Here is a 57,321-nt window from a genome sequence, read left to right on the forward strand (position 1 = left end):
GGAAATTCATAGTCGCTCAACAACTCACGAACTTCCATCTCAACCAATTCCAACAATTCTTCGTCATCAACTTGGTCACATTTGTTTAAGAACACAACAATGTAAGGTACACCAACCTGACGAGCCAACAAGATGTGCTCTCGGGTTTGTGGCATTGGACCATCAGCTGCAGATACAACCAAAATAGCACCATCCATTTGAGCCGCACCTGTGATCATGTTTTTAACATAATCGGCGTGACCTGGACAATCAACGTGCGCATAGTGGCGACCGTCTGTCTCATACTCTACGTGTGCTGTAGAAATCGTAATACCACGCTCTCTTTCTTCTGGCGCGTTATCGATTTGATCGTAATCTTTAAATTCTCCACCTTGCTTCTCAGCAGCAACTTTAGTGATCGCTGCAGTCAAGGTAGTTTTACCATGGTCAACGTGACCAATTGTGCCCACGTTTACATGGGGCTTCGTGCGTTCAAATTTTTCTTTTGACATTGTTGCTACTCCAAAAAGCTAAGTAGTTAATAAAATTATAAGAGCCTTACCGGCCATAACGCCCTGCAAAACATCTTTCTTAGCACTGCTTTTCAGTGCTTAAATAATGGTGCCCATAACTAGAGTCGAACTAGTGACCTCTTCCCTACCAAGAAAGTGCTCTACCGACTGAGCTATATGGGCATTACAATGGAGCGGGTGATGGGAATCGAACCCACGTATTTAGCTTGGAAGGCTAATGTTCTACCATTGAACTACACCCGCTCAATTATTAATCAGTTTTAAAACTGACTAAAATTGAGTGGTGGAGGGAGCAGGATTCGAACCTGCGTACTCTGAGAGAACGGATTTACAGTCCGTCGCCTTTAACCACTCGGCCATCCCTCCATCGAACAAAGCACGGCATTTTCGTAGAATACGCGTTGAATGTCAATATAAAAAGTCAGTAATTTCTAGACCTTAAAATACCACCATTGCTGATACCGAGCGAGCTGCGAATTATAGACATTTGAAATGAAAAAACAATCACTATTTTATCTATTACCATTAACCACCAATCACCACCCATCAACAGATGCTGCACAAACACCTGCTTTAACGCTAAAATAAAGCTTTCTTCAAAAGCCGCATTTATACCAATGTTTTTCAGAATTATCCTATTACTGACTACCTTCAACCAAGCTCTGGCAGCTCAAACAGCGCCTCTCAATGACCAGCATAATCCGCCTGTCACTGCCATCACCCTGGCGCCACATTTAACTGAGTTGGTTTATTCTGCCGGCGGTGGCCAAGCCTTGGTCGGGGTAAGCGCCTACAGCGACTACCCTGAAGCTGTATCAAAAAAACAAATCATTGGCGATGCATTTCATTTGAATCTCGAATTAATCAAACAACTCAATCCTGACGTGATTTTCTACTGGCCAGGTGGCACACCACAACAAACCATCAACAAGCTTAATAAGATGGGGCATCATTTGGTGGCCATAAAAACCACTCAGCTGAGCGACATCCCTGAAGCCATTGACCAGATTGCCCAAACATTGGGAACCCAAGCTGTGGATGCCACCCATGGATTTGTTCAAACAATCAATCAACTCAAAACCAAGGTTAAATCACAAAGATCCGCCCTGATACAAATTTCAGACCAACCCATCTACACCGTTGACAGTTCACACTGGATGAGTGAAGCGATTGAAGTTTGTGGCTTAAAGAATATATTCAGCCAATTACCAACCGCATCAGCTGCAGTTAACTTAGAGGCTGTGGTGTTGAAAAAGCCACAAGTGCTGGTGCGCATAAAACCCCTTGCAAAAGATAGCCAGCTTTCTCAATGGCAAAGGATACCTGCAATACAGAACCAGCACATAGCGGTATTAGACGCAGACCATTTTACGCGACCAACTTTGAGGACACTGCTGGCCATAGAGTCGCTTTGTGAACAAGTCAAAACATTCGAAAAAAGCTCAATCCAAGCGGTTCTCACCCAACAGTTTCAGGTCCTCATCGTACATGGCTTTGAGTAACAACTCGCCATCTTCGGCAACCTTGAATTCACCAAACCTGGCCTGATCAAATAATTGCGCATCACCTTCCTGAAAGAAAAACGCATTGGTGGCAAACTGGACCCGATTGTTGCGGATGCGGTATTGCATTTTTATTGCGCCATCAACACCTGCCGTTGTTGAATGGAATTCGCCCACATTTCGGTCATCTAAAATAACCCAGACATAACCGTCATGATGCTTTTCAACATTGCCAGTGGCTTGTTGGTGCTGGCTTCTGATTTGATTAGCCATCGCAAAACGCAAGCGCATATAATCTCCTTGCATCAATGACCGGGGATCCACCGGCGCCAACGCTAAAAACACCGATTGGCCGTCTTTCAAAACCGCCTCTTTTTTCAAGATGGCATGATTCACCCCAACCAAAGTCAATAATAAAGTGATCACAGCCGCCAGTCTTTGCCATTTTGACAGACCCATGGCTGTGAGCGAACTGACCGCAGCCATGTGCTCGCTGCCAGAGCGGTAGATTAACCTGAGAAGCAGGTACCCCAGCAACAGCACCAAACCAGCCACCATCAATATCAAGGACTTATTCAATAATGTGGTGTTCAAGTTGTAATAAAACCACGACACAAAGCCCAGCATGGCCAACACACCTAACACCAGAAGGAACGGATTACGACGCGCAAAGCCCACCAACAAAACCAGCAACGCGCTGCTCAAGCCAATCACTGGCAAGGCTGTAAACAATGACAAAACTGCAGCCAATACTATCAACTTACCCGTGGTTGAACTAAACTTCAACTGTTGTTCTCTCATCACCCTGTAAATAAAGTAAAGCAACACAGCACTGTTTAAAACAGCGGCAATGTAATGTCCATTGAGCATCAACCAGGTCGGTTCTGCTTGTCGGTACCAAAACAATGAAGCCAAGCCCAAACCATGCGGCAAATTATATTGTAATAGGGCAAAAGCGCTGGCATACGCGATTGGCTCATAAAACACTCGCTCAGTTTGCCAACCTGTTTTATCCAGCCACAACCAGACAAACAAAATAGCCAGCGCAGCAGATCCAATACCAGTAAAAACCAGTAATTCAACCCCCCAAAACAAAGCCATGATGGCAAACCAAGTCGACAAAAAACGATGCAGCCATTGATTGATCAAAAACACCAAAACAGCTTGGTAAATCGCCACAACCAATAACAGCTGGCGGTTTCTGAACTCATACAATTCAAACAAGCCAAACACAAACAGGAATTGGCCTGTGAGACTAAACACCAAAACCAATTGTTCAAAAAAGTCACTCTCAGGCTTGGTCTTGAAGAACACATAACTGGCGTAGTTAATGATCAAACCCATGATAATAAGTGCGACCCCGTGTTCAAACAAACCAGCCACACCAACGCCCAAGAAGCCAATCAAGAACAAGGCTGCCAACCAACCAGCAAATCCTTGCATCGCTCTGACATACCAAAGGCTTTCCTCTGTCGCATTGAATTCAGGTTCATTGCCAGAAACCAAGTTTTGTTGTTTTAACTGACGCCACAAACTATGCTGATTCATGATTGATTCTCCTGACTGAATTGGACATGCAGTTGTTTGATCCATTTAACCGTCCATGCAGACATGCCAATCAAGGTGATTGCCATCAATAAAAAACCACTTGCATCCAAATGGCGGAAGGTACTGTGGCCCAAAAATGACAAGATGAAGACCATCATAGCCAGAGCCCAAGCTGTCAACAGCAATAAATCTTGGCGTACAAAACGATAAAAAGCAAAACCGCATCCCATCAATAAAACAAACATCAATAAGTTGGCTCCACGCTGATCTGAATCACCCCAAATACCTTCCATGCCAATAGCCGACAAAACAAATAAAGCCACTACTCCTAAAACTTGTGCCGCCCATCGGTACGTCGGCTGTAGCATCTTCGCCCACTGCCCATGCTTGCCATGCAGCCCTTCTAACAGCACCAAAAGTGCCACATTCAAGATCAGGAATGACCAAATTTCGTTGCCACCGTCAAACATCAGACCAAAAATCGATGGGTTAATTTTTAAATAAAGCAACAGGGCCAAATTCAATAAGGATGCCAGCACCAGCCACAACACCTCAGAGCGACTGAACAAAACCAGAGGCAACAACAACATCGCCCAAGTAGCAAATAATTGCCAAGGATCAGCGCCTGTTTGGTAGGTTTGACCAAATAGCGCCAGCAAGGCGCCAATCAACAAGGCAGCAGTAAGCAGCAGACTCTGACTCAACCAAAAAGATTTGGCCTTAAAGAAATACAATACAAAAGTGGCCAGCAGAACCGCTTGCACCAGCAGGAACTTGGTCATTCGACTCAGCTCATTCCAGTTGTAAGCAAAGAAAAAAATCAAACCGAACGCCAATGACAGCAACCCGACCAATAACAAAAATTGATGAGAAAAAACCAACCAATTTGACCTGCTGGGTCGCTCATCCGCCAGTTCCATAGCTTGTTGTTGGTTTTGTGGTTTAATCAAACCCTGCTTAATCCATGTGTAAACTGAATGCGCCATTGAATCCTCTTTAACATGTGAACGTCATTCATCATAAATTGTTTCAACAATTAAACCAACGCATACCTCAAAAAGTCTAAAAAACAACACCAAAGTAGCAACATGAAATACCCACTGAGATGCCCTCATACGACATTGCCGGTTCAATCAACAAAAAATATGTTGTAAACTCCCAGCAATAAAACATGAGGGATCCCATGCAAGTCAAACAAACTATTTTCAAAAAGTCAGTTTTGGCCACTGCCTTGTTAATTGAAATATCCACCCAAGCCCATGGCGCCATCATTGCTGTTAACAATGACGACTGTACCTTGGCGCAAGCCATTGAGTCAGCCAATACAGACACTGCCGCAGGCGGCTGTGCTGCTGGCAATGGCGATGACACCATTGAGCTACCCAACAACAGTGTAATTGCATTAACCACGGCTTTACCACCCATCATTAATGATGTAACCATCAATGCCAACAACACCACCATCAGCCGCGATGTCAGTGCGCAAACCCAATTTTCACTGATTCAACTTGGCTCATCTGATTACATCGCTAATTTACCTGTTTTAGAGTTGAATGATGTGACATTAGATGGTGGTGACAGAGCCGGCAATTATGGCGGTGCCATATCCACCCTGAATGCCAGTCTGTACCTCAATGATTCAACCATCACCAACAACATTGGCGGCGCCATCACATTGACCAGCAACAACACTTCAGTCATAAACAACAGCGTCATCAGCAACAACCAATCCTCACCTTTTGGATTGGCCAGTTATTACGGTGGCGCCGTCTCAGTCAACAGCGGTGAATTAACCATTAACAGCACAACGATTGCTGACAACCAATCCAACAGCGGATTGGGCGGAGGTGGGATATACGTATCAAACTACGGCGGTGCGGTGACACTCAATGTCATCAATTCAACCATTTCAGGCAACTCAACTGTGTTTGATGGCGCTGGTATTTTTCATTATGACTTTCAAGGCTTAAGTAACTCAGCCATCAACATCACATCCAGCACCATCGTCAACAACCAAGCCAATGATAATGGTGGCGGCATTCATAACGAACTGGCCGATGTTGTGGTACGACAAACCATCATTTCAGGCAATACCGCCACCAATAACGGCAATGAAGTCAACTCTCTCGGTGGCAGCTTCACCCTCAATGATTATAATTTGATTGGCTTGAATAATGACGATGGCTCAACAGGCATCACCCTGGGCGCTACTGACATCGTACCCAGCGTCAATAATTTGAATGAAATAATCATAACAGCATTGAGCGACAATGGTGGTAATACCCCAACGCACAACTTATTACCAGGCAGTCCTGCCCTTGACGCCATCAGTGGATCATGTGCCTTGAGTGTTGATCAAATCGGCAACAACCGACCCAATGATGGTGATGGCGACATGATAGCCGCCTGTGACATTGGTGCAGTAGAGTACACTGTCATTGAAGACCTTATTTTTATCGATGGCTTTGATTTCGACAACAATTAGATAATGCCAATCAAGCACCGCCACAAAAAAAGCCCAGTCAATTGACCGGGCTTTTTTATGAGTAACCAGTAATTTGGTTTAATCGCGATCTGCAATCGGTCCAACCTTCCGTGTATCAGGCCCGGTGTAATCGGCATTCGGTCTGATGATGCGATTATTTTCACGTTGCTCCATCACATGCGCGGTCCATCCAGTAACACGTGACATCACAAAAATCGGCGTGAACAGCTCAGTCGGTATGCCCATGAAATGGTAGGCTGATGCATGAAAGAAATCAGCATTGGGGAACAGTTTTTTCTCGTCCCACATTTTCTTCTCAACAGCACAACTAACAGGATAAAGCACCTCATCACCAACCTCATCGGCTAATTTTTCAGACCAACGTTTGATGATCGCATTGCGCGGATCGCGTTCGGTGTAGACCGCGTGTCCAAAGCCCATGATAAGTTGTTTGGTGCGCAGCATTTCATCAATGCCTGCCTCGGCCTCCTCCACACTGGAGAATTTCTGCAACAATGCCATCGCAGCTTCATTGGCACCACCGTGTAATGGTCCACGCAAAGCACCAACTGATGCCGTCACACAAGAATGTATGTCAGATAAGGTTGATGCCACCACTCGGCCGGTAAAGGTTGAGGCATTGAACTCATGCTCAGCATAAAGAATCAAAGAAACATCCATCACTCTGGCATGTAATTCACTGGGCTTTTTGCCGTGCAACATCTCTAAAAAATGTGCACCCACGCCATCAATGTCAGAATCGGTTTCAATGCGCACACCCTCATGAGCAAACTTGTACCAATAACAAATGATTGAAGGGAAGATAGCTACCAAACGATCAGCTTTATCCAACTGCTGCGAAAAATCTGTTTCAGTTTCAATGTTGCCCAAAATTGAACAACCCGTTCTCATCACATCCATGGGGTGAGCGTCGGCTGGAATCAACTCTAAAGTCTTTTTTACTGCCTCTGGTAACTCACGCAAAGAGTTGATTTTCTTTTTGTAAGCATCCAATTCAGCTTGGTTAGGTAACTTGCCATGTAAGATCAAGTACGCCGTTTCATAAAAACTGGCGTTGGTTGCCAAATCGTCAACGTCATAACCGCGGTATGTCAGGCCAGCGCCAATTTTACCTACCGTACATAATTTAGTCTCACCAGCACTTTGGCCACGTAAGCCGGCGCCGCCAGCTTTTTTTGTATTACCCATAATTATTTGTCCTCTGCTTGTTTATCTGTTGAAAATAATTCATCTAATTTCGTCTCATAGCTGTGATAATCTAAATGATTGTACAGCTCTTCTCTGGTTTGCATGATGGCCAGCACATCCTTCTGGTGACCTTGCTCCAAGATTGATTGGTAAACAGTTTCAGCCGCACGGTTCATGGCACGGTAAGCGCTGCAACAATACAACACAATATCTACACCATGACTGCCAAGCTCATCGCTGGTAAACAGTGGCGTGTGACCAAATTCAGTGATGTTGGCTAAAATCGGCACATTCACTGCATCCTTAAATCGCTGGTATTGTTCCAGTGTCTTCATCGCTTCAGGAAATATCATATCAGCACCAGCCTCAACACAAGCCACCGCTCGCTCAATGGCCGCCTCTTCACCTTCAATCGCCAAAGCATCGGTTCTGGCCATGATCACAAAGTTCTCATCGAATCTGGCATCAACCGCTGCTTTGATGCGGTCAACCATTTCAGCTTTGCTGACGACTTCTTTGTTGGGCCTGTGTCCACAACGTTTTTGTGCCACTTGATCCTCTATGTGCATGGCAGCAGCACCTGCTTTGATCACTGACCGTGTGGTTCTGGCGATGTTGAATGCACCGCCCCAACCAGTGTCCACATCTATTAATAAGGGCAAATCACACACATCCGTGATTCGTCTCACATCTGTCAGCACATCTTCCAATGATGAAATCCCCAAATCAGGCATGCCCAGTGAGTTAGCGGCCACACCACCACCTGATAAATAAATGGCCTGGTGACCAACGTTTTTGGCCATTCTTGCAGTGAACGCATTGATGGTTCCTACCACTTTGAGGGGGTTGTTTTCAGCGACAGCTTGGCGAAATTTTAATCCCGCGCTATTAATTGGTTTGTTCATATTTGAATCGTTTATATTAGGCTTTGGGCATCGATGCAACAGCATCACTGTTGGCCTCAAAGCATGAATAAAGAAGCATGGTTGAAGCTTACAGGTGCGAGAATGCGACCAACTAAAACCTCAATTTACAGCTTTTTTCCGGCCGCCGGATTATAACAGAAAGGGCCAAATATAGCCAGGTGCATATTGTTGAGAGCCCGTGCCAAGCTGCCCCATGAGACAACCAGCACATCCAGCGATTACAACTAACTTTCTAGGGTGCGGATCAGGCCGTTGATGCCACCTTGTAAAGCATAGACATCATAGCCCAATGTGGCTAAAGTGAAGGCCGCTGATGCACAGCGCGAACCCAGGTTGCTGCAAGTAATGATGGTGGCATTGAGGTTCAGTTTATGGACATTTTTACGGATGTGGTTGACTGGGATATTGAAACAGCCTTGAATGGATTGGCGGTTGTACTCCTCAGGCTCTCTGACATCAATCAAGGTGGCACCAGCAGCGAGGTGTTCTAGGGCTGATTGTGCAGTGATCCAGCGAACCACGTGCGCTTTTAACAAGCGAGAAAATTTTGCCGCTGATAAACGCATCAACAAACCATCAGTCTTCATGCGAACAGAAGCGTTTCGGGGTTCTGTGCTGACCAAAGCAGATTCGCCAAATAATGCACCATTGCTCAGCTCGGCCACCTTCTTTTCACCCTCAGCAATGACTTGGTAAACTTCAGCAACACCTTTTGCAATGATGTAACAGTAATCACCTGAATCACCTTCGGCAATGACCTCAGTGCCAGATTTCACGACCACAGAATCAAGCTCATTGAATAACTCTTCAATGTTACCTTGGGGCAACATCTGTACTGAGCGGCTTTTTAACAAACCTACTACCCAAGCATAATCATCATGTCCACGCAAAGGACTTTCGATATCAACTTTGCTATAAACTCCGTTCCATACCTGAATGTGATCAAGTAGATTTGAGCTGATTTGGAAACCACTCATGTTTTTGGATTTGACCACCGCATCCATGGTGTTTGACTTGTTGGCATCGCCAATGGGGTATTTGGATGAAAGTGAGGTAGACTTGAGGGTTTTTTCACGTCCCTTATCAGTCGTGATTTGAACCACACCATGGGTCAGGTATTTGGTATTTTCCGCCGGGCGATTGATTTCATAAAGTTTATCGCCTTGGTGTTTTTCAAAAAACTCACATTCACCCAACAGCAATGGATAGAACTTCATCTCAATCTTATTGAATGGGTAGTACTGTTGTAGTTCTTCAGCCTTGATCATAGGGATCCCAAATTTATTCGCTTCACAGAAATAATAACCGATTTAAAAAAATAACACAAAATCTAATCTATCGAAACCGCGTCAATTGACCAATATCAATTTGAAGCACTGGCAATCAGCAATCATCATGCTACACTTTGCATAATTGTAACCAAGTTTGTCATGCCTGAAACCCTGAAACACCTGATCCACCCCAAGTTTTTACATATGACGCTGTTTGGCTTTTCCGCTGGCATCCCTTATTTTCTTATTTTTTCCTCATTGTCATTGTGGTTAGACCAAGTGGGCGTGGAAAAATCAGCCATCACCTATTTCAGTTGGGCCGCCTTAGGTTATTCATTCAAATACCTTTGGTCGCCCTTGGTGGATCGCCTACCCATCCCATACCTCAGCAGGCGCATGGGACAGAGGCGAGCCTGGTTACTCTGCATACAATTATTGATTATGGTGGCCATCAGTTTGATGGGTTTAACCAACCCCGCAGCCAGCGAACAGGCATTGGTACAGATGGCTTTGGCTGTCACCTTATTGGGGTTTTCAGCAGCCACCCAGGACATCTTGATTGATGCCTGGCGCATTGAAGCATCCACCGAAAAAGACATTGCCATGCTGTCATCGGTTTATACGGTAGGTTATCGTTTAGGTATGCTGACCTCAGGTGCTGGCGCCTTGTATATTGCCGCCTATTTTGGCACCAGCATGGACAACTACCAGTACAGCGCCTGGAAAATCAGTTATTTGTCTATGGCCACTGTCATGCTGGTGGGTTTAGGCACCACCTTGTGGATTAAAGAACCCAAAAAAGCAGACTCATTGGTTCACAAAACCAAGGATTATATGGCCGTGGTGGCGGTCTTCGTTATCAGCATTGGCGTGTTGATTTTGACTTATCAAATGACAGCTGGCCTGTTTCAGACCGTACAAGAACAGATGTTGGCATGGACCGGTAACAAGCCATTGTCCTCCACCTTCACCACCGCTGGGCAACTGTTGCTGGCTTTGTTGTTGGCAGCCATCACTGCCCGGTTGGTGTCAACCAGCAGCTGGGTCAACATCGACATGATCAAAGAGGTTTACTGGTCTCCTGTGCATGACCTGTTCCTGCGCCACAAACAGCATATATGGCTGATCATCGGTATCATTTGTTTGTATCGAATTTCTGACATCGTGATGGGCGTGACCGCCAATTTATTTTATCAATTCAAGGGTTTTGATTTGGATGAAATTGCTGGCATTGTTAAAACTTTCGGCCTCATCATGACCATCAGCGGTGGCATTGTGGGCGGCTTTTTGGTTGTCAAATACGGCATCATGCGAATCATGATCATTGCTGCTGTATTGTCCGCCGCCACCAATTTATTGTTCATGGTGATGGTCGATATGGAAAAAAGTTTGGTTTATCTGACCTTCATGATTTCCGCTGACAACCTGTCTCAAGGCATGGCCTTAACGGCTTTTGTGGGCTTCTTGTCTCTTCTGGTTAATCGCCAATTCACCGCCGTGCAATACGCCATGTTTTCATCAGTGATGACCTTGTTCCCGAAAATCTTGGGTGGATATTCTGGTGGCATGGTGGAACAAATGGGCTATGCCAACTTTTATTTGATGACTGCGATCATCGGCATCCCAGTGGTGTTGATGTTGATGTATGCGAAAAAAGTCAAAGCATTTGCATTTGATCACAAGAAAGAGTGATACAGCTTTGTCAATCATTCGCTTGGTAGTTCAGCGAGCGGGCTTGCAATGCTATAATGCTGCCTTTTTTGATACCAATTAACCATGTCTGAAGCACCAACTGATTTCCCCAAAGAGTCTACTGTGGTCACTTTGCCTGGCCCAGCAGGCCAGATAGAATGTTTGATGGCGCCACCAGAGTCTGATGCCGTTGATAAGAATCGGGTCGCTTTGATTTGCCACCCCCATCCATTGTATGGCGGCACCATGCGCAACAAGGTGACTCACATGCTAGAAAAAGCATTCCGAGATATGGGCGCCCACACCATACGTTTCAATTTCCGTGGTGTTGGCGAGTCTGATGGTGTTTTTGATGATGGTGTTGGCGAAGCTGAAGACCTATTGGCGGTCTACCAATGGGCCAAGGAAGTGATGCCACATTGTAAGTTTTGGTTGGCGGGTTTTTCTTTTGGTTCCTATGTCGCACTTCGGGCCGTACATGACATCAACCCGGAACAATTCGTCACTGTGGCACCACCGGTTGAACGCTATGATTACTCTGAATTAGAACCGCCGGCTTGCCCCTGGCTGGTGATTCAAGGAGACGAAGATGACGTAGTCAGCCCCCGTGCTGTTTATGAATATGTTGAGCAACAAAATCCCAAGCCACAGTTAATCACCATGAAAGCAGGCCATTTCTTTCATCGGCGTTTGCTCGACTTGAAAGGCGCCATCAAGAATGGTTTACTGCGCCAAGTTAATCCCGACTGATTGATGACCCAGCCAGGCCCAAAAGCCAAATACCTTGATGAAATAGAGTGCGGCGTTATTTGGCGTGATGAACTCCAAGCTGCTGTGGTTGATGAATTCCAACGACTCTATGATGACCTAGTCAAACCTAAAAAGAAAAGCTGGTTGTTTAAAAGCAAGGAACCGGCTGCAAGGGGTATTTATATCTATGGCTCTGTTGGTCGCGGCAAAACGCATTTGATGGATCTGTTTTTCGATACCTTACCTGACCATGTGGGAAAAAGACGCCAACACTTCCACGAGTTCATGCTGTGGTTACACCTGCAGTTGCGTAACCAAGGCGATGCCAAAGACCCTTTGGATAAAATCTGTAAAAAACTGGCCAGTACCACCCAAATCCTCTGCCTTGATGAATTTTTAGTCAATGACATTGCCAATGCCATGCTGTTGGCCGGCGTTCTTCAAGCGTTCAATCAACACGGCATCGCCATGGTAACCACCTCAAACGTCAAGCCCGATGACCTTTATTTAGACGGCTTACAACGGGCTAAATTTCTCACTGCCATTGATTGGATCAATCACAACATGCAAGTATTGCATTTAGATGGCACACAAGATTACCGCCAACAAGAAGAACAACAACACGAACATTGGTACTACCCAATCAACGATTCCAGCCAGATGCACTTAAATGAGTGTTTCATCAAATTATCTAATCATGCCACATCTCGCTATGATGATTGGCAGATTAATGACCGCAAGCTATCAGTCATCAAACACGCTTACAAAACATTGTGGTGTGATTTTTCAGCTTTGTGCGACACACCACGCAATGCCGATGATTACATCCAAATAGCGGCAAAGATTGACCACCTTATTGTTGCAAATATTCCACAAATGAACAGCAACCAAGATAATGCAGCCAGGCGGTTTATTACTTTGATAGATGTGATGTATGAACACGGCGTTAAAATCATTGCAGAGGGCGCCTGTCATTACAAAATCATTTATCAAGGCAAAAAAATGGCCTTCGAATTTGAGCGAGCGGCCTCACGCTTGGCAGAATTACTGGTCAGCGAGTGAGCATCCTTGCTCATGATGTACACTACAAGTTCAAAAATTAACAGACCACCTGCTTTTATTCACCCTCAAACCCATCTGCAAAGATGATATCCAGACCATACAATTCATTCGACATGGTGCTGGTGGTACCAGACCAGGTATTACCAATCACTCCATCACTTTGAGCGGTACTGGTGGTCCTGATACCAAATCCACCTGGCAGTGGCGCGGATAGATTGAAACTAAAATCACCATTGGCATTGGCATTGACTGCGCCTAAATGTGCCAGAGCCTCTTCGTTCTCATCGTCATCATCAAGATAAAAATCAATCAAACAATTGGGGCATGGACTGGGATCACCTTTGACATTACTGGCATTGCTGGTTCCTGCTATCTGTGTGCCACTGATGCTGGTAATCACAGCTGGCTCAAACAACCTTTTGGCCGATGAAATCATGGGACCCATCTCAAAATACCTTTCAGGACCATTGATCACTATGTTACCGCGAACGGTATTGCCCCCATCCAAAAATGCGGGGCTACTGGTATCGGTCCACAGTATCGCACCCTTGGTGTTCTCAAAACCGTTGCGTGAGGAATCAATCAAGTTATCGATCACCAAATGACCGTTGTTTTGTGGGTCTAAAACATCAGTTTGGGTGGAGAATTTAATACCCTGGCCACAGACACCTATTGTCCCTCCGGCCACATCTTGACCGATGATGTTGTTTTCAATGGTGTGTAAAGCACCAAACACAGTCAACGCTTGTGGTGGTGTGTCATTGGTGCTGCGGATGTTTTGTAAACCAGCGATGACGTTGCCTTGAATCATTGCTCCAGTTCCAGCGATGTTGATACCGGCGCCGCCAAACCACTCATTCTCGTCCAGTTCATTGGGGTTTGGACTGATGCTTTGAAAGGTTCGACAAGCCAAATTATCGGGCACTGCAGGCACCGTACCATTGATATTCAGACCAATCCAATTGTCAACTATCTGCAAACCGGTGGTGCTTGAACTGACCTCAACAGCATAGGTCCCTGCGCCTGTTATGATGTTGTTCTGGACCAATAGATCATTGGCATTATTGGTGCCTAATACGCCGTGATTACCCGCCAAGTTGTCGATATTGGTATCGGGTGCCGCAAACACCATTTCACTGCCATCTGGACTCAACCCCCAAGTGTTGTTCATAAAACTGAAATTGGCTTCCTTGGCATGGACACTCATACCGCCATAAAACCCCAATGACTGGATCGAAACTTGGCTTAACTCAATTTCCAAGGTTTTACTGCTTCGAACCATGATCAGTGGCATTTCATTGTTATTCTGTATATCAACAGGACTGCCTACGATATTAACCGGCCCAGTGACATCTGTGATGGTTTGTGGGTACAACCCAAAATCACTGGTACTGGCCCCGCCAGCTATGGGTAAAACCCACTGCCCAGCATTAAATTGGACGTCATCGGCATTGCCATCTGTGCCGTTCAAACCGTTGAATACAATGGTCACAGGAGCACAGCCTGAACAAAAGTCATCATTGGCTATGGCCCCAGCCTCTCTGAGGGCGCGCCGTAAAGTACATTTATCGGCACCTGAACCAGTGGTGTCAGGGAAGAACAAGCCGCCCTGAGTGTAATTACATGTGTGGTTGTTGTTGTTTGGCTCTTCATCCAAAGCCCAATCAACAGTGATGGTGGTTTGTGCCGCTGAGCTTCCCATATAAAGCATAAACACAGCAACCCAAGTCATCTTTTTAAACTTGATATAATTCATCGTTCTCTCCTCTTCCATTCAAATAACAATTTCCTTGATCGACATTAAAATCAAGAAACGCATAGATAAATGTTAGAGAAAACACGCTCTTTAAACCTGAAAAAACCTTGAAATTATCTTGAAATTTAAACCCTGAACGTACCCTAAAAGCGGGTTTCGACAAAAAAATGAATTTTTTCACCTGGTCTGACTTGTGCCAACAGAGACAGTTGTTGTTGGTGAACAACCAGTATCCTTGGATAGCCACCTGTGGTTTGTGCATCGCGCATGGCCAATATGGCTTGACCATCTGGGGTGACTTGTAGACTGCCGGGCACCAAACCGGAACTTGCTGTGACCTGGATATTTGTCACATCCAGCGGCTTTGATTTTAGCCTGAAGCCTTGTCTGTCTGCCGCAGCGGTCAACTCATAACTTTGAGAGAAAGCCTGTTTGATGGTGTTCTGGGAAAATAAATGAACTTCAGGACCAGGCATGGCACGCACCACATGAAAACTTGGTGGGTGGTATTTTTTCCAATTGGGTTTACCTTTGTTAGTTACCAAATGTGGCTGAGATAATTCAACCACATCTCCTGCTCGCAATGGGCGACCATTGAAACCGCCAACCGATGCCGACAACAAAGTACTTTTACTGCCCATTAGAACCGGCACATCAATACCACCTGCAAATGCGGCATAGGCGCGCACCCCTGATAACAAACGCTGCATTTTAAAATGACTGTTGGCGCGTAACTGAATGACCGAGTCAGTTGAGACCTCCTGACCATCCAACTGACAAATAAATTCTGCACCAGCTAAAGCCATTGAACAGGCCTGCTGTGCAGTGAACTCCAACCCACTCCATGACATTTCTAATACAGCACAGCCGGGCTCATTACCGACCATGTGGTTGGCCAACTGTGCGGCAGCTTGATCCATACAACCAGAAACAGGAAAACCTAAATGCGCCGCATGCCAGCGACCGCCATCCTGCACTGTGGTCAAACCACCTGCTTGTATGATTTCAATCGCCATGATTTTTGCCTATACTTTTTCCGCAACAATTGCCTGAATTGTTGCTTTGAGCAATGCGCATAAAGGCAGCTGCATCGATTGATTTAAACCTAACCCGATCATGCGGTTTGATTAAGTTCGCAGGTGTTTTATGCCAATTTAATAGTGGCGTTGGGCTGCGGCCAATCACGTGCCAACCGCCCGGGCTGGACAGGGCATACAAGCCTGTCTGATCGTTAGCCACTGCCACACTGCCCGCTGACACCCGCACTGCCGGGGTGTTTTTTCTCGGCAGGCAAAGGCGCTTATCATTGCCCTTGAGGTAGGTAAATCCAGGCAAGAAGCCAAGCATCACAGCATCGTACAATGGTTGGGTATGAGCCGCAATCAAAGCTTCTCTAGACAGACCAACTTGTTCACAAACTTGATTTAAATCAGGCGCATATTGAGCCTCGTAACAAACCAAAATTTCATGAACTGTTGACTCCACATCGCTTAATTGTAGCTGGTCTATTCTTTGTTGAATCACTGTTTGCCAGTCCAAATAATGATTGACTGTTTGCTTGAAAACCAGCACTAAATTGTCACTGGCTGGAATCACATTAATTAAATCCTTGAGTGGTTTTTCTATGAAGTCAGTGGCGAGTGTTTGTATCCAACGGGATCTGTTTGCGGATGCTTTGAACCGCAACAGCAAAGCACAATCACCATTGGGTATGATTTGTTTGAGCAGCAATGCGTTCATAGGCATCAGTCTTCAACTGGGTGCTTGGATGCTGAATCCCGCAGCTTTGATCCCCTGATTTAACGTGCGTGCCGCAGCCACAGCGTTTGGGTGATCACCATGCAAACACATGGTTGCCACAGATATACGCACTGATTCACCCGAAACGGTGTTCACCTGACCCTTTTGTAGCAGCTGTAGTGCTTGTTGTAGTTGTCGTTTTGGATCATCAATACAGGCACCATCAAGGTGGCGAGGCAACAGTGTTTTTGTCGCGGTATAAGCTCGGTCAGCAAATCCCTCTGCAACAAAACCCAGGCCTAATTTGCTGGCAGCTGTTGCCAGTTCAGAGTGCGCCAAACCATACACCAGCAAGCCTGAATCAACAGCTGCAACAACTTCCACTATCAACTCTGCCAAAGATGCATCAGTCGCTGCTTGGTTGTACAAGGCGCCGTGAGGCTTTATATGATGTAATTCGCCACCACAAGCTTCGGCCTGTTGTTTTACCAGCATGATTTGTTGTTGGATGGACGTCTGCAAATCAACTCGATTAATTCGCATCACGGTTCGACCGAAATTCTCACGGTCTGGATAGGCAGGATGCGCACCAATCTTAACTTGGTGATTAATCGCCCACTGAACAGTCTGTTTGATGACCGGCTGGTTACCCGCATGGGCACCACAGGCGATGTTACAGGAACTGATAAAAGGCATGATTTTGGCATCTGATGCGCCTTCGCTTGGACTGTCATACTCGCCTAAGTCACAATTCAAATCTATTGATGGTGTGCTCATGAAGTGAATGCAAAATACAAAGACTTACCACCCAAAAATAAGGTGACCGATATCACCAGTAAGCCCAATAAATTATGTAACCAGGTGTTCTTAAAGCGGCCCAACAAGTTACTTTGATTCATGATATATAGTAAAAACATCGCTAACAGCGGCAGCAAAATCCCATTGGCAATCTGCGCAAACCAAATAATTGTGACTGGTTTGTATCCCGATAAGGACAAACCCAATCCGCTGAATAAAACCACCGCCCAGGTGAGTTTAAAACGCAAGTCTTTGCCATTTGTTGTCCAGCCCAACATGCCTGCCACTGCATAAGCTGCTGCCAATGGTGCAGTGATAGCTGATGAAACGCCCGCGGCAAACAACCCAACGCCCATTGAAACAGAAGCCCATGAGCCCAATAAAGGCTCCAGCTGTACAGACATATCGGCTGCTGAATTAATCGCAATGCCTTGGCCAAAGAATGCCGCAGCTGCAGTGGAGATGATTGCCAAAGATATCAGCCCGCCCACACCAATAGAAACGATGGTGTCCTTTCTGACTTGCCGCAGACAGGCAGGATCGTGCCACTTATTACTCACCGCAGAAGCATGTAAAAACAAGTTATAAGGCACCACTGTGGTACCGACCAACGCCATAACTGTTAACCAAGCACCATCAGGGATTTGCGGTCTCAGGCCACCCAACAATGCAGGAATGTCAGGTTGGGTGATGATAAAAGTGGTGATGAAGGCCAGACTCATCAATAGCACCAAAGCTATCAAAGCCCTTTCCAACACCCGATAACTGCCTTGAAACAGCAGCACAAAAGCCAGCGCAGCAACCATGATTGCCCAAGGAACATCGAGACCGGGTAACAAAGCCTCCATACCCAATACCGCACCAGCAATGTTGCCACCCTGATAAGCGCTGTTACCAATGAAAATAGCCAGAGCAACCAGCGCAAACAATAAGGCCCTCAATAGTGGATTTGTGAACTGTTTTTGCAACACCTCACCCAAGCCTTGTTGGGTCACAAGTCCCAATCTTGCCGACATTTCCTGCAGTAAAATACAAGCCACAATCGAAAACACCAACGCCCAAATCAATGCATAACCAAAACCTGCACCTGCCAAGGTACAAGTGGTGACTGTGCCTGGCCCGATAAAAGCCGCTGCAACCAATGCAGCAGGGCCCATTGTGAATGAAGGTGTTTTAGCCATAGTTATGCCATTCTATTACAAACGCATCAGGGAAAGTATCCTTAGTTAATCGCCTAAAGTGTGAATTGTTTAACTACTTTCACATCAATTGTTCATATAATTGATATTTTGAACCGATGAATACCATGAAAAAATCTATACTGATAATCGCATCGTTGTTGAGTTTTAATACATTGGCAGTAGAACTTCAGCTCTTTCCTGAGAAAGACAACACCATTTATGAAACCAATAGTGCACCACTGAGCAATGGTGCAGGTCAGTATTTATTTGCCGGCAAAACCGGTGCCAATGGCGGTGAGGCAGTCAGGCGAGCCATCATTAAATTTGACTTATCCAGCATTCCACCAGGCACAACAATCAACAGTGCTGAATTGGTGTTGACAGTATCCCGCCGAGTTTCCAGCTCAAATGTTTCCGTTCACATGGCCGAGTCGGACTGGGGAGAAGGCACTTCAGATGCAGGTGGTGAAGAAGGCATGGGCGCACCAGCTGAGTTGAATGACGCCACTTGGATCAGTGCTTTCAATGGTGATGCTGAAAATGGTGGCATCTCCTGGAATAATGTCGGAGGTGATTTTGCTGCATCAGCCTCAGCAACAACGGCGGTCAATAATTTAGGGCCCATCAATTTCAGCAGTCCAAACTTAGTGGCTGATGTACAAAACTGGGTCAACGGCAGCAATGACAATTTTGGTTGGTTCGTGATAGGCGAGGAAGGCAGCCCGAGTACAGCGGTGCGCTATGTCAGCCGTGAAAATTTAGCCGAACAACCCATGTTAATCATTGATATTGATCAGCTGGACTTGATTTATCGCAACGGTTTTGAATGAAGCCAACTCATTGATGTCGACGGCTTAACCCAAAATTGATGGGTTGAGCTGCCACATAGCAAGGTTTAAAACAGCGGCGAAACTGACCCAAAGTAAATACGGAACCAACAACAACCCTGACAGCTTTTTGATGCGGAAAAAGGATAACAGCGTCAACAAAATCAATAACCACAAGGCCAAGATATTAACAAAAGACCAAAAGCCCATCATCCAAGCAAAGAACAACCAACTCCACAAGGCATTCAATCCGAGTTGTAATAAGAACAAGGACAGCGCTTTGGGGTGACGTTTGAATCCACCTTGCCGCCACACCAGCCAGGCCGCAATGGCCATCAACGCATACAGCACCGTCCAGACCGGGCCAAACAGCCAACCGGGAGGTGCCCAATCAGGCCGTATCAAATTGACGTAGAATGATTGGGCTTTGATTGATGCCACTGCACCAATGGCTGAGGCAGCAAAACACAGCACAATCCATGCCAGCAGACCCAAAATTTGTTGTTGCTTTGTCATTGGTTAATACCGTTCAAATACCACAGCTTAACCGAATGTGTTTCAACTGGCCAATGTATTGACTCACTCTTATTCATAGCCACGCAAGTTATCTTCAGCCTCACCGGGCAAGATTCGCAGCCAAGAGCCATAAGTGGGATTGCCAAAAACAAACCAATGACGGCCCCAATAATCACTGTAATTGTTGACTAAATCTGCCCGCTGTTGAGGCGTGATGTTGGCTTTTACAGCCGGTAAAAAATCACCCAGATCATCACCAAACAGCATCAAAATCCGATGCCTCTTTGCTACTTCCATGCGTCTAGACAGTTTTTCAGAGCCCCAATTTGGCTGTTGTTGCTTCAACATCAAGTCATCAATACTGATGCCTCTGATACCAACCTGTTGCAAATTAACCAGCGTGTCATTCAATTGTGGGCAGTCATCACCATCAGTTGATCGCTGTATGCACTCCCGGTTGGTCAAGTAGATGATTTTGATGCCATAGTCTGCTGCCATGTTAATAAATTCTACAGCGCCTGGAATAGCTTTTGCGCTGCGTTTTGCTACCCATTGATCCCAAGTATTGATGTCAAATGTTTTGTTATCCAACACCAATTGTGCTTGGTAAGGTGAATTATCTAACACCGTTTCATCAACATCCAAAACGATGGCAGGTGACAAATGAGCAAAATTCTGTTGCTGTAATTCAGCACTGGTTGTGGTGTCTTTTAACACCGCTGGTAATACGCGCTGTGCTGTCAGGTAGCTTTGTAAGGCATGTGCTTTGAACTCTGCTGCGGTTTGCAGCCACAGGGTGCTGTTCATGTTAACACTGGCATTGGTATGCTGGCTGTCATTGCCCTGTTTAATGGGATTGGTTTGGCAACCCATCACAAGCAGAACAGCGATTGCCACAGACAGATTTTTTTGTATTTTATTCAGCAAGATTTAACTCCTTATTTTTTTTAATATTTTACTGAATTCAAGTGATGATTTCGTGACCACTTGAAGTTTTTCAGCAGCTGAAATGGGTGACCACACAACGAACTCAAGGCGTCAGTGCCGAGCGATTGATCACAATCAGCTATTTTTCAATCAATCTGCTGGTGAGGTGTTTAAGTAAATCATTGGGTTGGTCAACCCCCAAGTAAAACGCCGAGATTGCATTGCCTGAATGCATTTTGATTTTGATGTTAGGGTGACCACTCAAGTTATAGCGTTTTATGCCTTTATCTCTGGCGACATATCCATGATTCAGGGTGATGCTGCAGATGTCATTATAATTTATTTCACAGGTGTTAAATAAACCCAACCTGATAATCACATGTTGCGTTGAAAGTGATATGGGACGCAGTTGCATGGCTCGATATTCTGCCAACATATAAAACAAACCCAACAGCGTCAAAATCGTTATGACATTGGCGGCATATGGCGACCAAATGAAATACAACAGCACATGGACGATTGGAATTTCAAGAATCATCAACAGCATGAACCCCAACGACATGCTACACGCACCGTCTTTGTTGTGGTAGCTGAAATGTAGATCGCCGGTATAATGAGATTGCTTGATTCTTTTGTGCATCAACAAAAAACTCCACATCCTTGCCTCAAAACACATCAGTTGACCCAACAGACCTTGTCCCACCCAACTAGAAATAGGCGCAGTTATGGCTTGATCAGGGTCAATGCCTTGCCTCATGCCAGCTCGTATGGCTCCATAAACGGTGATGACAACTGAAAGTTCAAACAGCAGCAACAACAGCAACAAGCCATAACGGCCATATTCGAAGTATGGCCAAATGATTTTGCTTTCATGAGGAATAATGAAACTACCGACCAAAACCGCCAACGAGACAAAGACCGCGGCTTTTAAAATGGCTGCTTTTTTGTCTGACACACAAAGCCAACACAAAACCGGTAAGACCACCAAACCATCTATTAAAAACAACCATTCATGCTTGGCTTGGCCATAATCATTGAGGAAATGGCTGCCGCGGTAATATACCGACCAAAACACAGTAATAATAACCAGATAAATCAGCGGTATGTGCGGTTTAAGTCGCCTGATTGATTCCAGTGTAATCATGATTTAGGAACACGTTGTGAAATCATTATTTTATACTTTTGCCAGGGTTTTGGCTTGTTTTTCCCAGCGTTCAATGATCTGATCACACACCTCAGGATTGGCCTGTAACAGCTCTGCAGCCATCTGTTTGGCTTGCTCAAATAATTGTGCATCCTGTTCGGGATCAGAAAAGCGGAATTCCATGCTGCCTTTTTGTCGGGTGCCGAGAATTTCACCGGGGCCACGTAATTGCAAATCTTTTTGTGCAATAATGAAACCATCATTGGTTTCCCGCATGGTCTGCAACCTGACTTGGGCGTTTTCACTCAGTGGCGCCTGATACACCAAGACACAATGACTTTGCCGGTTGCCCCTACCCACTCGGCCACGCAGCTGATGCAATTGAGATAAACCCAAACGTTCGGCGTTTTCAATCACCATTAAGCTGGCATTAGGAACATCAACACCCACTTCAATCACTGTGGTGGCCACCAACAATTGAATTTCATTGGCTTTGAAAGCGTCCATCACTGCTTGTTTATCATCACTTTTCAAGCGCCCATGCACCAGACCCACAGTTAAGTCAGGAAACTGTTGTTGTAAAGCCTCATAAGTATCTTGGGCTGCTTTTGCTCGCATGTGCTCCGATTCTTCAATCAAGGTACAAACCCAGTAGGCTTGTTCGCCATTCTTACAAGCGTTGCGTATGCGCTCCGCCAATGGTTGAATTTTGTGATTATCTAACAGCACCGTGTTGATGACTTTGCGGTTTGGCGGCAGCTCATCAATCACCGAAACATCCAGGTTAGCGTAGGCAATTTGTGCCAATGTTCTGGGGATGGGTGTGGCTGTCATGATCAGACTATGCGGTAAGGTGGTATTGTTTTGCCCTTTTTCTTTCAACATCAACCTTTGATGGACCCCAAAGCGATGTTGTTCATCAATGATAACCAAAGCCAAATCGCGGTAAATCACATCCGGCTGAAACAAAGCATGGGTTCCAATGATGACATCGGCCTCGCCAGCAATTTGTGCCAACACATCAACCCTGGCTTTGCCTTTGATCTTACCGGATAAAAAAACCACTTGTTTGTCTTTGAAGTATTCCTTCAAGGTAACCAAATGTTGTTCTGCCAATATTTCTGTCGGCGCCATCATCACCACTTGTTTACCATGAACCAACCCCGCTTGCATCGCCAAGGCTGCGACCACAGTCTTACCACTGCCCACATCGCCCTGAACCAGTCGCTGCATTGGAAAGCCTCGACTCATATCCGCTTGTATTTCCTGTACCACCCGTTGCTGTGCTGCCGTGAGTTCAAAGGGCAATTGAGATAACAACAATTGATTTTGTTGTTGGTTGATTGGCAGTTCGGGCGCAGCAGATTGTTGTACCGCAGTTCGAGCTTGATGCATGGCCAGAAAATGGGCCAATATCTCCTCAATTTTTAACCGTTGTTGGGCTGGATGGCTTTGGTTCAATAGTTTCATTACATCAGCACCTGCCGGTGGTTGATGCACGAACATCAGGGCTTCGCGTAAGCCGGGCATGCCTTGCTGGGCCAACCATTCGGTTGGCAACAATTCTCTCAGTGCCAACTCTCCTTGCTGCAACATTTGAACAGTTTGCGCAGCAGCTTTTTGTAACAGTTTTTGTGAAATACCCTCAGATTTAGGGTAGACAGGCGTCAATGATTTGGCCAACGCTGGTTGTTTTTCCCCCAGTGAAAACTCGGGATGAATGATTTCCATACCATACATGCCATGTTTGACTTCACCGTAAGCACGAATCCTCAAACCCGCGCGCATCTTAATTTTTTGAGAATAATAGAAATTAAAAAATTTAAGCTGCATGACAGCCGATTCATCCGCCACCTCAACCACTAAAATAGGCCTTCTGCCCTGCGTCACATAAGACTTAACAATCTCACCTTCAACTTGCGCATGACCAAAGCCGGTCAAATCAGCTATGGCTGTGATACACGTTTTATCTTCATAGCGCAAAGGCAAATGAAACAGCATATCGATGACATCATCAATACCCAATGTATGGAGTTTATCGGCGGTGGTTTGACCAATTCCTTTGAGTCGAGTTAACTCCATTCATCGCATCCGGGGTGGTTTTAACCGATGGCAATCAATGCATCAATTTCAATCAATGAATCTTTGGGTAACCGCGCCACTTGGATGGCCGCTCTGGCAGGATAAGGTTCTTGGATGTATTCACCCATGACTTGGTTGAGCATTGCAAAATCCTCTAAATCTTGCAAAAACACATTCAGCTTAATGGCATTTTGTAATGATGTGCCCGCTTCCTCTGCAATGGCCATTAAGTTTTTAAAAACCTGATGAGCTTGCAATTCAAATTCTGCAGGCAACATTTCACCAGTGGCTGGATCTATGGGGATTTGGCCTGAGGTATAAAGCACTTGGTTATGAACAATGGCTTGTGAATAGGTGCCAATGGCAGCTGGGGCTTTGTCGGTGTTAATTATTTCTTTCATGATAAACTCGTTTGACGTTTAAGACTTCTCGATGTGATTGTAATTGGTCCATCAAGACTTGTGCATGTTTGGCGCTGGTAACTTCTACTGTGAAAACCAACAGAGAAAACCCTGTGTCGCGGTCGGTTTGATCGATGGTGACAATATTAACATCCTCATTGGCAATGGCAGCAGCCAAGCTGGCCAGTACACCGGTGCGGTTGACCACATCAACTTCTAAGGATGTTTTGAAATTACCGTTGGTGTTAACACTCCAACTACAAAACACTTTCCGTTCTGGCGCGTTTTTCAATGTGTCAGTCAAGTTGATGCATCCACTGCGGTGAATCACCACCCCTTTGGTTGGACTGAGGTAGCCAGTGATGTCATCACCAGGTAATGGCAAACAACAGTTGGGGTAACTCAGTATAGAACCCTCTGTACCATCAATGGTCAATGCCTCTTTAGGCTGATAGTCCTTATTCAATTTGCGTTGCTTCATCAGTGGCATTAATTTTCTGGCAGCAATTGAAGGCAACAATTCACCAAAAGCAAAGGCTTTCAACAATTCATTCATGCTGTCTAATTGGTAGTGTTTCAATACCCGCTTGATTGATCGCTGATCCAGCTTTTCAAATGAATAACCAAAGGTATCCAGGGCCCGGTCTAACATCCTGTGACCCAAAATCAATGCATCTTCATCCTTGATGTCTTTGAGTTCCTTACGAATGGCTGTTCGGGCTTTACTGGTCACCACCACCCTTAACCACTCAGCAGTCACTGTCAAACCCTGGGCCGTCTTAATTGAAACCAAATCACCGGTATCCAGAACTTGTGAAAGTGTGGCTGGGTTGCCATTGACAGTCGCACTTTCAGCATGTGAGCCGACTGAGGTGTGAATCGCGAAGGCAAAATCAAGTACACTTGATTTACTCGGTAACTGTACGATGTCTCCTTTGGGCGTGAACACATATATTTCATCAACCCCGAGATCACCTTTGAAATTTTCATAGAACTCCAATGAGCTACCGGAATCTTTTTGTAAATTCAGTAAAGAATTCAGCCAACTTCTGGCATTGGTCAATGATCGTGTTTGTTGGGCGTCTTTGTGTTTGTATAGCCAATGCGCAGCCACCCCTGCTTCTGACATTTGGTCCATTTCCTCGGTTCTGATTTGCACTTCTAATTTCATACCAAAAGGACCAGTTACCACCGAGTGCAATGATTGATAGCCATTTTGTTTTGGTACCGCGATGTAATCTTTGAAACCGTTTTCGTTTGGTGGGTATAAATTATGAATGATGCCCAAAGCCAAATAGCATTGGTTCAGTTCTCTGACCACAATCCTGACACCGAACAAATCATGAATTTCATCGATTTCAACTTGCTTCGATTTCAGCTTTTTATAGGTACTGTATGGGGACTTTTGCCTGCCAGAGACATCAACATGCATGCCCGATTCAAGCAGTGCTTTTTTGATGTTTTTTCTTATTTTATCAACTGCTTTTTGCCTGTTACCTGCTATCTTCTGACAAGCGTCAATAATGTGTTTGTATTGATTTGGATGCAGTGCCTTGAAAGCATGGTCTTCAAGTTCATGTTGGATTTTTTTTAATCCCATGCGCTCAGCAATGGGCGCATAAACATCCAAAGTTTCTCGCGAAATTCTGCGTTGACCTGAAGCGCTCATGGCGGCGATGGTGCGCATGTTATGTAGTCGATCAGATAACTTAATGATAATGACTCGAATGTCATCAGCCATGGCGAAAAGCATTTTAACAAAAGTTTCGGCCTGCGCTTCTTTGAGGTTTCTGAATTTAAGTTTATCCAGTTTGGTGACAGCCTCGACCAAATAAGCCACATCGGTGTTGAAGTATTTGCTGATGTCTGCATGAGAAACATCCGTGTCTTCTATGGTGTCATGCAAAACCCCAGCTATTAATGTATCGATATCAACCCGCAGTTCGGCCAGAACAGTAGCTACTGTGATCGGATGAGTGATGTATGGCTCACCTGATTTGCGAATCTGCTTCTCGTGTGCATAAGCACCGTAATGAACTGCTTCACGCAGTTTAGATTTTTCTTCAGGGTTTAGGTAAGGGTTGGTTTTTTCTTTGAGTTGTTTGAAAGCAGCTTGAACCGCTTTGTGACTCATTGTTTCGGACGTGAATGAGAGTTCGTTCACATCCGAAACCTTTTTTTCATTTCAATCAGACAACCGTTATTCAGCGTCTTCATTGTCTTGAGTTTCAGCGGCTGCATTCCAAGCTTCCAACTCTCTGGCTCGTTTGGCTTCTAATTCCAACTCTTCCAGTACTTCATCATTAATTTCACCGTCTGCAATTTCACGCAGCGCCAGCACTGTTGGTTTGTCGTTTTCTTCTTCAACCATGGGCTCTTGTCCATTGGCAATCAAACGGGCTCTTTTGGCCGCCATCAAAACCAAATCAAATCTATTGGGTACTTTTTCTAGGCAGTCTTCAACTGTTACTCGTGCCATAATATTTCCATCAAATTTTAGCTAATCGCGCATTGTAATCAAATTATGCTTTTTTTTCAAAGCCTAATTAGCCTTATTGTCGACGACCAATACCACCATCAGCAGCAATTTCTCTGCGCCTTTCTCGCTCAGTGATCAATGGTTCATAAGCTGTAATCAACGCATTGATTTCAGCCGACTGATAGTAGTCTAAGTCATCGTCTTTTTTAAGATTACGCAGAATTCGTACTGCACGGTAATTGCGGCCCATTAAATGTTCACGGCGAGCCATGGCTTCACCAGCTTGTACTGGCTTCAAAGCGTTGTAATAAGCAATTGACAACAAATCATAATAGTGGGGGTTTTCGGGTTGTAACTGCACCAACTTGCGAATGGTTTGTATGGCAGCATCCACCCATTTAAGGTCTGTGGCACGCATCATGATCTTGGCGGTGGTCTCTAATACCACCTCATTATCAGGATACAGCTTCAAAGCAGCATCAATCAATCGCTCAGCTTCAACTTTATTCATTCTGGCCATGACTTCAATTTTCAACATATCAATCACGTACTTGACACTGGCTTCAGGGGTAATTCGCTGCAAGACATTCCAGGCCTGTTCAAATTGGTTGTTGCGATAATAGACCAATGCCTGGCCATACAATAATGCGTTGGTATTACCAGCATTTGACGAAAGGGTTCCTCGATAATAGGCGCTCAAATCAGTAAACTCATCGGCAGTTAAAACCCTGACGCGTTCTTTAACATAATCATACAACTCTGATTCACTGACCGGCTTCGGAGTGAAAGCTTTGATGCGGTTTTTGGCCTCTGTCACGCGATTGACTGAAAGCGGATGGGTGCGCAAGTATTCGGGGATTTGATAACGTGGATCAATTCGGTGCTTTTGCATCAACTTGGCGAAAAATGTGGCCATACCCTCTGGGTTCAAACCAGCCGCATACAAAGTATTGATACCCACGCGATCCGCTTCATACTCGTGGTACCGGGTAAAATTAATAGCTAATTGTTGTTGAATCGCTGACATACTCGCTGCAATTGCTATTGGCGCATCACCACTGCTTGATGATTGTGCTGCCGCAATGGCTGCCAACATGCCCAGTAAAATGGGTGCTGTGGCCTTTTGTTGTTTGGCCATCATGCGCGAAATGTGCCTTTGATTGACATGAGCAATTTCATGCGCCAGTACGCCGGCCAACTCGCTTTCAGTATCAGTTTCCAAAAACAAACCTGAATAAACCACTATCAAACCTCCCGGGTAAGCAGCGGCATTGATGATGTTGGCTGGAATCATAAAAAAATCAAAAGGCTGATCAGGCTTATTTGAAAATGCCGCAAGCTGATAGCCCAAATGATAAGTGTATGAAGCCACAATGGGGTCGGTCATCATGAAGTTGTATTGGTACATTTGTTGCTTGATATCTTGGCGATAACGTTGTTCGTCATCTGCCGAAAGCACTTTATCAGCTGGATTGCCCAAATCGGGCAGCTTAAATTCTGCCAGTACCAATGAATGGCTTGAACACAGTAAGCAAATTGTGAGTAAAAATTTCATCTTCATATTGTAAGTATAAGACCATTAAAACGGCGTAAAATTCAAAGCAAAGCTGAGGCTGTCTCATTAAATAGTGAACAACAAGACATTTTAACCACCTATTGGTTAAAATATCACCATGAAATTTAACCTCATCATCAATGCTGACAGTGATTGGCAAGACAGTTGTAACGAAGCCTTGAAACTGTGTCAGTCCATTATCACCAATCACCAACTTGACATGGTGTTTTTCTTTGGTCATGCTGTAAACATCATCAATGTCAGTGAAGTGCTCAAACAATGGCAACAATGGCAACAATCATCCGGTGTTAGTTTGTGTTTGTGCAGCGCCATGGTTGAGTTGCACACCAATTTAAAACCAAATCAACAGGTTGAGGGATTTAAAGTCGTGGGATTAGCCAGTTGGGTCAACGCCATGGAACAGGCCGACAAAGTGGTAGAGATCAACTGATGCAATCGTTATTTATCATCAACGAAAAAATGAATACAACCCAAGTTGAACAGAGTTACTTGTTAATCCTTGCGATGCTGAATTTTGAACATTCAGTTGATGTGGTTTTCAGTGGCGCAGGCTGTGAAAACTTAATTAACTCAAACGCTCAATTGAAAAAATGGACCGCATTGAAATTGTATGGTGTTAATGATTTTTATCACCTGACAGCTGACTCTGGCATCACCGCTTTAGATACTACAGCATTGAGTACAGCGGATTTTGAAAACATGAAAAATCAGGCGGCTTTTTTGTCATGAAAACTTTACACATGTACCGGTGGCGCAACACTCAGACAATACAAGCCAACAAACGCCTAATTGGCCCCAAAGATACTTTATTAATTTATGGCCCACTCAACGACGATGACCTGGATCGAATACAACTTGAGCTGGCACAGCTAAATAACCCGTGCTATGTTGTAAAAAATGAAAAAGGACCTCATATAGATGAATATTTAGTTAACGAGAACAAGTGGCTTGAATTAATCCTCGAGCACAACAACACCCTGACATGGAAGTAAAAACAGCCAATTTAACCATCAAAACCGACGCACACGGACACTTGACTGATCGATCAGATTGGAACCGTGAAGTTGCCCAAGTGCTGGCGGCAAACGACGGTATTGAGCTGACACCGCAACACTGGCAATTGATTGAGACCGTACAAAACATCTATGACGCCACTGGCGATACCCCACCCATGCGATTATTGATTAAACTTTTACGCCAAAAATTAGATCCTGAAATTGACTCCAGGTACCTCTACCGCCTTTATCCAGATGGTCCTGTCAGGTTTGCCAGTAAACATGCTGGCCTACCAAAACCCAAACATTGTATGTGAGAAAATAAATGAACAAAGAAAATGAAATTATCCTTTACAGCACCCTGATTTGCCCTTATTGCAATGCAGCCAAACAGCTACTGAAAAGTAAAAATTTGAATTACAACGAAATCAGAATTGACCAAAACCCAACCGAAAGACAATCAATGATTGAACGCTCTGGAAGAACCAGCGTGCCACAAATATTCATCAATGGCCATCACGTGGGTGGTTTTGATGACCTGAATGCGGCCAGCCGCTCAGGTGAATTAGATCAACTGTTGCTCTGATACTGTTGTACGGCTCATTCAGCAGTCTGCTCTTGCTCGGGGTTTTTGATTGATTTTGGCCAAGATTCTATGATGGCGTTAACTAATGTAGCCAAAGGAATGGCAAAGAACACACCCCAGAAACCCCACACACCACCAAAAAACAATACCGCGACAATGATCGCTACGGGGTGTAAATTATTGACCTCAGAGAACAACCATGGCACCAAAACATTACCATCAAGCATTTGAATCACACCATATGAAATCATCACGTAAGCAAATGGCGCGGTCCACCCAAACTGGAAAAAAGCAACCAACGCAATTGGCACAGTCACAGCCACTGCACCAATAAAAGGTACCAACACTGAAAAACCCGTTAATGTTGCTAACAAAATGGCATATTCCAGGTCAAAAAACACAAAGACAATATAACTGATTAACCCCACCAACAAAATCTCAAAGGCCTTACCTCGAACATAGTTACCAATTTGGATGTCAACTTGGTTCCAAACAGACAAAGTCAGTTTGGAATCTTTAGGGATAAATTGACGCAACCACGCCACAATAACTGCTTTGTCTTTAAGTAAGAAAAAAACCAATATGGGCATAACCACCAAAAAAACCGCAATAGAGAACGCACTGAAAACAGAAGAAACTGTTCTGCCCAAAATGGTTTGACCCCACTGCGTCATTTCATTGGTGATTCCCGCAATCACTGATTGGACTTGTTCAGGCTCAATCATGCTGGGGTATTTTTCAGGCAAAGTCCTAAGAAAATCCAACCCGGTCGACAAATAAGCAGGCAACGCTTGTGCCAGCTGACTGACCTGGCTGGTTAACTTTGGTACCAACCAAATAATCAATACCATCATCAACGCCAAGAATACCAAGAATACCAAACCAACGGCCAAAACCCGCGGCACATTCATTTTTTCTAGTCGCAGAATGACACTTTCCAACAGGTAGGCCACCACAATACTGGTTAAAAATGGCGCCAAAGGCCTGCCAAAATAAATGATGAAAACAAAACCGAACAGCAGTGCCGAGATCAAAATAACTATTTGCGGGTCGGAAAAATTCCGCTTGAACCAACTGGAAATAACATTCATGAATTTATTATATGCGCCTGGACGCTACATGCCTAATAAAATTAATTGCTCAGTAGAGGCTAAAAGAGACGTTCGTTTAGAAAGTGTAAAGCCATGACAAAACGGCTTCTTTGTGATTGCCTTGTAATTCAGTATTTACACGGCCAAAATCTGTTCTGCCAAAATTCAGAGGCATGGGTGCGTAACTGGCATATAAATCAAGTTCACCACCAAATAGGGGTGTTGTCAGACCCAATCGGACGCTATACGAGGCTGAAATGGCATCTAAAATTGTGGTCAGATCAGCTTCGGTTGCTGGTGGTTGTTGACGGCCAGAATATTCTAGGTTCAAAATCGCACCGTTGTTGAATTGGTGATTAAGGTTAACAGCGAAAATGGTGTGGTCATCCCAATTAAAATCAGGACTTTCCAAGTCGTTCAAAAACGTCAAGAAAATATCAGGGAATGAGCGGCTGACAAAAGCATTGATGTCGCTGTAGTAGCTGTGCGTGGCTTTTAAGGTCAAGGCATTTTTACTGGTGATATCAAAACCCAGTGCAACTTTAATTTGCTCAGGTATATCAAAATCAGCCGGGTCGGCTTGTACGCCCAGTAATCGACTGAAACCATCCATGTCAATTTTTGATTGGTACTCGGCATCTACAGTGACTCGATCAAAAAAACGTTGTGACAAACCTAAATTAAGTCCCAGACCATTGCTGGTTTCGGTGTAACTGACTGAATACAAGTCCAATTGATCAAATCCGTTGATTTCAGAGGCCAAAAAGTTGATGTCAGAATAGTTTTGTTGAGCAAACACCACAGCCAAGCTGACTTCTGAGTCGTCATTCACACGATAAGCAAAACCAGGTGCAAAAATACTGCGAGAGAATGAATCGTTGTCCCTGATGAGGAACTGATCAAATTGAAAGACCGACTCTTGAAAACTGACCGGCTGTAAAAAGGATTGGTCATAATCAAAGGTGAAAAAATATGACTTGCCATCAGTTAACTGGCTGATTTCATTGAAGCGCTTGGCATTGAAATACATTTTCGCGCCTTCTAAACTCAGTGATGCAGCCACATGGTTGGTATTATTCAAATTCAAATCTGAGTAAAAGTTAGGCAGAATCTTCTGCGCAATGCTGTTGCGCCAATGGCCCAAATCCATTTTGCTGTCAATCCGCTTGTAACCAGAATAGATAGATACCGGCGCTGCCCCTGAATCTGCAGCCGCTAAATTGAACCACGACAAATCGCCCGCTTCAGCTGGCGCTGTAGCTAGTACCTGTAAGAACATTGTGGTAACAATGAATTGGTTGAGTTTTCGTAACATTAATATATTATTTCGCCTGAAATTGAATGATGTCAAAAAAACAACAAAATGTCAATTTTTCTCAGCCGAAATGACTGAAATTACCACCAAAATTATGAAATTTGTTGCAAAAACACAACATCACTCCATATCTCGACCAATTTCCAGCCTGTTCAACCTGTCCAATCAAGCCAATCTCGATATCACTGCATCAGTGAATTCAGCGGTTTTTGCCGAGCCACCCAAGTCACCGGTCAAACGGTCTTTGGCCAACAAAGTTGTTCTGATAGCCATCCTGATGTCGTTGGCTTGTTGCACATGACCCAAATGCTCTAACATCATGGCAGCTGCCAACATCAATGCCGTTGGATTGGCGATTTTCTTTCCAGCAATGTCCGGCGCTGAACCATGCACGGCCTCAAACATGGCCACTTCTTTACCAATGTTAGCGCCTGGCGCCATGCCCAGGCCACCGACCAAGCCAGCACACAAATCTGAAATGATGTCACCAAATAAATTGGTGGTTACTATCACATCAAATTGGCTCGGATTCATCACCAGTTGCATGCAAGTGTTATCAACAATCAGTGTGTTGAACTCAATTTCCGGATAGTCCTTAGCCACTTCCTCGGCCACCTCCAAAAATAAGCCGGAAGTGGTCTTCATGATATTGGCCTTATGCACTGCAGTGATTTTCTTACGTCCTGCCCGCTTAGCTATTTCAAATGCATAACGTACAATATTCAAAGACGCTTCCCGTGTCACCACAATTTTAGATTCAGCCACTGTGTGGTCTTCATTAATGGTTTGCCCATCACTTAAATAGGCACCCTCAGTGTTCTCCCTGATGGTCATGATATCGATGTCATGATAACGCGCTTTGGTGCCTTCGAATGTCACCACTGGCCGAACGTTGGCATACAAATCAAAGTGCCTTCTCATCGCCACGTTGATCGAACTGAAACCTTTGCCAACTGGTGTGGTCAATGGACCCTTCAAACAAATTTTATTGGCGGCTATGGCATCCAAGGTATCAGCTGGAAGCAGTTCACCTGTTGCATCCAATGCAGCCAAACCAGCTGCTTTGAATTCGTAATCAAAATCTAACTTCAAGTGCTCCAAAACCCTGATTGTGGCATCCATGATTTCTGGCCCAATGCCATCGCCTTTGATGATTGTGATTTTTTGCGTCATTGTTATTCCTTTTTAAATATTTTTATATTGTTTTTATAATTTGCCGAAGACCCACAGCATACTTAACAGGTTTTGACCTGCACACTGGCATCAGACAGTATCTGGTGGCCGCAGCCGATGGACAATTATAGCTGAATTACTGATTAATTTCTTTGACTTGTGTCAACACTTCCTTGGCGTGTTCTGGAACCTTTACCTTCCTCCATTCATGTAACACCTTACCATCACCATCAAGAATGAATGTGCTGCGCTCAATGCCCATGAACTTTTTACCATACATGTTTTTTTCAACGATGACAGCAAATGCCTGGCACAAAACCTCCTCGACATCAGCCACCAGTTCAAACGGCATATCATATTTCTTTTTGAAGTTTTGTTGCTTTTTCAAGCTGTCTGCGGAAACCCCAATCACCTCACAACCAAGTGTTTGAAATTGTTCATAAAGCTCGGAAAAATCCTTACTTTCATTGGTACATCCCGGGGTGTTTGCTCGGGGATAAAAATACAACACAGCATTCTTTTTTACTCGCTGCGCCATACTTGATTGATTGCCGTCAGTGAAACTCAAAGCTTGCTGCCACACTTTATTATCGATTTTAACCATTGTTTAATACACCCATCTTAAAAAAAGCATATAATTATGCGCTTTTGAATTTAAGATACAAGGTTAAATGGGACAAATAAAAGCCAAAAATTTATCTGGCAGCATGGTCGCCCTGGTGACACCCATGAGTCCTGATGGTCAAATCAACTTTGACCAATGGCAACAACTCATCAAAATGCACCTCAAAGCTGGCACTGATGGCATCATTGTTGGCGGCACCACAGGTGAATCGGCCCTACTGACAACGACTGAAATGCATGCATTGATTGAATCGGCAGTATCATTATGCCAAGGGCACGACACCTTGGTTATTGTGGGTACTGGCACCATCGATCCAAACAAAGTCAAACAGGCTAACAAGCAAGCTGCCAACCTCGGCGCTGATGCCGCATTAGTTGTTACACCTTATTATCTGCTGTTATCACAACAGGCCCTTTACAACCACTTTAAAGCCATAGCCGACGACGCACCACTGCCCATCATTTTATATAATGTACCTAACCGCACCGGCATTGATATCAGCAGTGAGACCACTGCCAAACTGGCTAAACTGGATGCCATCATTGGTATCAAAGAAGCCAAGTCAGATATGACTCGCATAGAAAAGCTGCTTAAAAACAAAGATTTCAGTGTCCTTTCGGGTGATGATCACAGTTTTGTGGCCGCCATGACCAAGGGTGCACACGGTGTCATCAGCGTGGCGGCAAATGTCATACCAAAAACCATCAAGGAACTGTGTACACTGGTACAATTAGGCAACATCAACAACGCTGAGAAGATGAACGATGAAATCAAACCCCTGTGTGATTTTTTGTTTCATGAACCCAATCCATGTCCATTGAAATCCATCATGCACGCAGCAGAGCTGATAGACTCAGGAATCCGCGCACCCTTGGTGTTGACAGAGATCAAACCCAACGAATTAAAAAGACAACTCAAAACCATTGAAACGGAGTTAAACACTTTATGAAGTCATTGACTAATATAATATTGCTATTTACCTTGTGTGTCACACTGACCAGTTGCAAACGCATAGTCAAGGAAGAAGCCTACTTACAAGCCAAACCAGCACCAGAACTACAACCGGTTGAATCTCGAGACTTACCGCGCACCACCAATGCCTTAAAAATACCCGAAGTTAAGGTGGCCGGTGATGATGCAGCACCGGACTCAAAACCACCTGAAATGAGCTTTGCTAAACGCCGCAGCAGCGATGAGAATGTGGTGATTATTGAAAGCGGCGGCATGCCAACCATCGAAATATTCAATGAACAAGATGCTTGGGAGCTCATCCTGGGTGACCACGGTTATAACTGGCAGTTATTGGATGAGGACCCAGATAACTGTCAAGCCACTTTCATGTTTTATGACCCCATCACAGAAGAAGTCAACCAAGGATTTTTCAGTAAGATATTTCAAATCAACAGCAGTTATATCGACAGATCCGGAGAGTACGTGCTGACTTGTTTGAAATTACCTCAAAAGCAACAAATATGGATTCAAACAGTGGACTTTGAAGCCCCTTCGTCCTATGTGGTGGATGATTTATTCAATCACATCTTTGAGGCAGCCACCGCCGATAAAGAGTGAAGGACGGCTAACAAAAGTAAAAAAAGCGCCTATTTGGCGCTTTTTTTATTTGCACTTTAAAAGTGATGATTGTCTGACTTTAATCTCCAGTTTCTAACAAATGCGCCTTGTCTTTAACCTGCGCCCAATCATCGGCATCTTCAGGCGCTTCAATCATGGCAGTAATAACTGGCCATTTCTCTGACAGTTGCTGATTGATTTCAATGAACTTCTCTTGACCTGCTGGCAAGTCATCCTCAGGGTAAATGGCTTCAATCGGGCATTCGGGTTCACACAAGGTGCAATCGATACATTCTTCTGGATCTATCACCAAAAAATTAGGCCCCTCATGAAAACAGTCCACTGGACAGACTTCTACACAATCAGTGTACTTACACTTGATACAGGCTTCAGTTACCACAAAAGTCATTCAATTGCTCCTCGATTTGATATAATGCCAAATTATACAACAAGCCGTTAAATCGCAGTCAAGAAACTTGCTAAACCAGAACCCAATAACATACCAAAAATCTGAACACAGATTACCCGTTGCTGAAATCAGCCCTGCCACCAAGAAAATCATCAGTAAGCTGGTCGAGAATGGCTTTGAGGCCTATCTGGTCGGTGGTGCCATACGTGACTTGCTGTTGGGCTTACATCCCAAAGATTTTGACATAGCCACCGATGCCACACCAGAGGACATCAAACACATTTTCAAAGGCAAGTGTCGGATTATCGGCCGACGCTTCAGGCTGGCGCACGTCTACATGGGTAACAGCATATACGAAGTGGCTACTTTTCGTGGTAGCGATCCTGGCGATCGGGTGATGAAAAAAGGCCAAATCATTCGAGACAATGTTTTTGGCACAGTCGATCAAGACGCCATCAGACGAGATTTTACCTGCAATGCACTCTATTTTGACTTACAAGAAGAAACCATTCTGGATTTTGCTGCCGGTGTTCATGATTTAAAAAAAGGCGAGTTGAAACTTATAGGCAACCCAAACCAAAGATTCATAGAAGACCCAGTGAGGATGCTACGTGCGGTACGTTTCCACGCCAAATTAGGACTGGCCTTGTCAGCTGAATTAAGGCAACAAATCATCAACAATCGTTTACACCTGACCAACGTACCTACCGCCAGGTTGTTTGACGAAACAGTCAAAATGTTTCATTGTGGCAATATGGAGATCGCCTACAAGGAATTGATGGAGCTGAGGCTTTTTGAAATTTTATTCCCCGTGGCAGCAAAAATCATTCCTCAGCAACAACAATGGCATAACCTTTTACTCGAAGCTTTCAGTAACACCGACCACAGGCTACAAAACGGCTTGTCCGTCACCCCAGTATTTCTGACTGCCTGTGTTTTGTGGTTAGAGTTCATACCGCTGTACCATGAGGTGCTGAACAGTGGCAAAAATTCCCATGATGCGCTACATGAAGCCACCACCCAAGTCATGATCAATCAACGAGAATTTTTAATGATACCCAAAGCCATTCAAAATGGCGTTCGCCAAATGTGGATGTTACAAATCAGGTTCAAAAAAATGTTTGGCAAGGGCGTTTACAGTACCTTGCATCACCCTCGCTTTCGTGCCGCTTATGACTTCCTGCTGTTACGCAATACCATAGACGAAAAACTCGATCAGCAGTCAGATTTCTGGACCAGTATTCAAAACATGTCACCTGAGGGCATCAAAAGTTTGATATTTGGTAAAAAGAACAAACGACAAAAAATCAACCAAGAACTCTGACTCCATGGCTGCAAGAGATGCCCAACACATCTGCTACTTGGCACTGGGCAGCAACCAAGGCGATAGCCAACGCAACTTCATCACTGCCTTGCGCCACATTGATCGATTAGCCAACACCAAAGTGCTGGCATCTGCTCCATGGTACCATTCAGAACCTTGGGGCGTAACCCAACAAGCGGCTTTCTTGAACACTGTTGTGGCGATTAAAACTAAACTCAAACCATTGGCTTTATTAAAAGCATTGAAAGTCATTGAATACCGCTTGATGAACCGCCAAGAAAACCACAAATGGCACAGTCGCAATATTGACATTGATATCATTTTATATGGTCAGCAAACCATCAATCGCGACAACCTCATCGTTCCGCATCAACACATGCTTGAACGCAGCTTTGTCATGGGGCCCATGCTGCATTTTATCGAAACCCTACCGCCAAAATGGCAATACAAAATTAATACAATCAACAAACAACAAAACTACCTAAAACAATTAACCCCCTGCAAAACGAGTATAAATCGCCTGTAAAGACTCAAAATGTTGTATTTTTGTTGCTTTTTTGCAACAAAATCATAAAAAGACTTCATTTTGTTGTTTTTTTTAAACAAAAAGACACATTGGTGTTGCTTTTAAACAAATGTTGTTGTAATATTGTTACCAGTTTTAGAGTAAATCATTCGAAAACTCCAAGACAAGCAGGGCACAAGTAAAATATCGTATTTAACCCATCCAATTTGGATGGGTTTTTTTTTGCCTATCAGCTACAATAATCCGTTTGTAGAATAACCAGCATTGATGCGCAACAATCCTATATGGCAAGATTTGGCGACACACGCCCAGAATCCACAACTCAAAGACTTGGGTTTTTTGTGGCAACAGGCCGATCGCCTCGAAAACTTGACGTTTGAGTCAGAAAATATCTTCCTTGATCTGTCTAAGAATTGGATTGATGATGATGTATTAAGCCAATTGTGTGAACTGGCTACCCATGCCAAATTAAAACCCGCCATTGAGAACTTGTTCAATGCGGCTGTGGTTAATACCACCGACCAACTGGCAGCCACACACACCACCCTGCGAGATCCACAACACCCTAATCACAAGAACAACACCGCATTGTTGTTTGATCTAGCTGATGCGGTGCATTCAGGTCAAATCAAAACCGCTTTCGGCAAACAAGTCAAACAATTGGTGAATATTGGCATTGGCGGCTCATACTTGGGGCCACGATTGGTGGTAGAGGCATTGACCGAGTTACAAAGCGAAAGTCAAATAACAGTTTATTTTGCAGCCAGTGTCGATGACTCTCTTATCAACCAGCTGTTTCAATCCATAGACATTGAGCACTGCTTGTTCTGTATCAGCTCTAAAAGCTTCTCAACGGTTGAAACCTTGATGAATGCAACAGCCATACAAAACAAACTTGAACAAATAGCCGGTTATCAACCGACCACAGCACAAAGTTCACTGATGGCCATAACCGCCAATCAATCGCGGGCCACCCAAGCCGGCATTCCTGAGCACATGGTTTTACCATTTGATGCATCTATAGGCGGTCGCTTTTCTCTGTGGTCAGCCATAGGCTTCCCCATAGTACTGGCTGCAGGTAAATCACAATTCCGTGAGTTGTTACATGGAGCGCATACCATGGATGAACACTTCAGGCACCAACCCTTTGAGCGCAATATACCAGTGCTGATGGCATTGATATCCATCTGGTACCGAAATTTCATTGGGCTCTCTGCCTACAGTTGCCTGCCTTATGATGCCCGACTGCGCAGTTTGCCCAAGTGGCTGCAACAGCTGATGATGGAAAGCACTGGTAAAATGCATAACGTGCAAGGTGATGTCATCAATTATCCAACCACCCCATGGGTCTTCGGCGATCATGGTCAGTTGTCACAACATGCCTTCTTTCAAGCCTTCCACCAAGGCGTGGATGCCCTGCCCTTGGATTTCATTGGTGTATTGGAGCATAATTCTCCGGCACAAGATTTTTTACTCTATAACATGATTGCCCAAGGTGCGGCGCTGATGCAAGGCAAGGAAGAAGACCACAGCATGAAAGGTTGTCCTGGCAACAAACCCAGCACCACTTTATTGTTAAAGGACCTTTCAGCTGAGTCTGTTGGACAACTGCTGGCTATGTATGAACACATGATATATACCCAGTCAGTTATCTGGAACATCAACTGTTTTGATCAACCAGGCGTTGAGTTGGGTAAGTCAATTGCTCGGGATATCCAAGAACATGTTGAAAATAACACTTTAAATGAGGTCGCACTAGACCCATCTACTATGGCACTGATCAAAAAAGTAACTGAATAAACCATGACCCAACTGACCGAACAAACTGACCCAATCACCCAACAGCTGTTTGATAAATCAATCGATTTCAAGTCCAGCAAGAAACGCATCGAATTTCGCTACCCAATCGGTGCATTTGAACAGGATTATCAAAAGCAATTGGCTGCCTTGATCGATACTGCTGACTTGAATATCAAACAAAACATCAGACAACACGCCGTCAAAGACAAAATCAAACCGATTAAAGGCATCAAAAACATCATCGCTGTGGCCTCTGGAAAAGGCGGTGTGGGTAAATCTACCATGAGCGTGATGCTAGCAAAATCACTGCAACAACTGGGTGCCAGTGTCGGCATACTGGATGCTGATATATACGGCCCCAGTATTCCTAAAATGTTGGGCGTCAGTCAAAAACCCGAATCCCCCGATCAAAAATCATTTTTGCCAGTGGATGCCGATGGCTTACAAACCATGTCTTTGGGCTACATCTTGGGAGAAAAGGATCCTGCCATTTGGCGCGGTGCAATGGTCACCAAAGCCTTGATGCAAATGATTGAAGACACCCGTTGGTCACAACTGGATTACTTGATCATGGATTTGCCACCAGGCACTGGTGACATCCAATTGACCATGATTCAAAAAATTCCGGTTACTGCGGCTGTACTGGTGACCACACCACAAGACATTGCCCTGCTGGATGCACAGAAAGCATTGGCCATGTTTCAGAAAGTAGACATTCCCGTGCTGGGCGTGATTGAAAACATGAGCACCTATATTTGTGAGAACTGTGGTCATGAAGCACACATATTTGGCCAAGATGGAGGGGCCAAAATGGCCGCAGAGTTTGATGTGCCGATGCTGGGACAAATGCCATTGAATATTGACATCAGAACAAACATGGACAGCGGTCACCCCTCGGCAGTCTGGCAGGCCAGTCATCCCTTGAATGAAAAAGCTTTGATGATTGCTTTACGCACCGGTCAAAATTTGGCCAAGTGCCCCATTAAATTCAGCTTAACCGACAGTCTTAAACTGCATAAAATTTAACCAACCCAATAAAACCAAACATTATGAGCATAAAATCAGATCACTGGATTCGTCGAATGGCACAAGAGCATGACATGATTTCGCCTTTTGAACCAAATCAAGTCAGGACCACCGGCCGCAACAACAAAATCATATCCTACGGTACCTCAAGTTACGGTTATGATGTGCGCTGTTCTGATGAATTCAAAATTTTCCATAACATCAACTCTTCAGTGGTTGACCCTAAGAAATTTGACCGCAAGAGTTTTGTTGATGTTAAATCTGATGTGTGCATCATACCGCCGAACTCCTTTTGTTTGGCTCGCACCGTTGAACACATTAAAATACCGCGCAACGTATTAACAATATGTCTTGGCAAATCAACATACGCCCGCTGTGGCATCATTGTTAATGTCACGCCACTGGAACCTGAATGGGAAGGCCACGTGACCTTAGAATTTTCTAACACCACACCGTTGCCGGCAAAAATTTATGCCAACGAAGGTGTCGCCCAATTTTTGTTCTTTGAATCAGATGAAGTATGTGATGTCTCATATAAAGATCGCGGCGGCAAATACCAAGGACAACAAGGTGTGACACTGCCCAAAGCCTGATAGAATGAAAATCAGTATCATCGGCAGTGGCTGGTTGGCCCAACCATTGGCAGGACAACTCATAAAAAATGGCCATGAAGTCATGATGACATCAACCCGTGCCGAAAAAGTTGCAAGATTAACCCAAAACGGCTTGGACATCAGGCACTACCAGCTGGGTGATGAGTTGTCAGCTGATGACCAATTATTGGATGTCGACCTACTGATCATCGCCATCACCAGTAAAGACATTGATGCCTATCAAAAGTTAATAAAACAAGTCAAGTCAGACCAGACTCAAGCCATCATATACATCAGCTCAACATCAGTTTACGCCAACAGCGATGAACCGCATGATGAAAATTCACCGCGCCTGAACTTTGATAACCCGCTGTTAGACATTGAGCAAGTCATCCAATCACACCCCCAAGCCACCATCATACGATTTGCTGGTTTGGTCGGTCCCAAAAGACACCCTGGGCGATTCTTTGCTGGTGGTAAAACCATCACAAACCCACAGGCCAGGGTCAACTTGATTCACCTCGATGACTGTTTGGGCATCATACTGGCCATCATCAACAACCAAGCCTGGGGTGAGGTATTCAATGGCTGTGCTGACAATCATCCGGCCAAGGGTGATTTCTATCCTGCGATGACGGCACAGTTAGGCGCTGAGCCACCACTTTTGGACAACAAAAAGGGGGAAACATCAGACAAAACCATTCTCAATCACAAAGTCAAAAACAGTTTGAACTACGTGTTACAGCAACCTGATGTTTTCAAATTCAGTTATTGATTCCGACACACAACTACATTGATTTGTTGTTAGTGTGCTTTTAACAAAGGATTGAACTGACCATCAGCTGATAACCAAAGGGCCAAAACAGCTTATAAACAGACCACTTTCTCTACTTCGAAGTTTTGTCAAAAATGAGGTCGAATGCGCAAGTAACTCAATTGATGCCTGCTATTGATTTAAAAGTAAGTCAGCAGCAGGCATTTTTCTGTCAGTTGATGGTTATTTCAAATGGGTCCAAAGGTGGGTATAGGCCAGAGCCAACCTTTCAGCCAACTGTTCATTGGTGCTGGAGCCACCATGCCCACCTTCGGTATTTTCGTAGTACCAAATGGGGTAATCATAGGACATCATTTTAGCCGCCATTTTTCTGGCATGCCCCGGGTGTACCCGATCGTCGCGGGTCGAAGTGTAAAAGAAGGTGGCCGGATATGCTGTGTCTCGCTTGAGGTTTTGGTAGGGACTGTATTTTTTGATATAGGCCCACTGCTCTGGAATGTCTGGGTTACCAAACTCGCCCATCCAACTGGCGCCAGCCAGCAGTTTGTTGTAGCGCTTCATATCTAATAAAGGCACGCCACAAATCACCGCACCATACAAATCTGGTCTGCGAGTCATGGTGGCACCCACCAACAAGCCGCCATTTGAACGCCCTTCTATACCCAAGTGCTGAGGTGAAGTGATTTTACGCTTGATTAAATCTTCGGCCACCGCCTCAAAGTCTTCAAATGATTTGGTTCTGTTTTCTAACAGCGCCGCTTGGTGCCACTTGGGGCCATATTCACCACCACCGCGGATACTGGCTGAAACAAATACACCGCCTCGATCCAGCCATAATTTGCCATACGCTCCTTCCAAGGCTTCGTACGAACCTGAATAAGATGGGGTCAGGGCATTGCGAAAACCACCGTATGAAAAGATGTGAGTGGGGTTGCTGCCATCAAATACCGTGTCTTTATTCATAACAATAAAATATGGCACGAAGGTGCCATCGGCAGAACGAGCAAAAAACTGCTCAACCTGATAAGGGCCGGGATCAAAGCTCTGTGCCTGTGATTTTACTGCTTTGGGCACAAGTGTCTCACCATTCACATGGTACAAGGTCGGTGGCGTGATGAATGATTCATACTCTGCAAAAAAGCTGCCACTTTCATCATCCACAGCAGTGATGCCTATGGCACCGTTATCTGGAAACGCCACTTGGGTCACTTGCCACGCATCACCCTCACGGCTGTGCACATGTACTTGGCTGACCACATCAGACAAAATCGTGACGATGATGGCATCATCTGTGGTTGAGATTCCTTCGATGTTTTCATTCGCTTTAGGACTCAAGAATACCGACCAATCTGTTGCCTCAATCTTGGCTTTGCGTCCACTTAAAATATCCGGACTCATCAACAAAACGGTCCCTTGTTTTAAATCCTGACCCTGGTAGGTCCAATCTTCTTTCAGCGAAACAATCATATCGCCTTGAAACACGCCACTGATAACAGCGGAACTTGGTATGGACAACTCATAGGTTTTACCATCTATCAATTGATAATAGGTGTTGGTCCAGAAACTGGTGCTGTCAATTATGAAATCTTTGGCTTTCTCATCTTTACCCGTTCTGAAAGCAAACACCGAAACCGATTTCACATCCGCCTCCAGTAGCGTTTTTGCCGCTGAAAGTTCAGTACCTCTTTGCCACAATTTCATGACCCGTGGGTAACCTGATTCGGTCATGGTGCCGGCACCAAAATCAGTGGCCACAAACAAGTGGTCCTTATCTCTCCAAGTGACCCGCATTTTAGATTCTGGCAAAGAAAACCCGTCTTTGATGAAAGCTTTCTTCTTCATATTGAACTCTTGCATCATCACGGCATCACCACCACCGGGGGAAATAGAAACCAGACACCGGCGGTATTCAGGTGCCAGACAATTCATGCCTTTGAACACCCAGTTACCCTCGTTTTCAGCATTGTACTTATCCATGTCCAATACGGTTTGCCACTTGGGCGCATCGTTGCGATTAAAATCTTTCAGTTTCGCTCGGCGATAAATACCGCGAGGATTATTTTCATCTTTCCAATAGTTATAAACCCAATCACCACGTTGGGACACCGAAGGAATACGTGATTTGTTATTCAAAGTGGCCAAGGCTTGGTCGTACAGTTCTTGGTATATGGGCTTTGATTTATAGGCATCTGCAGTCTTGTCATTTTGCTCAAACACCCATTCCATGGATTTTTTGGCATCAACATCCTCTAACCACATAAATGGATCGTCGACAGCGTCTTTGGCAGTGGCATGGAAAGAAATCAATATAGCGAGTAAGCAGTATTTACGCATCAGGGCATCCAGTTTCAAAAGAACAAAGATATTAACAGTTTCAAACAAAAAATTCATCAGACCAAGCCCTAATCATGACTTTTGACAGGGCTATTGTGCCCCGGCAATGAAAGAACTTAGGCTGTATCAGGTCTGTTTAATTATGAATAACATAAAAATCACTGCATTTCTGACATCATTGTTGCTGGCGTTGACTTGCCATGCTGAAAAAATCACCTTCACCAGCACTACCAAACAAACCACTTTGATTGAACTTTATACCTCTGAGGGTTGCAGCTCCTGCCCGCCTGCCGATCAATTTTTGAGCCAGTTCAGTGCCGCAGATGAATTGTGGCAAAAATACATTCCGTTGGCTTTTCATGTTGATTATTGGGATTACATCGGCTGGCAAGATGTTTTTGCTGAGCCAGCTTTTTCCAAGCGCCAAAGACAACACAAAAAACAAGCCAACATCGCTGCTGTTTATACCCCTGGATTTGTAGTCAATGGCAGCGAATGGGCTGGCTTTTTTAAACCTTGGCGTGCCTTGCCTGAAACTGATTCCTCACCCGGAACGCTGAGTTTAACAATCGATCAACAACTGGCGACAGTCAGTTTCCCTCAGGCAAAAAATCAATTGGCATTCAATATGGCCGTTGTGGGCATGGGTTTAGAGACCCAGGTCCAAGCAGGAGAAAATCACGGAAAAACTTTGTTACATGATTTTGTTGTTTTGGCTCACATGAAACAACAAGCTGTGAGTCAGCATGCATTCACATTACCCTTGATCCATAAACACCAACCACAACGTTTTGCGGTGGTGGCTTGGGTGTCTGCTGTTGATACACTACAGCCCATTCAGGCAGTGGGTGGTTTTGTGCCAGATGGCAGCATCAATACCCTTCAATAAATGACTGCTTCAATCAGCACTTTCATTGACTGGATAATAATAACCATTGAACCAAGGATACCAGCTGTTACCTCCATCATTTGATTCCTCAAAAAACTGCTGTACCACGCCATCATTCAATTGCGACCAGGTACCTCTGAAGTCTTTGATCTGAGGATTTTGTTGTTTTGATTCATAATATATTTTTCCTTCTAACCTCATTGCTTCTCGATCTTGCAGCTGAACCAAGCCACCGGCATATTCAATCACCACACCATTACTGACCCAGCGCTGAACCCACTGCTCAGTGATGCCATTGAAATAATTCATGCTGAAGCCAGTGTTACCACTGGCGCTAATCCATTGTTCTCTAATCAAGCAGCCATCCTCTGAACGGGTGATGGAATTTGTGCCTGCCATTAGGCCTTTTTTATCTGGCTGGGTGTATACCTCCCATTGTCCCAGCCAAAAATCAAATTGACGGTATTTTTCATTGAATAAACAAGGCTTCAGGTTGCGCTCGATACTGGCTACAGTTTGTTGGTATTTTGCGCTGGATTTAAACCCTGAAAAACCATTGTCAGCCTTGTATTGGGTCAGGTTACTGAAACCTGATGCAGTGGCTGAGTGTAAGGCTTGCCACATCAAAGTGGTTTGTTGCAACAAGCTGTATGCTTGGGCTTTTTGATAGTGAATTTGAGCCACAGGTATGCGTTGTGGATTGAGAATTTTAGCATTGGTATCCAGCGCTTGCTGGCCTTGCTTTGAATGAATAAAGGCATCAGCCAGTTGAAATAAATCAACTTCAGTCAGTTCCTCCTCATTGCTTAAATGCTCATAAGCTTGGATGACAGCCTGCCAATTCTCGGCTTGATACATCTGATTGGCCTTGCTTCGAGTCTCAGCAAGTGCAAAATCAGCACTGACCATGCTCCCAAGCAAAATCCAAATAAATTTTGCTAATGAAATACTTATTGGCTTGTGCATTTGAGTTGTTTATTAATCTATCAATTAACCAACATGTTAACAGCTAGTGGAAGCAAATACAGCTTGATTAAAAAATGGACTGACCTGTCTCTGTGGTGAACTGTTCTAAAAATTTCAGCCCCCGGTAAGAGTTACCTTTTTCATTCAACCGCGGCGACCAAACCGCGATGCTGAATTCTTTGGGTAAAACGGCCACGATACCGCCGCCTACACCACTTTTACCCGGTAGCCCAACTTGATAAGCAAAATCACCTGCTTCATCATAGAAACCGCAGGTTAACATGATGGCGTTGATGCGTTTGGTTTGACTGCGATTCAGCAGCCGATGGTGGTCATCGATGGTTTGACCGTTGTTAGCGAAAAACAGGAATGTTTTTGCCAACTGTTCACAATTGATGGCCACTGAACAACAGTCGAAATACAGCGCTAAAACATCATCAACATCATTGTGGATGTTGCCCAAGGATTTTAAGAAATTAACCAATGCGACATTGCGATAGCCTTCGGCTTTTTCAGATTCTGCGACGTTCCGATCAAACTGAATGCCCTCATCACCTGAAAATGAATGAATCAAATCCAGCAATGCCGCTTTGGGGTCTTGGTATAAATCCAGCAGCACATCGCTGACCACCAAAGCACCGGCATTCGAAAATGGATTTCGTGGGATACCATCATCATGCTCAAGGGTGCCCAATGAATTAAACGGTGTGCCAGATGGTTCGACTCCGACACGTTGCCATAACTGGCCACCCAGCCGAGCATAGGCCAAACTCAACAACAATACTTTGACGATACTTTGCAGGGAAAAATGCGTCTGCCAGTCACCGGTACGATAAATTTTACCGTCAACATGGGCCAAACACACACCAAACTGATCATCATCGATACCAGCCAATTCAGGTATGTAATCAGCCACTTCACCGTAGTTCTTATGTAACAAAACCTCTTGATGAATGCGTTCTATGATTTGTTGGTAGTTCATGTTGATTTAATTCATACAGTCATTGAAGTCACATGGTAACTAAAACCCGAATAGAATCCAACTGTGGTTGGGTGTTATTGATTGTGGTGATGGCTGCAGTTAAATTTTGTTGCAAATGATCGATTTCAATGTCGCGTACTTGACCATTGTTGTTTGCCAATTGTTTGAGGCGTTTGATTTCATGATTGATGTTGGATGACACTTGTACCTCAGCTTGTTGTTTGATTTCCGGTAATTGCTGTTGCATCATGTCATCGGCTTTTTCCAATAACAATTTGACCACAGAGAGCTTGGCCTTAAGTACCTCAACCGCAACATTCATTGGTACCGCATTTTTGAATTTATTGACCACTGCTTCTGTCAATTTACTGCCCACTTCCACACCAGATTCTGCCAACAAAAAACGGCGATTAATTGGTGGCAGATAACGTGCCAACTGCATGCTGCTTTTACCCGACGCTTGTATCAGGTATCGGCATTCTAAAAAGATTTGACCGGCATTCAGTCCCGAGTCTTTCAGCACCGCAAAAGCCGTGTTGCCTTTTTCTTGATTGATGATCAATTCCAGCAGCTCATTGACCATGGGGTGTTCCCAGGTGATGTAATGAAAGGTTTCATTAGCCAAGGCTATTTCACGGTCGTAAGTGATGGTCATGCCATCTTCAATCAGGAAAGGAAAGTAGCCATCCATTTCATCGGTGGGCCGGATGATTTCGCTGCCCGCGCGATGTTCTTCATAATGCACCCCAAACAAATCAAACACCTTGTGCATGAATCTTTCCAGTTGCTCAGACTGTTGGAAATTCTCGGCATCAGCAGTCAAACTGGCTGCCTCAGCCGGTCGGCATGAGTTGTATTCCAGCAAGCGATCACGGCCTTTGGTCATTTGTGACAACAGTTCTTGGCTCATTTTTTGGCTGTCTGCCAATAATTTTGATAAGGCTTTGGTATCCAGCTGTTGGTTCAATTGTGCTGCAAAAGCGCTGTACACATGATGGGCTGCAGGGTTGGTTTGTGTGAATAGATTCAAACCGTGGTGATACCATTGAAACCACCTTTCCTGCGCACTGTCAGCAAAATAAGGCACATGGATTTGAATGGTTTCGGTTTGACCAATTCGATCTAAACGCCCGATTCGTTGTTCCAACAAATCCGGATGTGCAGGCAAATCAAAAAACAACAAATGATGTGCAAACTGAAAATTCCGTCCCTCACTGCCAATCTCAGAACACAACAAAACATGGGTACCGTTATCAATATCTGCAAACCAAGCCGCAGCTTGATCTCGCTCAATCAAACTCATGCCCTCATGAAACACCGCCACATGAATGCCATATGCTTCTCTGAGGTGATCTTCTAACTGTAAAACTGTGGCAGCTTGTGATGCAATAATCAGCATTTTTTCATGCTTCAACTGTTTGATTTTTTCACACAGCCATGTCACCCTTGTATCATACTCAAGCCAGGCGCCTGACACTTCCTCATCCAGCGCAGTTTCTGGCGTCAGCACTTCTTGTGCCGTTGTGTTTTGATAAGCTTTTGGTAAGGGCAAAACATGGCTGTTCAACTCACGTTGAGGAAAACCACTGACCGACCCTCTAGTGTTGCGGAACAGAACACGCCCAGTGCCGTGTTGGTCTAACAGTTGATTGATAACGGCTTGGCCGGCTTCAGGGTCATTACCGAGGTTTTGAATTTGTTCTAATAAGTCTTCGTTGATGTGACCAGCCAACATGGCAACGATCGCATTGGTGTCCACAGTATGCTCAAGATTCACAGCATCAATCAATGCCTCGATGGCATCAGCCACTTGTTCAAACTCGGCTTCCTCAGCCAGAAATTGTTCGAAATCATGGTACCGATCGGGATCTAATAAACGCAATCTGGCAAAATGGCTTTTGCGACCCAATTGTTCAGGCGTCGCCGTCAGTAACAACACCCCAGGTATTTTCAGCGCAAATGATTCAATGATTTGGTAGGCCATCACAGAATCAGAGGCGGCTTGATTTTCATCTAATTCACCCTCAAACCACTCTAAATGATGGGCTTCATCGACCACCATCAAATCCCAGTCGGCAGCTAAAATTTGCTCTTCACGCAGTGGGTTTTCAAGTATCATTTCCAGTGGTAACAACACCAATTGGCTGCTCTCAAAAGGGTTCTCAAAACCACTGGAGAGTTCGATCTCTTGGCACTTTTCTTCGTCGAAGACACTCACTTGCAAATTGAACCGTCGCAGCAGTTCAACCATCCACTGGTGAGTTAAACTTTCCGGCACAATAATGATGGCCCTTTGCGCACGATTGGTCAGTAGTTGTTGGTGTAAGATTAAACAAGCCTCGATGGTTTTACCCAGACCCACTTCATCCGCCAACAGTACCCTGGGCGCGTGTCTTTTACCCACCGAATGAGCGATGTATAACTGATGCGGCAACAACGCAGTGCGACACCCCGTTAAACCAAACAGCTCAGATGTCCGCAATCGTTGTTGGTGACGCAGTGCCGCTTGTCTTAAGTCATACCATTTAAGCTTATCGATCTGCGCATTCAGTAATCGATCTGCGGGGCGATCCAAGGAAATGTTGTTATTGATTTCTGATTCAGGTATCACATCTTCCTGGCCATCATCTTTATAACCAAAATAAATGTTCAAGCCGTTGAGGTTTTTGACCTCATTGACGGTGATATGCCAACCATCTTTGTGCTGTAAAACATCATCAACTTGTGCCTCATAACGACTCAATGGGGCAGAATCTTTGGCATAAATCCTTTCTTCTTCTACTGCATCAAACATGACCTTAACCATGCGGTGATTTTCAGCAGTTACTCGACCCAAGCCCAGTTGTAAATCGGCGTTGTTGATGTAGCGTTGTCCAATGGTGAATTGCATATGGCTGGTTGTTTTTAAAAATGCGCTATTTTAGCAGTGTTTGTTGCATTTACCCATCCTCCGACGCCAAAAGCAAACAGATTCATTACCCCATGTTCAACGATTCAAGCATGGGCTATCAATTATCTTTCGCAATCAGCTAAAATCACCTGATGCTTAAATTACTCATCATCTTTAACCCCAACGCTGGCAGTGGTCGCAGTCAGAAGTATTTGCCTTTGATTACAAGCCACTTAGAACATCACCAAATCAACTTTGATTTATTGACCACTACCCATTCTGGCCACGCCAAAGAGTTAATCGAAACAGCTGATTTGAGTCAGTATTCAGGTTTGATTGCGGCCGGTGGTGACGGCACTTTATTTGAATTGGTCAATGGTTTGATGCAACATGAGGCAGCAGCTCGCATTCCATTGGGCGTGATTCCAGTGGGGACCGGCAATGCTTTTGCCCGTGAATTGGGCTTGATGCCTACTGACTGGCAAAAAGGCATCGAAATCATCCTCCAGCAACAAACCAAGCACATTGACATAGGAATGGCTCAGGATAAACACCATGCCATGTACTTCATTAATATCCTGGGTATGGGTTTTGTGGTCAATGCTGGTCAAACCACCACCAAGATCAAAAAATTGGGGAAATCAGCCTATACCTTTGCGACCCTGTGGGAAACCATCAAATTAAAAAAGTATCCAATGGCCATCAGCATGGTTGATAGCAACAACCAAACAATTGAAATGGCAGATGAACTGGTGTTTGTAGAAGTGGCCAATAGCCGTTACACCGGCACCTCATTTCTGATTGCGCCAGATGCCAAAATTGATGACGGTTTGCTTGATGTGATCATTTTAAAGCAAATATCTCGGGCTAAAATCCTGCGCTTGTTTCCAACTATTTATTCTGGCCAACACATCAATTACAGCGAAGTTAAAACCTTTCAAGTAAAAAGCATCACCATCAAAACCAAACAACCCATGCCACTGATGCCCGATGGCGAATTCAATGGAGAAACGCCTGTGAAGATCATGTGCCTGCCCGCCCAAATTCAATTTTTTTCATGATGCCAGTCAACCTAAATCGATTGCCGCTCGTTGTACCCGTAAATAACACTGGAAATAGAAATGAAAAAATTACATTTATTGCTGATGATTACAGGCTTTACCCTCACCACTGGCTGTCATGCCCACAAAGCCAACAAAGTGGTGGTGGTTAAAAAACCCCATAAAACCCAAGTGGTATTGGTAGATAATCAACACCTGCGTTCAAATTACCGCATCGTTCATGTCAAGCCAAAGAAACACTCTGTTTGTAAAAAACACAACAAACATTGGCATTGTCATTGAAACCAAAACCTTGGCAAACATTTGCTGGACTTGGGTGACTCAGAGCTTGATGACTAACCCCTCTTGAGGCGGTAGTTTCCCTTGGCTGATGGCTTTGAAGTGAGCCTGCAACTGTTCCAGAGAGTGCAGCTGTTTGACCACCAACCAGCGACTGCTATCTATCGCTGCCCTTTGCATGAACTGAGTGGCTTTGGACTCAAATGCAGCAGGCCCCCAATCAGCATAACGCTGTTCAATGTGACTGGGTGCAAAAAACATCTGGCTGCGGGCCTCGATGAAACCGACTTGCATTTGATTTTCAGACCAATGGGTCAGTCCCACATGCGATGAAAACATCATGTTTTCACCCAAATGCCGGTGCAGTGCTGCAATCACCTCACCATTACCTGACATATCCACCAAAACAGTCTTCTTGCTGGCATCAATTTCATGGAGTTGACCATAATTGATGCAGCTTGAATAATATCCAGTTTCACCTATGAATGCTTGATTGCCTGGTGATGTGATGCCAACAACTTCAAGTGCTGCATCATCCTCATGCAAGGCAAAGGCCAGCCCTAAACTGGTTTTGCTTGAAGCACTGATGATGACAATTTGTGCTGCATCAAAATACTGTTGACTCACCAGCATGTCATGCAAGCAGAACGACGTGATGTGTAATGGAAATAAAAGCATCCGTAAATCATCTTGGCTGGCATCATATCCTGGCTCTGCATCAACCCTGCGATAGACGTTATAACCAGCAGGCAGAGCTGCGCGATGTTCTGCGCCATCCAACCAGCTTGACTCTTTGACTTTGAGCGGCCTCATCACCCATTCGGTGGCGGTTGGGAAGTAGCCAAACAAACGTTCGCCTACAGGCACATCGGCATTTTTAGACTCAATCACTTCAGCGAAACCCCATACTGGAATGATGCCATACAGATGACCCTCATTTTGAGCGGCTGGAAAAAATTGCCAGTACTTCAATTTATCTCCCATTGCCCAATAGGTGATGTTGTTGGCGGTGAATGAGAACGCTTCCACTTTGACTTTTACCTCGCCTTTTTGAATAGTGGTAGATTCTGCGGGGGTTATTAAACGGTTTTGAGTGAGGTCTGTTTTATGTACTTGAAATTGTGTCATGCCAGGTTACCTGTAGTTATTTTAATTCGTCTTATTGAACGTGTTGCGCTTCAAACTGATCTAAAATATGGTGCATGTTGTGCTTCCTTTCAGCACCAGCAAAACTGGCATCAATGGCATTGTGGGTCATGCGCAACAAATCATCATCATTCACACCACAATGTTGTTTTACTGCCATCATGTTCTCAGTCAGGTAGGCACCAAAGTGAGCCGGATCATCAGAATTTATGGTCACATTTAAACCCAAATCCAGCATCTTTTTAATCACGTGTTGCTGCATATGATCGAACACATGCAAACTGATGTTTGAGCACGGACAAACCGTTAGAGGAATTTGGGTTTGTTGTAAATAAGCTATCAATTCTGGGTCATCCAATGAACGGATACCATGATCAATGCGCGAGACTTTAGCGTCTTTGATTGCTGACCAAATGTATTCTGCCGAACCCTCCTCACCAGCATGTGCCACAATCGGCATCCCCAACTCATTAACTTCTGAGAAAATTTCTTTGAACAGACTGGCTGGATAACCCACTTCTATCGCAGCCAAGCCTATGGCCAGAAAACGTTGGGTGTGTTGTTGGTAAAACAGCCAATCTTCGGCAGCTTTTTCAACCCCCAAATGACGAATAAATGTTGGAATCATGCCACCTGAAATTTGCCAATCTTTGGCGGCTTTTTTGAATCCTGACTCAATACCATCTAATACCATTTCAGCTGGAAGTCCACGGTCTGTATAAGTTCTTATGTCACAAAATACTTCTGTATGCATGATGTTTTGTTCTTGGCATTTATTTAAATATGCCACAGTCAGTTCATAAAAATCATCCGCTGACTGAATCACTTCGGTGCCCTGAATGTACAAGTCAACGAATTCTGTTAAGTCCTTAAATTCATAGGCAGATTTGACTTCCTCAAGTGTCTGATAGGGCAGTTTTACCTGATTTTTTTCAGCCAGCTGTAACAACATTTCAGGCATCATTGAACCTTCAATGTGCATGTGTAGCTCTACTTTGGGCATGTTTTTTATGAATTCGGACATGATTGGGCTATTTTGAAAATCAAATATGATAACATTTTCTTGTGGTTTTGATGTGGCACATTGGGCTGTGAGGACGTAAAATAGTCGGTTACTGAAATACTTTCATCTTATGAATACTGACTATTTAGACTTTGAACAACCATTGGCGGAATTAGAAGCCAAAATCAATGAATTGCAGAACGTCAGCGATGACAATTCCATCAATATAGATGAGGAAATTCAAAGGTTAAAAGACAAACTCAAGTCTAAAACAGAAGCCATATTTTCAAATTTATCCGACTGGCAAATCACCCAATTGGCTCGTCACCCAAAGCGCCCTTACACCCTTGACTACATCGACATGATGTTCACTGACTTTCAGGAATTACATGGTGATCGGGCTTTTGCAGATGATGCCGCTATTGTCGGTGGTTTGGCTAAGCTGGATGGTCAGTCTGTGATGGTTATTGGCCACCAAAAAGGCCGCAACACCAAAACAAAAATCAAACGCAATTTTGGTATGCCAAGACCAGAGGGGTACCGCAAAGCGCTGCGCTTGATGCGCATGGCCGAACAATTCGACTTGCCTATTCTCACCTTTATCGATACCCCAGGTGCCTACCCTGGCATTGGTGCAGAAGAGCGTGGCCAATCAGAAGCCATCGCTAAAAACTTGGAAGTGATGTCACACCTCAAAGTACCCATCATTTGTACGGTCATTGGTGAGGGCGGATCTGGTGGTGCCCTGGCCATTGGTGTGGGCGATGTCACTTTGATGCTCGAGTACAGTACCTATTCAGTGATTTCACCTGAAGGTTGTGCTTCCATTCTTTGGCGCAGTGCTGAAAAAGCACAAGATGCCGCTGAAGCCCTGAGCATCACTTCAGGAAAGTTAAAAGCATTTGGCTTGATTGATGAAATCATCGATGAACCTTTAGGCAGTGCCTACCGCGATACTGAATATGTGGCCCAACAACTTAAATCTGCCATTGTTAACAATCTGAAAAGACTCCGTGAACTAGAGCAATCAGACTTGATTCAAAAACGCTACGAAAAACAAATGTCATATGGTGCTTTCAGCGAATAATGATTCGCTGTTAACTGACCAACATTTTCCCATTGCGGAACGTTATTGGGTGGCTTTCAGTGGCGGGGTCGATTCAACCGCTTTGCTTTATGCCGTAAGCCAGATACCAATACTCAAAGAGAAATTAACGGCACTGCATATCAATCATAATATACAGGATGATGCCAAAGCTTGGACTGAGCACTGTCAAAGTTTTTGCCACCAATTAGAAATTAATTTGGTCATTGAATCGGTTTATCCTGATTCTCCCAGCGAAGACAGCTGTAGACAAGCCAGATTAGCAACATACAACAAACACCTTAATGCCGGTGATTGTCTGCTGATGGCTCATCATGCAGATGATCAAATTGAAACAATATTATTTCGTTTATTCAGAGGCACTGGCCTGCATGGTCTAACGGGTATGGCAGAAACACAAGCCATGGACCACTATATGATTCATCGGCCTTTTTTGCATCTCAAGAAAAGCACATTGATTGATTATGTCCAGGCTCATGGGCTGAACCATATAACAGATTACAGTAACAATGATGACAATTACAGCCGCAATCACATTCGTAACTGTTTAATCCCAGCGATTATTCAGTACAATAAATCTGCAACTGAGAAGCTCATCAAAACAGCAGAAAATTTGAGCCAAAGTGATGACTTATTGCGATCATTACTGGGCAAGGATAACCCATTGAATATAACAAGGATCAATACACCTGAACTGTTGGCAACCGCCTTGTATCATTGGATTATTAACATACAACACAGTCCACCAAGTCATAACAGACTTCGGCAGTATGCCGCTGACTGTTTGTATGCAGCTTATGATAAAAATCCGCTTCTTGACCACAAAGATATCAGGCTGTTTCGTTGGCAAAAACAAATTTTTGCCTTGAACAAACTCAGCTTAAATACTCATTCAGAGACTATGATAGCGCTCACTAATAAAGCCTCAACTCCACTAAAAGTTGGCCAATTGGTTTTTAAAAGTGAAAAAATTAAGTCGCTGCGTGTAGCCGTCAAATACCAACAAGGCAGTGAGACCATCCAAACTGATATCAAAAGACCACATAAAACCATTAAAAAATTGTTTCAAGAAAATCAAATACCTCCATGGGTCAGGCAGTGCATTCCTTACATTTATATAGAAAATAAGTTAGTTGCAGTTGGATCCTTATTCATCAGTCATTCATTCCAACAGTATTTAGATGAAAATAAAGCACAAATTGAATGGTTATCACCAAACTTTCTTTTGTAAAATAAGCCCATGAGCCAAACACAATCATTTGAAAAAAAATTAGAACAACTCACAAAAGTCATCAACCAAATGGAACAGACTGATGTGGGCTTGGAACAATCACTCAAGCTCTATGAGCAAGGCATCAAGCTCACCAGAGAATGCCAAAAAATCATTGCTGATGCTGAAACAAAAATTGAACAGCTGATGCAACAAGCCGATGACTGATAAACGCAATGAATGAACGCATAGATCAATTCCTTGCATCACAGTTAAATCAACTCAAAATACACAACAGTGGTCGATTAATCGCTGCCATGGAGTACACCCTACTCAATGGCGGCAAACGCATGCGACCCAAATTAGTTTATGCCACTGCTGAAAGTATTGGATTGGATTTGAGTGTGGCAGATCACATCGCAGCAGCCATAGAGATGATTCACGCCTATTCTTTGATTCACGATGATTTACCAGCAATGGATGATGATGATTTACGCCGTGGACAAGCTACTTGTCATATCAAGTTTGATGAGGCTACTGCTATTTTGGCAGCTGATGCCTTACAAACTTTGGCCTTTGAATGTCTATCACAAACTACCATTAATTCATCAACGATTGTTAAACTGATACAAAACTTGGCCAAAGCTGCAGGAGCCCCAGGTATGGTCGGTGGTCAAATGCTTGACCTTGAGGCCGAAGACAAGACATTAAACATCGATGAACTACAAGAAATTCACAGCAAGAAAACCGGGGCATTACTGCAAAGCTGTGTGACCATGGTTACTGATTGTGATGACAGCATGAATCAAGATAAACGAAAGCACTTTAAAGCTTTTGCTGAACATTTTGGTATTGCTTATCAAATCATTGATGATGTATTAGATGTCAGCAGTGATACCGAAACATTAGGTAAACCGGCTCAATCTGATCTTAAAAACAACAAAAGTACTTACCCCAGTTTATTAGGTTTGGATCAAGCCAGAAACAAAGCCAAAGACCACATTGATGTTGCCGCCTCACACTTGGCTTCAATCAGTCATAGCTCAGAATTAAGTCAACTACTTCAGCTGGTTGCTAAGCGCACTTTTTAAAAACATATATTAATTGAAACTGTCGTTTCAAACCCACAAATTTCAAGCAAAAAAAAGCCCCAACTTATGTTGAGGCTTTTCTACTTGTAAGATTCTGGCGATGTCCTACTCTCACATGGGAACTCCCACACTACCATCGGCGATGCTACATTTCACTGCTGAGTTCGAGATGGG

Annotated in this window: 56 protein-coding genes, 3 tRNA genes and 1 rRNA gene; 26 read left to right on the plus strand and 34 right to left on the minus strand. The window is 44.4% G+C overall.

What is annotated here, in order from left to right:
- From QNI24_RS14955 to QNI24_RS14970, 4 genes are all read right to left on the minus strand, one after another.
- On the minus strand, positions 1–491 hold a 491-nt coding region (locus tag QNI24_RS14955; RefSeq protein WP_283708763.1), incomplete at its 3' end, for a GTP-binding protein.
- A 107-nt stretch (positions 492–598) separates the two neighbouring features.
- Positions 599–674 (minus strand) — tRNA-Thr (locus QNI24_RS14960).
- A 7-nt stretch (positions 675–681) separates the two neighbouring features.
- Positions 682–755: transfer RNA gene (locus tag QNI24_RS14965), tRNA-Gly, on the minus strand.
- A gap of 38 nt (positions 756–793) precedes the next feature.
- Positions 794–878, minus strand: a tRNA-Tyr gene (locus QNI24_RS14970).
- 251 nt (positions 879–1,129) lie between these two features.
- Here QNI24_RS14970 and QNI24_RS14975 point away from each other — a divergent pair.
- Entirely contained in the window at positions 1,130–2,014 is an 885-nt protein-coding gene (locus tag QNI24_RS14975; protein WP_267177407.1) for a helical backbone metal receptor, read from the plus strand.
- On the opposite strand, the gene QNI24_RS14980 is transcribed toward QNI24_RS14975, so the two are convergent.
- Together QNI24_RS14980 and QNI24_RS14985 are read right to left on the minus strand one after the other, a co-directional pair.
- Positions 1,955–3,562 carry a GDYXXLXY domain-containing protein gene (locus QNI24_RS14980; RefSeq protein ID WP_267177408.1) on the minus strand — a complete coding sequence of 536 codons (1,608 nt, stop codon included), beginning with the start codon at positions 3,560–3,562 and terminating at the stop codon, positions 1,955–1,957. The genes QNI24_RS14975 and QNI24_RS14980 overlap by 60 nt on opposite strands.
- Positions 3,559–4,548 carry a DUF2157 domain-containing protein gene (locus tag QNI24_RS14985; RefSeq protein ID WP_267177409.1) on the minus strand — a complete coding sequence of 330 codons (990 nt, stop codon included), beginning with the start codon at positions 4,546–4,548 and terminating at the stop codon, positions 3,559–3,561. The genes QNI24_RS14980 and QNI24_RS14985 overlap by 4 nt, the downstream gene beginning before the upstream one ends.
- A 197-nt stretch (positions 4,549–4,745) precedes the next feature.
- On the opposite strand from QNI24_RS14985, the gene QNI24_RS14990 reads away from it, so the two are divergent.
- On the plus strand, positions 4,746–6,047 hold the full coding sequence (locus QNI24_RS14990) for a choice-of-anchor Q domain-containing protein (RefSeq protein WP_267177410.1): 1,302 nt from the start codon (positions 4,746–4,748) through the stop codon (positions 6,045–6,047).
- Between the two features lie 78 nt (positions 6,048–6,125).
- On the opposite strand, the gene prpC is transcribed toward QNI24_RS14990, so the two are convergent.
- The 3 genes from prpC to QNI24_RS15005 all read right to left on the minus strand — a co-directional run bounded on the left by prpC (position 6,126) and on the right by QNI24_RS15005 (position 9,450).
- Positions 6,126–7,256 carry a bifunctional 2-methylcitrate synthase/citrate synthase gene (gene prpC, locus QNI24_RS14995; RefSeq protein WP_267177411.1) on the minus strand — a complete coding sequence of 377 codons (1,131 nt, stop codon included), beginning with the start codon at positions 7,254–7,256 and terminating at the stop codon, positions 6,126–6,128.
- Between the two features lie 2 nt (positions 7,257–7,258).
- Positions 7,259–8,161 (minus strand): methylisocitrate lyase, encoded by a 903-nt coding sequence (gene prpB / locus QNI24_RS15000; RefSeq protein WP_267177412.1) that lies wholly within the window; start codon positions 8,159–8,161, stop codon positions 7,259–7,261.
- A 245-nt stretch (positions 8,162–8,406) separates the two neighbouring features.
- Positions 8,407–9,450, minus strand: a complete 1,044-nt coding sequence (locus tag QNI24_RS15005; RefSeq protein WP_267177413.1) for a cyclic nucleotide-binding domain-containing protein — start codon at positions 9,448–9,450, stop codon at positions 8,407–8,409.
- A 162-nt stretch (positions 9,451–9,612) separates the two neighbouring features.
- On the opposite strand from QNI24_RS15005, the gene QNI24_RS15010 reads away from it, so the two are divergent.
- From QNI24_RS15010 to zapE, 3 genes are all read left to right on the plus strand, one after another.
- The gene (locus tag QNI24_RS15010) at positions 9,613–11,145 is read left to right on the plus strand and encodes an AmpG family muropeptide MFS transporter (RefSeq protein WP_267177414.1); all 1,533 of its coding nucleotides are present in this window, start codon (positions 9,613–9,615) and stop codon (positions 11,143–11,145) included.
- An 84-nt stretch (positions 11,146–11,229) separates the two neighbouring features.
- Positions 11,230–11,895: an alpha/beta hydrolase gene (locus tag QNI24_RS15015; protein WP_267177415.1), complete on the plus strand. Its 666-nt coding sequence runs from the start codon at positions 11,230–11,232 to the stop codon at positions 11,893–11,895.
- Positions 11,896–11,898: 3 nt separating this feature from the next.
- On the plus strand, positions 11,899–12,957 hold the full coding sequence (gene zapE, locus QNI24_RS15020) for a cell division protein ZapE (RefSeq protein ID WP_267177416.1): 1,059 nt from the start codon (positions 11,899–11,901) through the stop codon (positions 12,955–12,957).
- Between the two features lie 55 nt (positions 12,958–13,012).
- Here zapE and QNI24_RS15025 read toward each other — a convergent pair whose 3' ends face one another.
- The 5 genes from QNI24_RS15025 to QNI24_RS15045 form a co-directional block, all read right to left on the minus strand.
- Positions 13,013–14,713 (minus strand): hypothetical protein, encoded by a 1,701-nt coding sequence (locus tag QNI24_RS15025; RefSeq protein ID WP_267177417.1) that lies wholly within the window; start codon positions 14,711–14,713, stop codon positions 13,013–13,015.
- A gap of 143 nt (positions 14,714–14,856) precedes the next feature.
- Entirely contained in the window at positions 14,857–15,729 is an 873-nt protein-coding gene (locus QNI24_RS15030) for a 5-oxoprolinase subunit C family protein (RefSeq protein ID WP_267177418.1), read from the minus strand.
- The gene (locus tag QNI24_RS15035; RefSeq protein WP_283708764.1) at positions 15,719–16,453 is read right to left on the minus strand and encodes a 5-oxoprolinase subunit B family protein; all 735 of its coding nucleotides are present in this window, start codon (positions 16,451–16,453) and stop codon (positions 15,719–15,721) included. The genes QNI24_RS15030 and QNI24_RS15035 overlap by 11 nt, the downstream gene beginning before the upstream one ends.
- A gap of 12 nt (positions 16,454–16,465) precedes the next feature.
- Positions 16,466–17,230, minus strand: coding sequence for a 5-oxoprolinase subunit PxpA (gene pxpA, locus QNI24_RS15040; RefSeq protein WP_267177420.1), 765 nt, complete (start codon positions 17,228–17,230; stop codon positions 16,466–16,468).
- On the minus strand, positions 17,227–18,432 hold the full coding sequence (locus QNI24_RS15045; RefSeq protein ID WP_267177421.1) for an Nramp family divalent metal transporter: 1,206 nt from the start codon (positions 18,430–18,432) through the stop codon (positions 17,227–17,229). The genes pxpA and QNI24_RS15045 overlap by 4 nt, the downstream gene beginning before the upstream one ends.
- Before the next feature lie 125 nt (positions 18,433–18,557).
- Between QNI24_RS15045 and QNI24_RS15050 the strand changes: the two genes are divergently transcribed.
- Positions 18,558–19,262, plus strand: a complete 705-nt coding sequence (locus tag QNI24_RS15050; RefSeq protein ID WP_267177422.1) for a DNRLRE domain-containing protein — start codon at positions 18,558–18,560, stop codon at positions 19,260–19,262.
- A 24-nt stretch (positions 19,263–19,286) separates the two neighbouring features.
- Here the strand turns inward: QNI24_RS15050 and QNI24_RS15055 are convergent, their stop codons facing one another.
- The 8 genes from QNI24_RS15055 to QNI24_RS15090 all read right to left on the minus strand — a co-directional run bounded on the left by QNI24_RS15055 (position 19,287) and on the right by QNI24_RS15090 (position 28,363).
- On the minus strand, positions 19,287–19,775 hold the full coding sequence (locus QNI24_RS15055) for a TspO/MBR family protein (RefSeq protein WP_267177423.1): 489 nt from the start codon (positions 19,773–19,775) through the stop codon (positions 19,287–19,289).
- 69 nt (positions 19,776–19,844) lie between these two features.
- Positions 19,845–20,702, minus strand: coding sequence for a 5'-nucleotidase, lipoprotein e(P4) family (locus QNI24_RS15060; RefSeq protein WP_267177424.1), 858 nt, complete (start codon positions 20,700–20,702; stop codon positions 19,845–19,847).
- A gap of 139 nt (positions 20,703–20,841) precedes the next feature.
- Positions 20,842–21,846, minus strand: a complete 1,005-nt coding sequence (locus QNI24_RS15065; protein WP_267177425.1) for a hypothetical protein — start codon at positions 21,844–21,846, stop codon at positions 20,842–20,844.
- A gap of 30 nt (positions 21,847–21,876) precedes the next feature.
- The gene (recG, locus tag QNI24_RS15070) at positions 21,877–23,928 is read right to left on the minus strand and encodes an ATP-dependent DNA helicase RecG (RefSeq protein ID WP_267177426.1); all 2,052 of its coding nucleotides are present in this window, start codon (positions 23,926–23,928) and stop codon (positions 21,877–21,879) included.
- 20 nt (positions 23,929–23,948) lie between these two features.
- The gene (locus QNI24_RS15075; RefSeq protein WP_267177427.1) at positions 23,949–24,329 is read right to left on the minus strand and encodes a RidA family protein; all 381 of its coding nucleotides are present in this window, start codon (positions 24,327–24,329) and stop codon (positions 23,949–23,951) included.
- Positions 24,313–26,463, minus strand: coding sequence for a RelA/SpoT family protein (locus QNI24_RS15080; RefSeq protein ID WP_283708765.1), 2,151 nt, complete (start codon positions 26,461–26,463; stop codon positions 24,313–24,315). Before QNI24_RS15080 ends, QNI24_RS15075 begins: the two co-directional genes overlap by 17 nt.
- 66 nt (positions 26,464–26,529) lie before the next feature.
- Positions 26,530–26,808, minus strand: coding sequence for a DNA-directed RNA polymerase subunit omega (gene rpoZ / locus QNI24_RS15085; protein WP_267177429.1), 279 nt, complete (start codon positions 26,806–26,808; stop codon positions 26,530–26,532).
- Between the two features lie 73 nt (positions 26,809–26,881).
- Entirely contained in the window at positions 26,882–28,363 is a 1,482-nt protein-coding gene (locus QNI24_RS15090) for a M48 family metalloprotease (RefSeq protein ID WP_267177430.1), read from the minus strand.
- A gap of 118 nt (positions 28,364–28,481) precedes the next feature.
- On the opposite strand from QNI24_RS15090, the gene QNI24_RS15095 reads away from it, so the two are divergent.
- The 5 genes from QNI24_RS15095 to grxC are packed head-to-tail and all read left to right on the plus strand — an operon-like array spanning position 28,482 to position 29,965.
- Entirely contained in the window at positions 28,482–28,814 is a 333-nt protein-coding gene (locus tag QNI24_RS15095) for a DsrE family protein (RefSeq protein ID WP_267177431.1), read from the plus strand.
- Positions 28,814–29,113 carry a hypothetical protein gene (locus tag QNI24_RS15100; protein ID WP_267177432.1) on the plus strand — a complete coding sequence of 100 codons (300 nt, stop codon included), beginning with the start codon at positions 28,814–28,816 and terminating at the stop codon, positions 29,111–29,113. The genes QNI24_RS15095 and QNI24_RS15100 overlap by 1 nt, the downstream gene beginning before the upstream one ends.
- Positions 29,110–29,376 carry a hypothetical protein gene (locus QNI24_RS15105; RefSeq protein ID WP_267177433.1) on the plus strand — a complete coding sequence of 89 codons (267 nt, stop codon included), beginning with the start codon at positions 29,110–29,112 and terminating at the stop codon, positions 29,374–29,376. The genes QNI24_RS15100 and QNI24_RS15105 overlap by 4 nt, the downstream gene beginning before the upstream one ends.
- Positions 29,367–29,696: a TusE/DsrC/DsvC family sulfur relay protein gene (locus QNI24_RS15110; protein WP_267177434.1), complete on the plus strand. Its 330-nt coding sequence runs from the start codon at positions 29,367–29,369 to the stop codon at positions 29,694–29,696. Before QNI24_RS15105 ends, QNI24_RS15110 begins: the two co-directional genes overlap by 10 nt.
- A gap of 8 nt (positions 29,697–29,704) precedes the next feature.
- Complete coding sequence (gene grxC / locus QNI24_RS15115; protein WP_267177435.1) at positions 29,705–29,965, plus strand: glutaredoxin 3; 261 nt, start codon at positions 29,705–29,707, stop codon at positions 29,963–29,965.
- Between the two features lie 14 nt (positions 29,966–29,979).
- Here the strand turns inward: grxC and QNI24_RS15120 are convergent, their stop codons facing one another.
- The 4 genes from QNI24_RS15120 to QNI24_RS15135 form a co-directional block, all read right to left on the minus strand.
- A complete protein-coding gene (locus QNI24_RS15120; RefSeq protein ID WP_267177436.1) occupies positions 29,980–31,056 on the minus strand; it encodes an AI-2E family transporter in 1,077 nt (358 codons plus the stop codon).
- Positions 31,057–31,132: 76 nt separating this feature from the next.
- The gene (locus tag QNI24_RS15125) at positions 31,133–32,371 is read right to left on the minus strand and encodes a porin family protein (RefSeq protein ID WP_267177437.1); all 1,239 of its coding nucleotides are present in this window, start codon (positions 32,369–32,371) and stop codon (positions 31,133–31,135) included.
- A gap of 165 nt (positions 32,372–32,536) precedes the next feature.
- Positions 32,537–33,544 (minus strand): isocitrate dehydrogenase, encoded by a 1,008-nt coding sequence (locus tag QNI24_RS15130; RefSeq protein WP_267177438.1) that lies wholly within the window; start codon positions 33,542–33,544, stop codon positions 32,537–32,539.
- A gap of 136 nt (positions 33,545–33,680) precedes the next feature.
- Positions 33,681–34,148 (minus strand): peroxiredoxin, encoded by a 468-nt coding sequence (locus tag QNI24_RS15135; RefSeq protein WP_267177439.1) that lies wholly within the window; start codon positions 34,146–34,148, stop codon positions 33,681–33,683.
- Positions 34,149–34,215: 67 nt separating this feature from the next.
- Between QNI24_RS15135 and dapA the strand changes: the two genes are divergently transcribed.
- Together dapA and QNI24_RS15145 are read left to right on the plus strand one after the other, a co-directional pair.
- A complete protein-coding gene (dapA, locus tag QNI24_RS15140) occupies positions 34,216–35,118 on the plus strand; it encodes a 4-hydroxy-tetrahydrodipicolinate synthase (RefSeq protein ID WP_267177440.1) in 903 nt (300 codons plus the stop codon).
- Positions 35,115–35,738, plus strand: a complete 624-nt coding sequence (locus QNI24_RS15145) for a hypothetical protein (RefSeq protein ID WP_267177441.1) — start codon at positions 35,115–35,117, stop codon at positions 35,736–35,738. The genes dapA and QNI24_RS15145 overlap by 4 nt, the downstream gene beginning before the upstream one ends.
- Before the next feature lie 79 nt (positions 35,739–35,817).
- On the opposite strand, the gene fdxA is transcribed toward QNI24_RS15145, so the two are convergent.
- On the minus strand, positions 35,818–36,147 hold the full coding sequence (fdxA, locus tag QNI24_RS15150) for a ferredoxin FdxA (RefSeq protein ID WP_267177442.1): 330 nt from the start codon (positions 36,145–36,147) through the stop codon (positions 35,818–35,820).
- Between the two features lie 67 nt (positions 36,148–36,214).
- On the opposite strand from fdxA, the gene pcnB reads away from it, so the two are divergent.
- The 6 genes from pcnB (at position 36,215) to QNI24_RS15180 (ending at position 42,191) form a co-directional block, all read left to right on the plus strand.
- A complete protein-coding gene (gene pcnB / locus QNI24_RS15155) occupies positions 36,215–37,471 on the plus strand; it encodes a polynucleotide adenylyltransferase PcnB (protein ID WP_267177443.1) in 1,257 nt (418 codons plus the stop codon).
- 4 nt (positions 37,472–37,475) lie between these two features.
- Positions 37,476–37,997 (plus strand): 2-amino-4-hydroxy-6-hydroxymethyldihydropteridine diphosphokinase, encoded by a 522-nt coding sequence (gene folK / locus QNI24_RS15160; RefSeq protein WP_267177444.1) that lies wholly within the window; start codon positions 37,476–37,478, stop codon positions 37,995–37,997.
- Between the two features lie 267 nt (positions 37,998–38,264).
- Entirely contained in the window at positions 38,265–39,797 is a 1,533-nt protein-coding gene (pgi, locus tag QNI24_RS15165; RefSeq protein ID WP_267177445.1) for a glucose-6-phosphate isomerase, read from the plus strand.
- Between the two features lie 3 nt (positions 39,798–39,800).
- Positions 39,801–40,823, plus strand: a complete 1,023-nt coding sequence (gene apbC, locus QNI24_RS15170) for an iron-sulfur cluster carrier protein ApbC (protein WP_267177446.1) — start codon at positions 39,801–39,803, stop codon at positions 40,821–40,823.
- A 23-nt stretch (positions 40,824–40,846) separates the two neighbouring features.
- A complete protein-coding gene (gene dcd / locus QNI24_RS15175; protein ID WP_267177447.1) occupies positions 40,847–41,416 on the plus strand; it encodes a dCTP deaminase in 570 nt (189 codons plus the stop codon).
- A gap of 4 nt (positions 41,417–41,420) precedes the next feature.
- The gene (locus QNI24_RS15180) at positions 41,421–42,191 is read left to right on the plus strand and encodes an NAD(P)H-binding protein (protein ID WP_267177448.1); all 771 of its coding nucleotides are present in this window, start codon (positions 41,421–41,423) and stop codon (positions 42,189–42,191) included.
- Positions 42,192–42,413: 222 nt separating this feature from the next.
- On the opposite strand, the gene QNI24_RS15185 is transcribed toward QNI24_RS15180, so the two are convergent.
- On the minus strand, positions 42,414–44,582 hold the full coding sequence (locus QNI24_RS15185) for a prolyl oligopeptidase family serine peptidase (protein WP_267177449.1): 2,169 nt from the start codon (positions 44,580–44,582) through the stop codon (positions 42,414–42,416).
- An 85-nt stretch (positions 44,583–44,667) separates the two neighbouring features.
- On the opposite strand from QNI24_RS15185, the gene QNI24_RS15190 reads away from it, so the two are divergent.
- Positions 44,668–45,414 (plus strand): DUF1223 domain-containing protein, encoded by a 747-nt coding sequence (locus QNI24_RS15190; RefSeq protein ID WP_267177450.1) that lies wholly within the window; start codon positions 44,668–44,670, stop codon positions 45,412–45,414.
- 9 nt (positions 45,415–45,423) lie between these two features.
- On the opposite strand, the gene QNI24_RS15195 is transcribed toward QNI24_RS15190, so the two are convergent.
- The 3 genes from QNI24_RS15195 to rapA form a co-directional block, all read right to left on the minus strand.
- Positions 45,424–46,380, minus strand: a complete 957-nt coding sequence (locus QNI24_RS15195; protein WP_267177451.1) for a hypothetical protein — start codon at positions 46,378–46,380, stop codon at positions 45,424–45,426.
- 67 nt (positions 46,381–46,447) lie between these two features.
- Positions 46,448–47,362 (minus strand): glutaminase, encoded by a 915-nt coding sequence (locus tag QNI24_RS15200; RefSeq protein ID WP_267177452.1) that lies wholly within the window; start codon positions 47,360–47,362, stop codon positions 46,448–46,450.
- A 28-nt stretch (positions 47,363–47,390) separates the two neighbouring features.
- The gene (gene rapA / locus QNI24_RS15205; protein ID WP_267177453.1) at positions 47,391–50,252 is read right to left on the minus strand and encodes an RNA polymerase-associated protein RapA; all 2,862 of its coding nucleotides are present in this window, start codon (positions 50,250–50,252) and stop codon (positions 47,391–47,393) included.
- 152 nt (positions 50,253–50,404) lie between these two features.
- Between rapA and QNI24_RS15210 the strand changes: the two genes are divergently transcribed.
- Together QNI24_RS15210 and QNI24_RS15215 are read left to right on the plus strand one after the other, a co-directional pair.
- Positions 50,405–51,313: a diacylglycerol/lipid kinase family protein gene (locus QNI24_RS15210; protein WP_267177454.1), complete on the plus strand. Its 909-nt coding sequence runs from the start codon at positions 50,405–50,407 to the stop codon at positions 51,311–51,313.
- A gap of 60 nt (positions 51,314–51,373) precedes the next feature.
- Positions 51,374–51,595, plus strand: a complete 222-nt coding sequence (locus QNI24_RS15215; protein WP_267177455.1) for a hypothetical protein — start codon at positions 51,374–51,376, stop codon at positions 51,593–51,595.
- Between the two features lie 39 nt (positions 51,596–51,634).
- Here QNI24_RS15215 and QNI24_RS15220 read toward each other — a convergent pair whose 3' ends face one another.
- Positions 51,635–52,720: a DUF2855 family protein gene (locus QNI24_RS15220; protein ID WP_267177456.1), complete on the minus strand. Its 1,086-nt coding sequence runs from the start codon at positions 52,718–52,720 to the stop codon at positions 51,635–51,637.
- Between the two features lie 31 nt (positions 52,721–52,751).
- Positions 52,752–53,762 (minus strand): adenosine deaminase, encoded by a 1,011-nt coding sequence (gene add / locus QNI24_RS15225; protein WP_267177457.1) that lies wholly within the window; start codon positions 53,760–53,762, stop codon positions 52,752–52,754.
- Positions 53,763–53,871: 109 nt separating this feature from the next.
- Here add and QNI24_RS15230 point away from each other — a divergent pair, with 109 nt between their 5' ends.
- From QNI24_RS15230 to QNI24_RS15245, 4 genes are read left to right on the plus strand one after another with little or no spacing between them, the layout of a single operon-like run.
- On the plus strand, positions 53,872–54,828 hold the full coding sequence (locus tag QNI24_RS15230) for an acetyl-CoA carboxylase carboxyltransferase subunit alpha (RefSeq protein ID WP_267177458.1): 957 nt from the start codon (positions 53,872–53,874) through the stop codon (positions 54,826–54,828).
- Positions 54,809–56,077: a tRNA lysidine(34) synthetase TilS gene (gene tilS / locus QNI24_RS15235; protein ID WP_267177459.1), complete on the plus strand. Its 1,269-nt coding sequence runs from the start codon at positions 54,809–54,811 to the stop codon at positions 56,075–56,077. Before QNI24_RS15230 ends, tilS begins: the two co-directional genes overlap by 20 nt.
- Before the next feature lie 9 nt (positions 56,078–56,086).
- The gene (locus QNI24_RS15240) at positions 56,087–56,284 is read left to right on the plus strand and encodes an exodeoxyribonuclease VII small subunit (RefSeq protein WP_267177460.1); all 198 of its coding nucleotides are present in this window, start codon (positions 56,087–56,089) and stop codon (positions 56,282–56,284) included.
- Between the two features lie 8 nt (positions 56,285–56,292).
- Positions 56,293–57,147 carry a polyprenyl synthetase family protein gene (locus QNI24_RS15245; protein ID WP_267177461.1) on the plus strand — a complete coding sequence of 285 codons (855 nt, stop codon included), beginning with the start codon at positions 56,293–56,295 and terminating at the stop codon, positions 57,145–57,147.
- A gap of 92 nt (positions 57,148–57,239) precedes the next feature.
- Here the strand turns inward: QNI24_RS15245 and rrf are convergent.
- Positions 57,240–57,321: ribosomal RNA gene (gene rrf / locus QNI24_RS15495) — 5S ribosomal RNA — on the minus strand; the annotation flags it as partial.

Source organism: Marinicella marina, from assembly GCF_030065545.1.
GTDB classification, from domain to species: domain Bacteria; phylum Pseudomonadota; class Gammaproteobacteria; order Xanthomonadales; family Marinicellaceae; genus Marinicella; species Marinicella marina.

Excerpts from the sequence above, each read along its gene's own strand:
- QNI24_RS14975 (WP_267177407.1), top strand. The coding sequence starts at position 1,130 with ATGTTTTTCAGAATTATCCTATTACTGACTACCTTCAACCAAGCTCTG.
- QNI24_RS14980 (WP_267177408.1), bottom strand. The coding sequence starts at position 3,562 with ATGAATCAGCATAGTTTGTGGCGTCAGTTAAAACAACAAAACTTGGTT.
- QNI24_RS14985 (WP_267177409.1), bottom strand. The coding sequence starts at position 4,548 with ATGGCGCATTCAGTTTACACATGGATTAAGCAGGGTTTGATTAAACCA.
- QNI24_RS14990 (WP_267177410.1), top strand. The coding sequence starts at position 4,746 with ATGCAAGTCAAACAAACTATTTTCAAAAAGTCAGTTTTGGCCACTGCC.
- prpC (WP_267177411.1), bottom strand. The coding sequence starts at position 7,256 with ATGGGTAATACAAAAAAAGCTGGCGGCGCCGGCTTACGTGGCCAAAGT.
- prpB (WP_267177412.1), bottom strand. The coding sequence starts at position 8,161 with ATGAACAAACCAATTAATAGCGCGGGATTAAAATTTCGCCAAGCTGTC.
- QNI24_RS15005 (WP_267177413.1), bottom strand. The coding sequence starts at position 9,450 with ATGATCAAGGCTGAAGAACTACAACAGTACTACCCATTCAATAAGATT.
- QNI24_RS15010 (WP_267177414.1), top strand. The coding sequence starts at position 9,613 with ATGCCTGAAACCCTGAAACACCTGATCCACCCCAAGTTTTTACATATG.
- QNI24_RS15015 (WP_267177415.1), top strand. The coding sequence starts at position 11,230 with ATGTCTGAAGCACCAACTGATTTCCCCAAAGAGTCTACTGTGGTCACT.
- zapE (WP_267177416.1), top strand. The coding sequence starts at position 11,899 with ATGACCCAGCCAGGCCCAAAAGCCAAATACCTTGATGAAATAGAGTGC.
- QNI24_RS15025 (WP_267177417.1), bottom strand. The coding sequence starts at position 14,713 with ATGAATTATATCAAGTTTAAAAAGATGACTTGGGTTGCTGTGTTTATG.
- QNI24_RS15030 (WP_267177418.1), bottom strand. The coding sequence starts at position 15,729 with ATGGCGATTGAAATCATACAAGCAGGTGGTTTGACCACAGTGCAGGAT.
- QNI24_RS15035 (WP_283708764.1), bottom strand. The coding sequence starts at position 16,453 with ATGAACGCATTGCTGCTCAAACAAATCATACCCAATGGTGATTGTGCT.
- pxpA (WP_267177420.1), bottom strand. The coding sequence starts at position 17,230 with ATGAGCACACCATCAATAGATTTGAATTGTGACTTAGGCGAGTATGAC.
- QNI24_RS15045 (WP_267177421.1), bottom strand. The coding sequence starts at position 18,432 with ATGGCTAAAACACCTTCATTCACAATGGGCCCTGCTGCATTGGTTGCA.
- QNI24_RS15050 (WP_267177422.1), top strand. The coding sequence starts at position 18,558 with ATGAAAAAATCTATACTGATAATCGCATCGTTGTTGAGTTTTAATACA.
- QNI24_RS15055 (WP_267177423.1), bottom strand. The coding sequence starts at position 19,775 with ATGACAAAGCAACAACAAATTTTGGGTCTGCTGGCATGGATTGTGCTG.
- QNI24_RS15065 (WP_267177425.1), bottom strand. The coding sequence starts at position 21,846 with ATGATTACACTGGAATCAATCAGGCGACTTAAACCGCACATACCGCTG.
- recG (WP_267177426.1), bottom strand. The coding sequence starts at position 23,928 with ATGGAGTTAACTCGACTCAAAGGAATTGGTCAAACCACCGCCGATAAA.
- QNI24_RS15075 (WP_267177427.1), bottom strand. The coding sequence starts at position 24,329 with ATGAAAGAAATAATTAACACCGACAAAGCCCCAGCTGCCATTGGCACC.
- QNI24_RS15080 (WP_283708765.1), bottom strand. The coding sequence starts at position 26,463 with ATGAGTCACAAAGCGGTTCAAGCTGCTTTCAAACAACTCAAAGAAAAA.
- rpoZ (WP_267177429.1), bottom strand. The coding sequence starts at position 26,808 with ATGGCACGAGTAACAGTTGAAGACTGCCTAGAAAAAGTACCCAATAGA.
- QNI24_RS15090 (WP_267177430.1), bottom strand. The coding sequence starts at position 28,363 with ATGAAATTTTTACTCACAATTTGCTTACTGTGTTCAAGCCATTCATTG.
- QNI24_RS15095 (WP_267177431.1), top strand. The coding sequence starts at position 28,482 with ATGAAATTTAACCTCATCATCAATGCTGACAGTGATTGGCAAGACAGT.
- QNI24_RS15100 (WP_267177432.1), top strand. The coding sequence starts at position 28,814 with ATGCAATCGTTATTTATCATCAACGAAAAAATGAATACAACCCAAGTT.
- QNI24_RS15105 (WP_267177433.1), top strand. The coding sequence starts at position 29,110 with ATGAAAACTTTACACATGTACCGGTGGCGCAACACTCAGACAATACAA.
- QNI24_RS15110 (WP_267177434.1), top strand. The coding sequence starts at position 29,367 with ATGGAAGTAAAAACAGCCAATTTAACCATCAAAACCGACGCACACGGA.
- grxC (WP_267177435.1), top strand. The coding sequence starts at position 29,705 with ATGAACAAAGAAAATGAAATTATCCTTTACAGCACCCTGATTTGCCCT.
- QNI24_RS15120 (WP_267177436.1), bottom strand. The coding sequence starts at position 31,056 with ATGAATGTTATTTCCAGTTGGTTCAAGCGGAATTTTTCCGACCCGCAA.
- QNI24_RS15125 (WP_267177437.1), bottom strand. The coding sequence starts at position 32,371 with ATGTTACGAAAACTCAACCAATTCATTGTTACCACAATGTTCTTACAG.
- QNI24_RS15130 (WP_267177438.1), bottom strand. The coding sequence starts at position 33,544 with ATGACGCAAAAAATCACAATCATCAAAGGCGATGGCATTGGGCCAGAA.
- QNI24_RS15135 (WP_267177439.1), bottom strand. The coding sequence starts at position 34,148 with ATGGTTAAAATCGATAATAAAGTGTGGCAGCAAGCTTTGAGTTTCACT.
- dapA (WP_267177440.1), top strand. The coding sequence starts at position 34,216 with ATGGGACAAATAAAAGCCAAAAATTTATCTGGCAGCATGGTCGCCCTG.
- QNI24_RS15145 (WP_267177441.1), top strand. The coding sequence starts at position 35,115 with ATGAAGTCATTGACTAATATAATATTGCTATTTACCTTGTGTGTCACA.
- fdxA (WP_267177442.1), bottom strand. The coding sequence starts at position 36,147 with ATGACTTTTGTGGTAACTGAAGCCTGTATCAAGTGTAAGTACACTGAT.
- folK (WP_267177444.1), top strand. The coding sequence starts at position 37,476 with ATGGCTGCAAGAGATGCCCAACACATCTGCTACTTGGCACTGGGCAGC.
- pgi (WP_267177445.1), top strand. The coding sequence starts at position 38,265 with ATGCGCAACAATCCTATATGGCAAGATTTGGCGACACACGCCCAGAAT.
- apbC (WP_267177446.1), top strand. The coding sequence starts at position 39,801 with ATGACCCAACTGACCGAACAAACTGACCCAATCACCCAACAGCTGTTT.
- dcd (WP_267177447.1), top strand. The coding sequence starts at position 40,847 with ATGAGCATAAAATCAGATCACTGGATTCGTCGAATGGCACAAGAGCAT.
- QNI24_RS15180 (WP_267177448.1), top strand. The coding sequence starts at position 41,421 with ATGAAAATCAGTATCATCGGCAGTGGCTGGTTGGCCCAACCATTGGCA.
- QNI24_RS15185 (WP_267177449.1), bottom strand. The coding sequence starts at position 44,582 with ATGAATTTTTTGTTTGAAACTGTTAATATCTTTGTTCTTTTGAAACTG.
- QNI24_RS15190 (WP_267177450.1), top strand. The coding sequence starts at position 44,668 with ATGAATAACATAAAAATCACTGCATTTCTGACATCATTGTTGCTGGCG.
- QNI24_RS15195 (WP_267177451.1), bottom strand. The coding sequence starts at position 46,380 with ATGCACAAGCCAATAAGTATTTCATTAGCAAAATTTATTTGGATTTTG.
- QNI24_RS15200 (WP_267177452.1), bottom strand. The coding sequence starts at position 47,362 with ATGAACTACCAACAAATCATAGAACGCATTCATCAAGAGGTTTTGTTA.
- rapA (WP_267177453.1), bottom strand. The coding sequence starts at position 50,252 with ATGCAATTCACCATTGGACAACGCTACATCAACAACGCCGATTTACAA.
- QNI24_RS15210 (WP_267177454.1), top strand. The coding sequence starts at position 50,405 with ATGCTTAAATTACTCATCATCTTTAACCCCAACGCTGGCAGTGGTCGC.
- QNI24_RS15215 (WP_267177455.1), top strand. The coding sequence starts at position 51,374 with ATGAAAAAATTACATTTATTGCTGATGATTACAGGCTTTACCCTCACC.
- QNI24_RS15220 (WP_267177456.1), bottom strand. The coding sequence starts at position 52,720 with ATGACACAATTTCAAGTACATAAAACAGACCTCACTCAAAACCGTTTA.
- add (WP_267177457.1), bottom strand. The coding sequence starts at position 53,762 with ATGTCCGAATTCATAAAAAACATGCCCAAAGTAGAGCTACACATGCAC.
- QNI24_RS15230 (WP_267177458.1), top strand. The coding sequence starts at position 53,872 with ATGAATACTGACTATTTAGACTTTGAACAACCATTGGCGGAATTAGAA.
- tilS (WP_267177459.1), top strand. The coding sequence starts at position 54,809 with ATGGTGCTTTCAGCGAATAATGATTCGCTGTTAACTGACCAACATTTT.
- QNI24_RS15240 (WP_267177460.1), top strand. The coding sequence starts at position 56,087 with ATGAGCCAAACACAATCATTTGAAAAAAAATTAGAACAACTCACAAAA.
- QNI24_RS15245 (WP_267177461.1), top strand. The coding sequence starts at position 56,293 with ATGAATGAACGCATAGATCAATTCCTTGCATCACAGTTAAATCAACTC.